This is a genomic window from Marinibium conchae (assembly GCF_015595035.1).
Taxonomy (GTDB): domain Bacteria; phylum Pseudomonadota; class Gammaproteobacteria; order Enterobacterales; family Alteromonadaceae; genus Glaciecola.
On the sequence record NZ_JADNRN010000001.1, the window covers coordinates 1,672,474 to 1,730,144 of the forward strand.

Consider the following 57,671-nt stretch of genomic DNA (forward strand, 5'->3'; position numbering starts at 1 on the left):
ATTTTTACGACGAATTTAGCCGCGAAGTGTGCCAAAAATGGGAAGATATTGCGCTTCGAGCAGAAACGAAAACACGTGTATGTATATTACGCACCGGCGTTGTTTTGTCTGATCAAGGTGGGGCATTGGCAAAAATGTTAATGCCCTTTCGCTTAGGATTGGGCGGCCCTATAGGCAGTGGAAAGCAATTCATGGCGTGGATCCACATCAACGATATGATTGGCGGTATTCAGTTTTTGGTTGATAACGAAAAGCTTAATGGCATTTTTAACTTTACCGCCCCCAACCCAAATACAAATCACTTTTTTTCTCTGGCCCTCGCTCGAAGGTTAGAGAGACCATGCATATTTAAAGTACCAGCCTTTGTATTGCGCACTCTCATGGGAGAGTCATCAGATTTAGTGCTGTATGGTCAGAAGGTTATTCCACAGCGTTTACTGGATGAAGGCTACGCATTTCAATACCCAGTATTGAAAGACGCCCTCGCCGGTCTAGATCTATAATTAGCCTTAGTTACTCAACTTCAATAAGTATCTCATTGTGACGAAACATGGGCAGAGTAAGCGGACCATTGTAGCCAGCTGTTACTGCAGGTCCTTTCACCGAGTAGTTATTCTTGGCTATCCACTCTTCTAAAAGACGCGTATGTTTTTTAGTATTGCTGTCGCTCAATGTCCATGAAAACTTAATCACCGCGACCTTGTAGTTGTTTAATTCAGTGAGCGATAAGCTACTGTCTGTCGGCTTTGGCGTTGTATCAATAGTAAAAGAACTCGGCATAACAAAAGACATCTGCGGTGTTGTACTATTTTCACTCATAAACACGGGCGCCGTCATTGCTATTTCGATGCCTTGATCAGTTGCGGCATTGTCATCCATAAATACGGGGGCTGTCATAGCAATTTCTTGCTGTCCTTCATTCTCACCGCTGATGTATTTAAATAGCTTACGGAAGGCAGAGTTTCTACCATCATCACTTAAATCAGCAGACACAAGCACCATGCTATCGTAAACCCTGAGCTCAATATCTTGGGCTTCATCACTTTTTAGTACAGTATAAGGAGCAGACTCTACGCCGTTATCACCAAAAATAGAACAGCCAGAAATGAGCATGCTAGATACAAATATAAGGGCGTAGTAACTATAGCTAGGACGAATTTTAGTTTGTTTTGCTAGCGCGTTTGACTTGATAAATTGTGTGTTCACTGTAGTTGTTACCAGTTTTGTTGATGAATATAGCCAATATATACGCGAAGCGAGCTTAACAAGCTCAAAACCGAACAGATAAATGACTAGATTGTAATGTGTGCAAATGGTATTTTTATTTAGCTAAATCAATGGCACGAGCTTGAGTGAAGCTTCACAAATAAAGGCGCCAGACAAGAAGTCTTAAAGCGACTGAGAAGCGCACATTCAAAAAATAAAAATCAAAGGATAAACACATGCCAAAGGCCAGTGAAATAAAAAAGAACGCAGCGATTGAACACAATGGCAAAACCTATCTAGTAAAAGATATCAATAAACTCACTCCCAGTGGCAGAGCAGGTGCAAGTTTGTATCGGATGCGTTTATATGAAGTAGCGACGCGCGCAAAGGCAGATGAAAGCTTTAAAGCTGATGAAATGATCAACACTGCCGAATTTTCAAAAAGAAAAGTGACCTTTTCTTATGCCGACGGCACCGAATATGTGTTCATGGATAACGAAGACTACACCCCCTACTCGCTTGATAAAGATACTATTGAGGAAGAATTGTTGTTCATTGATGAAGCAACTGAAGGCTTACAGGTGCTCATGGTTGACGGCAACCCAGTGGGGATTGAACTTCCCGCTTCAGTCGATTTACTTATTACTGAAACCGACCCGTCAATAAAAGGAGCGTCGGCAAGTGCGCGCACCAAGCCTGCAACGTTAAGCACAGGTTTAGTTGTACAAGTACCAGAGTATATTGCAAGCGGCGAAAAAATTAAGATAAACACCGCCGAGGTGAAATTCACCAGTCGTGCTTAAAATAGCAGATTAGCCCCTCTAAAGGGAAAAACGTTCTCGCAGGAAATGAGCGACACCGTCTTGGTGATGGTGTCCGATTACGCCGGTCGCTTTATCTTTTATTTCAGCAAGCGCGTTCTCTGGTGCATAGCGCTCATCTGCAATATCAAACATGGTGAGATCGTTGTCTCCGTCGCCGAAGCAAATCACGTTGTTAGCATTCAATTGCTGCTTCAATAAACTCACGGCCGACCCCTTATTTGCAAGACGGTGGTGTACATCAATCCAATTGTATTCTTCACCCTCGTGTGCCGTTCCAGAGTATGCAACAAGACTGTCAACCGCATTAAGTGCCTTCCAAATACTCACTATGGGTGCTTTTAGGCCAATCATGCTTATGTTCGTAACTTCATATTGAGCATCGAAGGCTTCGATAGGTAAGATACTGGCTTTGGTTTTAGCAAAGTACTTATTAACCAAGTTAGATTCAACTTCGTGAATCGTTGGCGCATGGAAAATGAAGTGCTCGTGGTTTTTAATTGTGTTCACAAAGGGGGTGATTCGATGCTGACGTGCTACGTCAACAATAATCGCTATATCGTTAGCATCGAGAGCATTGTGAAGAATTAGCTCATTTTCGTCTGGCTGCCAAATAGTGGCTCCATTGTTATATATCTGTGGAAGTGCAAAATCATGATCACCAATAATATGATGGGCTGATACCATCGTCCTACCCGTTGCTACTGTATAAGCTATGTTTTTATCTTTGAGTAAACCGAGTGTATCTCTGGTGTAGCCGCTTAGTTCCGACTGTCCGTTTAACAAGGTACCGTCGAGATCAAAAAAGATCAGATCCATTATTGCTCTGCCTTTAGCATCATGTTTATGTGCATTATGCCATCTTCATCATAGGCCTCACTGGTCGATTGAAAACCGAGTAAGCTATAAAAGCGCTGCAAGTACACTTGAGCGCCAATTTCTATATTTGCATCGGGCCAATGACGCTGGCATTCAGCGATAGCCAGCAACATAATCTCCCGTGCTAGTCCTTTACCTCTGTGATTTTTATGCACAACAACGCGGCCAATGCTGGCACCTTGAAAAGAAACACCTGGCGGCAAACAACGCGCATAAGCTACCAGAGTGTCAGTCTCGTCAGCGTACACTGAGATATGTCGAGCTTCTTCATGAATATCTTTATCATCTAAATCAGGATAGACACAATTTTGTTCTACTACGAAAACATCGCTCCTGAGTTTCAATGCCTGATATATAGCCATCGAGTTCAACTGAGCGAAGGCTGCGCTCTCAACGCGAGCGCCCTTTCTGACTTGAATATCCATTTACACCATTTTCCGAAGTAACTCGCCCGTATTCAAACTTAACAAACGCCAGCAACCTATGGCCCCGAGCACGCCAACTGTTAACGCACCAACGCTTGGTGCTATTAACCAGTATTCCAGATGCAGGCTTGCCTCCATCTGAAAGACTTGCGTTTGAAGCATGTACAGGCTGAACTCATTCGATATTGCAGCCATGAGGCCCGCCACTAAACCAATAATGATGAACTCATTTATTACGCTGAATCGTATCGTCCAACCTTTGGCACCGAGGGTGCGTAAAATAGCGAGTTCTTGCAAACGCTCGTCCATACTGGCCTGAACTTGGGCTATTAATACTAAGGCGCCAGCAATTAATACCAAAATCAATATGAACTCGACCGCCATTGATACCTGATCAATGATTTCGCGAAGCTGATTAATTCTGGCATCAACATCAAACAAGGTGACACTTGCAAATGGCGCCATCAAACGGGTAATTTCTGGCTTACGAGCCTCTTCCAAATGAAAACTAGTGATATAGGTTGGTGAAAAGTTTTCCATCGCTTTCGGATGCAGAACAAAGAAAAAGTTGGGCTGCATGGTCTGCCAGTTAACTTCCCGCAGGCTTGTCACCGTGGCACTGACGACTTCACTACCAATATTGAAACTGAGCTTATCACCCAATGAAATATCAAGTCGTTGTGCAATTTCAACCTCGATGGAGAGTGGCACAGGCTCGCCCTCTTCCCAAGAGTCAAGCCACTCGCCTTCAACAATCTTATTACCCATTTGAAGTTCGGTACTCCAAGTTAGGTTCGCTTCGCGACCCAAACCTCTTCGCCCTTCATCTGGTACTTCCTCGTCTTCTTTCGTGACTTCAGTACGAATGAGCTCATCATTTATTGAGACAAATCGGCCTCTTGCTACTGGATAGAATCCATCGCCTTCCACATTATTGCTGGCAAAATGTGATTCTAACGCGGCTCGCTGAGTCTCAGTTACGTTGGAAAGAAAGTAGTTAGGCGTGCCCTCGGGTAATTGGTCACGCCACTGCTTGACCATGTCATTTCGCATTACCAATACAACGAGTAGCAACATGATGGTGATGGCAAAGCTGATAAGCTGAACGCTGTTGCCCATGGCTCGGCGGCGAATTCGCGCCCATGCCAGCGTCCAAGCGCCCATGCTACCACTGCCAAGCTTTCTACCCACCACAATAAGTAGGTTAGTAACCGCAAGCAATAGCGACACTAATATGATTCCCGACACAAACAAAATAGCGGATATTTTCAAATTTTGGCTGTAAATCCACATCAGCATGAACACTGCAATTCCAGAAGTAGCAAATTGCAACGCCTTTGAAGATAACGTGGTATTAATGTCTCGACGCAATACTCGTAATGGCGGCACGGAAAAAAGCTGCATCAAAGGATACAAGGAGAATAAAACAGCACAGATAACACCGGTAAATACCGCAATAGCTAAAGGTCGCCAATGCCATACGTTTAATGACACCTCAACCGTACCCGACAGTAATTGTACAACGCCTTGTTGTAACAAGAAGCCGGTAATCACCCCTAGCACAATACCCAAGACGGTAATAAAGCATATTTGCAGCAGATATATACGCTGCACCATCTTCTTACCTGCGCCTAGGGTCTTCATTATCGCAACAGGATCGAAATGACGTTGGCTGTAACGTTGTGCTGCAACTGCAATCGACACTGCAGCCAGCACAATCGCTAACAAACTCGCTAACAGAAAATACTGTTCTGCGCGCGCGATTGAGCGACCAATAGCAGATTCGTCGTCTTCTATTGATGTCCATCGATGGATTTCGCGGTCAAGTTGAGGACGTAACCAGTCGTAGTAATCGTCCAAATCACTCGATTCACCTGTAAAATAATATTTATAACTGACCCTTGAACCAGGACCTGTAATATTCGTTTTTGCCAAGTCTTGAGCCGACATAAAAACGATAGGGTCGGTATTAAACACGGAGAAGCCTGCATCTGGAATTTCGCTGAGCACTCTGGTTACTTTAAATGAAGCATCACCCACATCGACTGAGTCACCTAGCTTGATACTGAGCAACTGAAACATGCGAGAATCGACCCATACCTCTCCTGGTTGTACTTTGTCATCGGTTGGCTGGGGATTACCAAATACTTGCTCGCTGATTTTGACACTTCCCTTCAGAGGGTAGCTACTGTCAACCGCTCGAAGATCGGACAACGCGAGTTCATCCTTACCGAAAACCATTGAGCGAGTGCTGAGTTGAAATGCGGTTTCAAGCTCATATTCGCTTGCCTTTGTAATCCACGCTTCATCGACAGGGGTTCTGGAACGAAGTTGGCGATCTGCAGCGATAAACTCAGCTGAACGGTCGGTTAATGCCCCTTGCAGACGCTCACTAAAAAGCGATAAGGAAAGCACTGATGCAACTGAAAGCACAATGGCAAGCAGTATGATAGTAAGCTCACCACGTTTCGCTTCATGCTTGAATAAACGCCAAGCAAGCTGAAAGACTGTTGGCATGGCTATTCCCCTGAAACGATTTTAAGTGTTGGCGTTTCTTCAGTTAACTGCCCCGCATTCATGCGTAGTTGGCGACTGCACCTCTTGGCTAATTCATCATCGTGAGTTACCAGAACTAAGGTAGTATTGCTCTCACGGTTCAAATCGAAAAGTAAGTCTTCAACTTTTGTTGAGTTCTTTGAATCAAGATTTCCTGTTGGCTCATCCGCAAATAGAATTTTGGGGTTTGTTATAAAAGCCCGAGCAATCGCAACGCGCTGTTGCTCACCGCCTGAGAGTTGATTTGGGAAATGATTCGCCCTGTGCTCAAGGCCTACTTGTTCAAGAATTTTTTGTGCAAGCTTCTTCGGCTCAGCTAGACCTGCTATTTCAGCAGGTAACATAATGTTTTCAATCGCGGTTAAGCTTTGTACAAGCATAAAACTTTGAAAAATAAACCCGACTTTCTCCCCTCGCAATCTGGCCCTCTGCTCTTCGTCCATGGAATGAAGTGACTCACCATCGAGAACGATATGTCCTCCTGATACTTCGTCTAAACCAGCCAGCAAACCTAAAAGCGTTGACTTACCTGAGCCCGATGCGCCTATAATGGCAACTGACTCACCAGGTTTAACACTAAAGCTGATGGGTTGAAGGATCTGTAACTCACCTTCGCTCGTAGTTACCTTTTTTATTACGCTTTTCGTTTCAATCATTAATGGAGCTGTTGTCATAGTGTTTTCTTTTTCTAAGTCTGAAAATTTTGGCCAAGTATATTTGGCAAATTGTGTATCTAGCATTGTACTAGTAATAGTTCTTTTATTCCCTTTTGCAAGCTATTCAGATCAGCTTGAAACATCAGAAAATACTAAGCAATACAAGTTATTGGTGCTAGGTGACAGCTTAAGCGCAGCCTATGGCCTGACACAAGAAGAAGGTTGGGTGCATTTGTTACAAAATGCATGGACCAACGCTAACACACCAATAGACGTAGTAAATGGTGCTATTAGTGGCGATACGACCGATGGCGGGCTTGCTCGCTTACCACGTTTGTTAGACCTACATAAACCTACCCACCTGCTAATAGAACTCGGTGGCAACGATGCATTGCAAGGGCATAATCCAAAGAAAATAAGAAGTAATATAGTAGACATGGTGAATATTGCAAAAGAGTCGAATGTGGCGGTTATGATCCAAGAGATGCAAATCCCGACCAATTACGGGAGGCGTTACACGACAATGTTCACCGACGTATTTAGAAGCGTCGCAGAAGACCAAGAAGTACCTTTAATTCCGTTTTTCCTAGAGGAAATCGCTCTTGACAAGAACTTGATGCAAAACGACGGTATCCATCCTACCGCCGAAGCGCAACCAATGATAGTTGAGTTTATGATGCCGCGATTGCAAGCACTTATTATAGACACCCATTTATAACTAGCGCATCAAGGCGCCTAATCACTATCCTGATACGAGAACACCTCTTGAATGGGTTTACCAAAATACAGTGCTATTTTGAATGCCACCTCAAGAGAAGGGCTGTATTTTCCCTTCTCTATCGCCATGATAGTCTGACGAGTAACACCTACAGCGGTCGCCAATTCCTGTTGAGTCATTTCATCGGCAAAAAACCGGCACTCGCGTACCCTATTAACAATATGCACAAGTCCCCCTTACACCGCATCTTTTCTGTAAAGTACAACTTGATGAGCAAATCGAACCACCTCAGAAAGTATAAATGCAAACAGCAGAATGTGAAGTTCAAATAGAGGTAGCGGATAATATGACTTCAACGAAGACTCCATACCGATTGCATGGGGCAAAAGTAGTTGTCCTAAGGTTAAAAAGGCACCAACAGACAACACCCAATAGCCCGAATTATTTGCTTTGAGGGAAATGAGTTTATCGCGCTCGTCGCCCTCTACTTCATTCTTACTAGCAGCCATCGCAATAATGCTCTGAAAAATGATTTCGACGATGATTATCAACAACACCGCTGAGCTCAAATTTCCCATTACAATATCTATCGCCTCCAGCTCACTCACGGCAGCTAAGTCAATAGCAAAAACCTCAAAGGTATAGCGACCAAATATGTAGAGCGTTGCAAGTAAGGAAAGCCAAGTGCTCTTTTCTTTAATAGTCATGTTAAGCATAAAATTCTTATCTCTATGTTTTATTCAATCAACATAAAGTACACCAAAACAAACTATATGTATAATATTTTTTACCTTAAGTGTATTTTTTAAAACATCATCCAATAAAAAACCGCATTAACATCAGCTAATGCGGTTCGTACTATCGCCTAATAAAAACTGGCCTAATCAGCACCTAAGGGCGTGTGTATCCTACTGGTAAAGCTTTATTTCTCTTCAAGTACCTATCACGTAACTTAGTCTGACGTGAACTCATATCGATTTCTTTACCTTGAATGAATACCTGCTCTGCGGTCTGCGCCACTTCCAGAGGATCACCTGACCAAATCACTACATCAGCGTCTTTACCGGGCTCCAAACTACCTATCTGCTCCTCTAAGCCAAATATTTCTGCAGCATTAATGGTAAGAGAAGCAATGCCGGCTGAATGTGGTAAACCGTTCGCAACAGCATTACCAGCATGCTGAGTGGCCAATCGAATATTGTGAGTATCCATACCCACTACAACTTTTACACCCGCTTTATGCAAGCGTGCTGCGTTTTCAAGCGTTGCGCCAAGCTGGTCAAAACTACCGGGTAAATTGTATTCTGGATTCAGGATCACTGGCACATTTGCAGCAGCAAGTTCTGATGCCATTCGCCAAGCTTCAACGCCATGCACAAGAACAAGGCGAAGATCGGCAAAACGTAGTTTAAGTTTCAGCATCTGAGAGATGTCAGCTGCACGATCCGCTTTAACAAATAAAGGGACTTGCCCGTTTAATACCGGAATTAGTGCTTTTGCATCTGCCATCGTTGTTAGACCATGCCAATCGGCACTGGGGTTCATGGTGTAGGATTGGGCAAATTTGGCTTCTTCAAAAGCAGTATGAATTGCCACCCACATTGCGGCTCTGCTTCCGCCATTGTCGTCAGCTCCGCCATTGCTTACATCAAGTTGCATGTAAGCCTTAGCTTTTAATATCGAGTCAAACTTGCCTGCGAGGGAAATGACCGCACCTTGCCCCTGAAACAACTGCCCTGTGGAACTTAAAGCCGTTCCTGCGGAGGTAAAACCTTCAATGCGAGTGATAGGGATTAAGCTTGAATCATTGTTTATCGCAAACTGAACATCAAATGCTGCGCCAAGGGTTGATATAGGATGCTCCTCTGTTCTCGCATCTACTGTACCAGCAGAACCAGAAACCTCTTCAAGCCCGAGCGAGGTATAAGCACCAATAAAGCCTGGCGTGACTACTTTTCCTCTAGCATCAATCTCACGGTAACCGCTTGGCACGCTGTCACCTTCAACGACTTGTTGAATACGACCATTGTTAATTAAAACGGTAGCCTCTTCCAACACACCGGCGGAAGAAACTGTGTGCACTTGACCACCAACAATAGCAATTTTCTCAGCATATGCTGCTGCACTCAAACCAAGGCTTAGTGCAATGGAAGCAGCAAGACTCATTTTTTTCAATAAACTCATTTGGCGTCTCCTTCTGCAACTTGGCCTAATTCAAAATCACTCACTGACCATGTGTTTGGTTGAGTTCTATCGTAAACAATTGCGCCGTCGATGAAGACCTTTTCAGCTTGCGCATAAGTCGAAAAGGGATCAGTACTCCAAAGCACAACATCAGCATTCTTACCTTCCTCTATCGAGCCAGTTTTATCGAAAATACCGAGGGATTTTGCTGGATTTGCCGACAACCATTGCCAAGCTTCAGCTTGTGAAATGTCGATACCTGCGCGCTTACCGTCAGCCCACGCTTTGGCTGCTTCTTGATTTAAACGCTGAATACCTAAGTCACTATCAGAGTGAACAATAGCGCACGCTTTCGCCTGATGCACCATCGCTACGTTTTCTTTGATGCCATCGTAAGCTTCCATTTTAAAGCCCCACCAATCAGCCCACATTGCCGAACAAACATTGTTTTCAGCAAGTTTATCGCCAATTTTATATGCTTCAACGGCATGGTGAAAAGTGCCAATTTGATAGTTAAATTCTTTCATGACGTCCATCATTACGGCCATTTCATCAGCGCGATAACAATGCATATGTACGTTAATGTCGCCACTTAATACACCAGCAAGCGTTTCAAGGTTGAGATCTCGGCTCGGTTGATCAGGAGAGCCACCTGCTTCCAAATCGGCTGCGTACTTGTCCCATTTCTCTTTATAGTCTTGAGCTTCTATCCATGCAGCGCGGTAGCCGGCGACATTGGCCATACGTGTCATTGGCCCGCCACGTTGTCCATAAACACGCTTAGGGTTTTCACCACATGCCATTTTGATACCGTAAGGAGCGCCAGGAAACTTCATATCTTGAATAGTTCGGTTTGGCATATTCTTCACTACTACACTTCTACCACCGAATAAATTGGCTGAACCAGGAAGAATTTGCATTGACGTCACGCCACCGGCTAGGGCACGCTGAAAGCCTGGATCCTGGGGCCAAATCGAGTGTTCCGCCCATACTTCAGCAGTAACCGGCCCAGTCATTTCATTTCCATCTGAATGTGAGCGTGTGGAAGGCGACGGATAAACGCCTAAATGACTATGATTATCGATAATACCCGGCGTTAGCCACTTTCCCTGGCCATCTATTTCTATGGCGCCAGAGGGAGAACTTACGCTGCTCCCGAAGTCTGCAATTTTGCCGTCTTCAAGTAAAATTTCGCCATCTTCTATTTTGCCACCGATACCATCAAGTATGGTTACATTGGTGATAACGACAGGTTTACTCTCAATTGCTTGATAAGTACTCGGAAATGGGTTTGTATCAATGCCCGCAACAATGGAACTTTTCGCTTCTTCCTTACTGTCGCTGCAGCCTGATAAAAGAGCAACTGACACGGCGAGTGCCACGCTAATTTTCATGGTAGGTTTAAACATATCTTTCCTTGTGTTCGAGAAAAGTGAATTATTATTATGTAAGCCAACGCAATACTGGGCTGGCTCGGCTTTCTTCGTTTTTAACGCTAATAAATTACGCTATAAAGTGCAATTGAGATTCCCTAAAAAGCAGTGCTTTTTAAAGAGCTAGGGTAAATTTAGGATAAAGATTTGGCTTACGCCATGATTTGTGAAAATAAACCGCTGCTATGAAGCTAACATTTGAACAATTTCATCAGCACTTTTCAGCTTTCTAAGTTCAACAAACATGTCTTCAGCTTCAGGGTATTGACGTTTTAAGTAATTGAACCATTGCTTTATGCGGTTCGGATAATAGCGACCTTTATCAGAATAGATCTCATAGCCCGAATAAGCAACAAGCAGTTCCTTTGTTTCAGCCCAAGTCATCGCTTGGTGACCGTGCTTAATTGTATTCGCTAAGTTGGGTAAGGATAATGCACCTCTGCCTAGCATAATATCTTCACAATGACTGCGTTGCTGGCAACGTTTAGCATCATCGGCCGACCAAATTTCACCGTTTGCAATGATAGGAATAGTCGTTACTTCTTTGATTTTAGCAATCCACTCCCAATATGCTGGCGGTTTATAGCCGTCTACTTTAGTTCTTGCGTGAATGGTGAGTAAATCAGCACCGGCTTGAGTAATAGCATCGGCATTTTCTAGCGCTAAAGAGCTATCGTCGAAGCCCAACCTTATTTTAGCACTCACAGGATGTTCCTTCGGGACCGCGTCCCTTACAGCCTTAATAATTCGATAGAGGGTGTCAGGCTCTTTGAGTAATACCGCCCCCCCTTTGCTTTTATTAACTGTTTTTGCAGGGCAGCCAAAATTTAAATCGACACCAGGTGAACCCAATTCTACCGCTCGCACGGCATTTTCGGCTAACCATTGTGGGTGTTGACCCAGGAGCTGCACTCTAACAGGCACCCCAGATGGTGTTTTCGCCCCATGGTGTAATTCAGGACAAAGACGATAAAAAGTTCGGGCTGGAAGTAGCTGCTCTACAACGCGAACAAACTCTGTAATACAAAGGTCAAAACCACCTACTCTAGTGAGCATATCGCGCATTAGGTGATCGACAACACCTTCCATGGGAGCAAGTACAATTTTCATAGAACTACAATAACCGCCTTACAACTTTTGTAAAGTGAACAATATTGAGCACTACAATTGGCAATTTAAAAGCCTTCATATAGCGACTTCTCCGCTCTTGAAACATGAATTTTAGATATAAAAAAACCACCCTGTTGGGTGGTTTCTCTATTTGGCGTCCCCTAGGGGATTCGAACCCCTGTTACCGCCGTGAAAGGGCGGTGTCCTAGGCCTCTAGACGAAGGGGACAGAAATTTTTTCAACAAAGCAAGGCTTTGATAAATTTCTGTTAGGCTTATTTTCGCTAGCGAAAATGAGCGACCTACAGTGAAAATCTGGTTGATACCCTACTTTCCCTTGCGTGCCGCGAGCAATGTCACCATTACTCGACCTAACCTAGACCAAACCACTACAGCTTGGGTTAGTGTTATGTTCTTCAACATCTCTCTTTTACCAGTGAGAAAATGGCGTCCCCTAGGGGATTCGAACCCCTGTTACCGCCGTGAAAGGGCGGTGTCCTAGGCCTCTAGACGAAGGGGACAGAAATTTTGTCAACAAAGCAAAGCTTTGGTAAATTTCTGTTAGGCTTATTTTCGTAAGAAAATTTGCGGCATTCAGGAAAAATTTGGTTGATCTCCAAACTAACCCTCTTTACCTCAGCTGATAATAATCAGCCACCTAACCTAGACCAAACCACTACAGATTGGATTTTTGCATTCACGAACTTGGTGGAGCTAGGCGGGATCGAACCGCCGACCTCTTGCATGCCATGCAAGCGCTCTCCCAGCTGAGCTATAGCCCCGTGTCATAATAGACCTGCGAGCTATATTCTTCGCTACAGTTCCGTGACAGCGGGGCGCATTCTAGGCATCTCGATTAATTATGTCAACGCTTTTTTTAAGAATTTTCTCTATTTGCTATGTAAATAAGCGCCTTGTCGATTCTTTGAGCAACTTGCTCTTTATTCATCAAGTTAAGTGTTATATCCAGAGATGGTGAATTGCCCCCTCCGGTCACCGCAACGCGCAATGGCATGCCTATTTTGCCCATACCTACTTCTAATTCCTCTGCTGTATCATTAATACACGCCTGAATAGATTCTGGATTCCACTGCGCTATGTTCATGAGATTTTTCTTAATGGTCTCAAGAGCTGTTTTTGCTACCGGACGAAGATGTTTCTTCGCTGCCTTTTCATCGAAGCTATCGTAATCACTATAAAAATAGCTACTGATTGCCGCTAACTCCTTTAGCGTTGTTACGCGCTCAGCTTGAACGGCAATAACACTTTCCAAAGCAGGGCCGACAGAAGTATCAATACCTTGCTCATCGAAATGCCATTGTGCATATTCAGCCACTTCAGATGCTGGCAATGTTTTTATGTAGTGTTCGTTTAACCAGTTTAATTTTTCGGTATTGAACGCACTCGCCGACTTGCTGATAGAGTCAAGACTGAAGTGTTCTATCATTTCTTCAACGCTGAAAACTTCTTGGTCACCATGTGACCAACCTAATCTAACAAGATAATTAAGTACGGCTTGCGGTAGATAACCGTCATCGCGATATTGCATTACGCTCACTGCACCGTGTCTCTTAGACAGCTTTTTACCATCATCGCCTAGTATCATAGAAACATGGGCATATTCTGGAATAGGCGCGCCAAGGGCTTTCAAAATGTTAATTTGGCGTGGCGTATTGTTAATATGATCTTCACCGCGTACCACGTGAGTGATACCCATATCCCAATCATCTACCACAACACAAAAATTATAAGTGGGCGCGCCATCGCTTCTTTTTATAATCAGATCATCTAGCTCTGCGTTGGCAATTTTGATTTCACCTCGAACATGATCTCTTATGACAACCTCACCATCTAAGGGGTTTTTAAATCGGATAACAAAGGCTTGATCATTCGGATGATCAGTTCTGTCACGCCACGTTCCTGGATATCTTGGTTTCTCACCAGCTTTTTCTTGAGCTTCGCGGATACTGTCTAATTCTTCACTGCTCATAAAACACTTATAAGCCAAGCCTTTCTCAAGAAGCTCGTCGATGAGTTGATTGTAACGATCGAAACGTTCCGTTTGATAAAATGGGCCTTTGTCATGAACTAAACCCAGCCACGACATTCCATCGAGGATGGCTTGCTTAGCATCGTCAGTAGACCGCTCTAAATCAGTATCTTCAATTCTCAGTACGAATTCGCCACCTTGGCTTTTAGCGTAAAGCCAAGAATAAAGGGCGGTTCGTGCACCACCAACGTGAAGGTATCCAGTTGGACTGGGAGCAAAACGAGTAACTACTGTCATGACTAAAATGTTCCTATAAAATAATTGCGGGTAGTTTACCGTTTTATATAGACGGTAAAAAGTAGCTAACACTAGATTAATGCGAATCAGGGTAATATCAGCCCCTTTCGAGTGAAATTTAAACGTTTGATACTATTTTTTTAAAATGATGTTGACAGATTCTTTCGCAACTCTATAATACGCCCCCACTTGCTTAGCAACACAAGCAAGGAAGAAAAACGGACGCTTAGCTCAGTTGGGAGAGCATCGCCCTTACAAGGCGAGGGTCACTGGTTCAAGCCCAGTAGCGTCCACCATTTTTCTTCAAACATGTCAGATATATCGGACGCTTAGCTCAGTTGGGAGAGCATCGCCCTTACAAGGCGAGGGTCACTGGTTCAAGCCCAGTAGCGTCCACCACTTACTTTATGTAATACCGATACGGCAACCCATGGTTCAATTGCTTCACAACGAGCCAGGGCAGCAGCGTCCACCACTTCCTTTATGTAATACCAATACGGCAACCCATGGTTCAATTGCTTCACAACGAGCCAGGGCAGCAGCGTCCACCACTTACTTTATGTAATACCGATACGACAACCCATGGTTCAATTGCTTCACAACGAGCCAGAGCAGCAGCGTCCACCACTTTCTTTATGAAATACCGATACGACAACCCATGGTTCAATTGCTTCACAACGAGCCAAGGCAGCAGCGTCCACCACTTCCTTTATGTAATACCAATACGGCAACCCATGGTTCAATTGCTTCACAACGAGCCAGGGCAGCAGCGTCCACCACTTCCTTTACATAATACCGATACGACAACCCATGGTTCAATTGCTTCACAACGAGCCATCGACTGAAGGCTTAATTGACTCAAAAATATAAGAAAAGCAAAATTATTCTGAACGTATAAGGCCCTTTTAAAGTACACTACAAGCATCTAAACTATCTAACTTGGTGCTTGTGAAAGCAGTATTTACCTATGCGTCCATCCCGCTTTTCTACCCCCTCTGATGAACCTGTAAATTGGTCTGTTTTGACCAAGCTCTGGCCATACCTAACCGAGTTCAAAACGCGAGTTTGGCTAGCAATATCGTGCTTAATAGCAGCTAAAGTGGCTAGCGTTAGTCTTCCTTTTGTACTTAAACATACCGTCGACAATCTCAATCTAGATACCACAAAAGAGATTATAATGGGGGCAACCTTAGGCTTAATTATCGCCTATGGTGTGTTACGCCTAGCCAACGTATTATTCGGCGAGATTCGCGATACCTTATTTGGGAGAGTCACAGAAAGAGCCATGCGCAGACTCGGCCTAACGGTATTCAATCATCTGCACAAACTCGATCTTAACTTTCACCTTTCACGCCAAACCGGAGGTCTCTCCCGAGATATCGAACGTGGCACAAGCGGCGTGAGTTTTTTAATGCGTTTCTTGATTTTCAATATTGGCCCTACCCTATTGGAAATTGGCTTGGTAATAGGCTTGCTGTTTTATAACTACGGGCTGAGCTTCGCCTTGGTAATCTTGATATCGGTAGTGCTTTATGTCTTTTTTTCGATGAAAGCTACTGACTGGCGCACTCGCTTTGTAAAGGAAGTGAATCAGGCCGACAACAGCACGACTTCACGTGCCATTGATAGTCTACTTAATTACGAAACGGTGAAATACTTCAACAATGAAAAGTTTGAAGCTAATCGCTACGATACCGATCTTGCATCTTGGGAAACGGCGCGTCGTAAAAATCGCTTGTCGCTATTCGCGTTAAATGGCGGTCAGGCCTTTATTATCGCTGGCGCAATGACTTCAATGATGGGACTTGCCGCGATTAATGTAGCCAATGGTAATATGACTATTGGTGACTTCGTGCTAGTCAACGCATTCACTATGCAGATATTTATGCCGTTGAACTTTCTGGGTTTCGTCTACAGAGAAATTCGCGGCTCATTAGCTAATATCGAGAATTTATTTAACCTACTCGAAAAAAAGCCTAGCGTTGTTGATCAAGCAAAGGCTTCAACACTCGTTGTTAACCAAGCCAAAATAGAATTTAAAAACGTCAATTTTGCTTACAATGAAAAAAGGCAAATACTCAAGAACGTGAGCTTCGCAATTGAACCTGGCACCAAGGTTGCCGTGGTTGGTGAAAGTGGTGCGGGTAAGTCTACTTTAGTGAAAATGCTATTTCGCTTCTATGATCCAACATCTGGCGAGATCTTGATCGACGGTCAAAATATATCAAGATGCACTCAGGATTCACTTCGGCAGCATATTGGGATTGTTCCCCAAGACACAGTGCTTTTCAACGATACGCTCTATGAAAATATTCGCTATGGTCGCCCTGATGCAAGTGAAGACGATATTAGTCAGGCAATAAAGCTCGCGCATTTAGACGACTTCGTCAATCGCTTACCCGACAAAGGGAAAACGCAAGTTGGTGAACGTGGTTTAAAACTCAGTGGCGGCGAAAAACAGCGCGTCGCAATCGCTAGAACGATCCTTAAACGTCCACCAATTATGGTGTTTGATGAAGCGACATCCTCTCTTGATTCTCAGTCTGAACAGGCCATACTTAATGCATTACGAGCTATTGCTAAAAATTACACGAGCTTGATGATCGCGCATAGACTTTCTACTATTATCGATGCTGATAACATCATCGTGATGGATAAAGGCAGTGTGGCCGAGCAAGGCACTCATCAAGAGTTGCTATTAAAAGAGGGTATTTATGCTCGTTTATGGCAGGCGCAGCAAAAGTCACAAATAACGATGTCGAATCAGGAATAAACTACGAATAGGCTAATAACAGTAGCAATGGATATCACACAAGAACATCAGCAAGAATTGATTACGCTTATCAATACGCAAATGCCATTTGGTAAATATGCAGGCACAAAGTTATTAAACTTGCCCGAGCCATATCTAGTGTGGTTTCACAAAGAGGGCTTTCCTCAAGGTAAATTGGGTGAGCAACTGGCAGCAATGTACGAAATTAAACTCAATGGCTTGGAGCCTATCTTACGTCCCTTATTATACGAAAATAAGCATAAGCAAGCATTTCAAAAACCTAACACTGTGCCATCAGAAGTTAAGCAAGAAACGATTACTAGCGACAAGCTAGCCCAGATGCGTGAACGCGATAAACATCGCTTTTAGCCTAATACTTGGCTGCACATAACTATGACTTTTACACCATCAAGACAAAAAATTCGTGCAAATCGGAAAGCGCCAGCAAGTCGATTGTCGAGAAGTCAATATGCGAAAGTAGCGGTTAAAGACAAAGGAATTGATCATCAAATACTAAGCTTGCACCAAGCAATGGCGAAAAAATGCTTGGAACAACCCTGTCTATTTAATCACGTTATTGAACGCATAGAGCGACGTTATCAAGCGAAGCAAATGCGCTATGGCGCCTACCTCACTTGGCTCGCTATTCTTGATTTGCGCGACTCACCCGAGTTATTTCTCGACGCCTTGTTAGAGAAGTCGGTTAAAATGCGTAATTTGCGCCGCGCCACTGTTTTTACGCAAATACTAAGTGAAGAAGAGCGCGTTGATATCATGAGCAAACTCAATAGCCAAGCCGAACAAGACTAGACAAAAGTCTAACGAGAAAATTAGGCTAAGGTGTCGGATATCATTATCTAATTTATTATTCTACTTTCGAAAATTCTCAAAAATGCTGTTTCTCTGCAATTACTATTGACGAAAAATCCTATCCACCTTATTTATTGCTAAACATTTTATTAACAATTTTCACAAATTTAACACAAAGACTGTTCTTACAAGGACGCTTGTAATAAATCGTAGTCCGCCGTTTTGAGTTAATAAACGCATTAACATGCATTAACTAAAAAATAAGGAAACACATATGAAAACTAATATTTTTGCCCTCGCGTTTGTGATTGGCGCAGCTTTCGCAGCAACACCAAATAACGCGCAAGCAGCCAGCATTACAAAAACCATTTGTGACCCAGCTGCAGATTCACAAAGCGGTTTTGGATCAGGTACCTATCGCGGTCATTTCTATTCGTGGTTTGAGTTAAGTCAAAACGACATTCGCAATTGTGATACTAAAATCGGTTTTTACAACGATCCTGGCCGTCATTTTAGAGCAGAATGGGATATGGCGCGCTCATGGGGCGAGGATGCTGTTGGCGGTTTAGGTTGGAGCAGTGGTTCTCGTGACCGCAAAATAGGTTACAACGTAGGTGAATTAACGACTAACTCTAATATCCAAAAAGCACTTGTTGCGCTTTATGGTTGGTCTTGCCGCGGTAACACATCGCAAGAGTATTATGTGGTGGACACTTGGAAAGGCCCAGGTCAGTTTGTACCTTGGGATGAGAATCGCGGTGCGCCAGCGCAAGGCAAAGGAACAGTGCGAGCAAATGGCGCTACCTATGATGTTTACGTAGTGGATAGAAATGGCGCACAATACTGCGGTAATGGCGAAAGCAAAGCCTTCAAACAATTTTGGAGCGTACGCAGAGGCCCTACTTCAATTGGTAACAACCAGTCTATGGACTTTCGTCCACATGTTAATCGCTGGGACAATTCAGACCTAGGTTTCGACCGCCGTGGTTTAGGTGGTGGCTATCAAATCTTTGCTGTGGAAATCTTTGGGGATGCTAACGTAAATCATAAAGGTGCAGTTGATGCGTCGGTTTGGTTGCGATAAGTAGCCATCAGTGAATCAATCGGGCGCTCTGTTAGTTTTATAAAGCTTGTAACAAGCACAAATTAGCAGAGCGTTTTACAAAGAAGTGTACTCCTCGCTATTAAGTCATTAAACAGGAAAGCAAAAATGAAAAGCCTTGCAAGTTATCTACTTTTTGCAGCCGTATTTTTTATTATTGGCTATCAATATGCGATTTATAAAACAAGTTCACAGCAACTAGAGAGCTTAAAGGAAAGGCATATCACCAGCTCAGAGAATATACTAAACCCTTCAGAAAGAGTTGATACAGCCAACAATGACCAGCACCAGAAAGTAGATCTTGCTGGTTCATATTCTCAGACAAAGAACAAAGCTCGACAAAACAATACTAAAGAAATGCTGAACATGAATCAGCGTAATGACATCGACACCATGTTTGAGGACTATATTCGCTTTAAAAGTGCTCTAACTACCAATCAACTCGATTCGAAACAATCAAAAACTGAATTGAGAGCTCGCTACGATAAAATACGAGAGGCCATCGCTCAACAACCGTCGATGACCTATGCTTTGGCTGAGTCATTACTAGCTTTTGATGCAAATTCTGCTGAATTCTTTACCCTACTTTCTTTAATTAAAAGTGCTGGAGATGAAAATGCCGACGCAGCCATAGAACAAGCAATTGAGCAATTTAGTGGCCTATCAGATGAAAACTCAAAAAATGCAACGGTGTCTTTACTACACAGCAAAACATCCGGAAAGCTTGCTCAGCATCACATCAATTCTCTAGTTGATATATCTTTATCACCTCAGACAAAGCTGAACACGCAACTAAACGCACTTGACCTTCTGCAGACCAATCATTTAACACATCACGAAAGAAAACAGATAACAGAGGGTTTGAACACGAGGCTTCTCAATGCTAAACATGTTGACGAGGAAGCTCTTATACTAGCGCAACTTATTCGACTTTCTAAAAATGCTGAGAAAAGTAGCTTACTCGCAAACTTGCTTAGCCCGAATACAAGTGACTCCCTGCGCATCTCGGCACTCAACAGCGTGGGAGAACTAGAGCCTTATTACCGAAACACCCTTCGAAGTGAGTTAGCGAGCATAGCAGAAAACCCTGATGACGAGTTGAAACTGCAGGCGCGAGAACTGTTACAGCACGAATTCGAAACTACTGACTAGCGCTATTGCTAGCCAGCATTAACGAACACTATTAATTATTTAGCTGCCTTGAGGTGATCTGCAACTAAAAATGCCATTTCCAATACCTGATCAGCGTTTAATCGAGGATCGCACTGGGTCTGGTAAGCTTGAGACAAGTCGTCATCACCAATTTTGTAGGCACCACCGGTGCATTCAGTGACGTGCTGCCCCGTCATTTCAAGATGAATACCGCCAGCATGTGTGCCTTCTGCTTTGTGAGCATCAAAGAACTGCCTAATTTCACTTAAAATAGCATCGAAGTTTCTTGTTTTATAGCCACTGGAGGACGTAATAGTATTGCCATGCATCGGGTCAGAACTCCATACAACATTTCGACCCTCTGCTTTTACTCGGCGAAGCAAACGTGGCAAGTTATCACCAAGTTTCGTTGCCCCCATTCGAGTGATTAGGGTTAAACGGCCAGGTATGTTGTTTGGGTTTAGGGCATCAATTAAACGAATCAACTCGTCTTCTTGCATGCTCGGCCCTACTTTCACACCAATTGGGTTATTGATGCCACTGAAAAATTCCACGTGAGCATGGTCGAGTTGCCTAGTGCGCTCTCCTATCCATAACATATGCGCAGAGCAGTTATACGGCTTCCCGGTTAAGGTATCAATACGAGTAAGTGCTTGTTCATAGTTCAGCAGCAATGCTTCGTGAGAAGTAAATAGCGACGTTTCATGCAGCGCACTATTATTTTGTGCGTTTATACCGATTACATCCATGAAAGATAGGGTGTCTTGGATACGTTCAGCCATATCTTGATAGCGTTCTTTCAGAGGATTATTCTCTAAAAAGGCCATATTCCAACGATTCACCTGATGCAGGTCGGCTAACCCGCCTTGAGCGAAGGCACGCAATAGATTAAGCGTAGCCGCGCTGCGATGATAAGCATCAACCAAGCGATTAGGATCGGGTTGTCTGCTGGCTTCTGTAAACTCGAACCCATTTATAATATCACCACGATAACTCGGCAGCGTCACACCATTGATGGTTTCATTGTCTGATGAGCGTGGCTTGGCATACTGCCCTGCCATTCTAGCCACCTTGGTCACTGGGCATCTACCGCCGAAGGTAAGCACAATTGCCATTTGTAGAATAACTTTAAAAGTATCTCTGATTTTCGGCGCGTTGAATTCGTCAAAGGATTCAGCACAGTCTCCGCCTTGTAACAGAAAACCTTTACCTTCACACACATCGCCGAGTTGCTTAAACAGTTGACGAGTTTCTTCAGCAAACACCAGTGGAGGATAACTACCTAGTTTCGCCTCAACGTCCTTCAATAAAGCTTGATCTTGGTAGGTAGGTTGTTGAAGAATAGGTTTCGATCTCCAACTATCGGGTTGCCATTGACTCACTGCATTTCCTTTTCTAATGATGTTTTAAATGTACTGTTTGGATGCAAGCACAACTTGCATAGTCGACGATAATTTGCGACGCGCTATAGAGTATCATAAGCGCTCAGTGTTGGGGCTTCTGACAAATAACTTTTCGCTATTATTTACATCATTAAATTCGGTGAAAGGGTAATCGTACAAACGACTCAAATTCTCTGACGTCATTTGTTGGCGACATGGCCCGCTAGCGAATACTTCTCCCTGTTTAAGCATAAGAACATGGCTTGCATACTGCAATGGCACATTAACATCATGTACGCTTAAAATTATAGTATTGCCGCGCTTTGCTAGTCGCTGCAAAAACTCAAGGCAAGCAGCCTGAAAAGCAACGTCCAAGGCTTGCAATGGCTCATCGAGTAAAACAATACCAGAGCCCTGAATAAGCGCAGGCCAAATTTGCAAGAGTGCACGCGTTACTTGCAAGCGCTGTAACTCCCCACCGCTCAAACAGCTGACGCGCTTGTTAAGTAAACGCTCAACATCAAATGCATGTTCTATGTCTTTGGGCAAGGTTGAACATGAAGTAGAGGAATCGAGATTTTGCCAATAGTCTTTGGGCCAATCAACGTAGAACTGAAGCAGTTCAATAGCGCTCAGATCAAAAGCTAAGCTACAGTCTTGTTGAAGGTAAGTTCTAAATGTTGCAAGGCGAAGATTATCATCGGCCTGCATCTCACCGACATTTAACTGCCCTTGCGCGGGCGCAATCAAGCCTGCAATTAAGTCGAATAATGTACTTTTTCCCGCACCATTTTGCCCTAGAATATGCCAACACTCACCGGCAGCAAAAAAAGCCGAGACTTGGTGCAAGCGGTCGTCGAGTGATACATTTCGAAACACGACGTTGTTGAGTTCTTTTTGCATTGTTGGCTCTATTTGACTTTGATTGCCTCTAATTGGTCGTTATTGGTCTCTATTATTTGACCGAGGCGACAGGCGTTCCAGGATGATCTGCAAGGACTTTGTTTACATACTCTTGACGCTTTTCTTCAGCCTTGTCTCCGAATAGTATTTCACAAGCCTCTATCATGCCAGGTGTATTGACTATTTCAGTCTTACGTAACACCATCTCAATCTTCGAACGCCGACGCACAAAGTCTTCGAGGTGGGTGATCATCTCTCTGCGCGCTGCATAGTGAACTTCTGCACGAAGGTACTCTGCATTTTTCATTAACTGTTCGGCTTGCGTCGGATCTCGTTGAATTTCGTCGAGTATCTGCAAAGCATGAATATCATAACGACGCCACAATCGAGTAGTGAGTTTTTCAGAACTATAACTTGGGGTCATATCGTCGAGTCCGATCAACGCTGCCCGGTATTCAAATTCTTTTTTAATGCTAGACGCAGACTCACCGTACCATATCGCGTCTTTGTGTGGCAGTTCAATACCGAGTTCGGCGACAATATCAGCAATTTCCTCACCCACGTTTATGCAGTCGGTAAGTTTGCCGCCAAACACACTTAAATAATTCTCGGCATGATTGACATCAATAGCATGCTTGCGCGATAGCTGTACCCAGTCTGCGTCGCCTTTTCCGTCTTTAACAGCCAACGGGCGAACGCCACAGCGCTCAGAAATAATGTCAGCACGAGTGAGCTTATTGTCCAGATCAAGCAATGCATTCACATTGTCCAAAATGAAATCGCGATCTTCCTCTGTTACCGATGTATTTGGGTCAGTTACTTGGTTGTCGGTGGTTCCCAAACATGTTTTTTGCCCCATTGGTATAACAAAAAACAGTCTGCCATCAGAAGCAAAAAATGCCAGCACCTTATCAACTTTCGTCAACTTATTTACAATGAGGTGCACGCCTTTGGAAAACAAATGCTTGTGTTCGGTTTTTTGCTCCACTAATTCATTATATGGGTCAACCATCGGACCACAAGCGTTGATAATGGAGGTAGATCGTATGGTAAAAGTCTTCCCCGTTTCTTGGTCTGTTGCCTCCGTATGCCAAAGCCCATCGACTCTTTTACTAGCGTTTGCGCCTACATAATTAGTCACTATTGCGCCATTATCCATTGCACTTCGCACAAAGTTAAATACAAAGCGAGCATCGTTATCGTGTAGAAACGCATCAGAGTACTCGAAGCCACCCTGAGCGTTCGATATATCGATAGCAGGCTCCAATGCCTTGATCTTCTGAGAAGACAAAAATCGTGGGCTTTGGGTAAAAAATCGTCCCATCAGCCAGTATAAACAAGTGCCCATGAATACGAACCAAGCAGGGAAGCGAAAGCCTTTCTGTAGCGTGGTGAGAAAACGAATTTCTTGCACTGTTGATGGGTAGCTGCGCATCAGGTGATTGCGACTTTTACATAACTTATTTACTAAGAGGTACTCGTGATTTTCAAGATACTTAATACCGCCCCAGGCAAGATTCGACGAATTAGACGAGGTTTGCCCAGCAAAATCACCTTTATCAATCATCGCAACACTCGCTCCTTTGCGAGAGAGTGAAGCAGCCGATACAGCGCCATTTATTCCTGCACCCAACACTAAGACATCAAAAACTTCTTCTGATAGCTTATTAATGTTAGTTTCTCTTAAAAGCATGTTTAATCCATTTTCTAGGTAAATGTATTGCTAGCGCCCGATGTTTCGCTAGTACGAGACATAGTTTGACTCTCAACTCAGTCTAAATATGATATATATGATTTATTATTCTTTCAAGTACTGATAGTATTTTATCAAGCTTAAAAGTGGCAACATATCTTGAACACTTTTTAAACGACAAAATAAACAAAACAGGACTTCGCTTATGTCATCAAAAAAAGGAATACTTTCGATCGACCAAGGTACGACTTCTACTCGTGCAATCGTGTTTGATGTAGATGGTAAAAAAGTGTCTAGCTCACAAAAAGAATTTTGCCAATACTATCCAAACAATGGATGGGTTGAGCATGACCCCGAGGAGATTTGGAAAACAACCTTAGAAACCTGCAAAGATGCAATTCAGATTGCACAAGAAAAAGGCATAAGCGTTGAAGGCATAGGTATTACCAACCAACGTGAAACGACTCTGGTTTGGGATCGCACAACTGGCAAGGCAATATATAACGCCATTGTCTGGCAAGATCGACGCACAGCAGCCTACTGCAATAGCATAAAAGACAGAGAAGCCATGCTTAGCGAGAAAACAGGTTTGCTTCTTGACCCTTATTTTTCAGCCTCTAAAGTAAAATGGCTCCTCGATGAAGTAGAAGGAGCTAGAAAGCTTGCCGAAGCAGGAAAACTTGCCTTCGGTACTATCGACACCTTTTTGATATGGCGTTTAACTGGCGGCGAAAAACACCTTACAGATACCACCAATGCAAGTCGCACAAATCTATTCAATATTCATACTCTACAGTGGGATGACGAGCTACTTTCAATGTTTGATGTTCCGCCGTCGGTATTACCCAAAGTGATGCAGTGTGCAGATGATTTTGGTTGCACACAAACACAGTTGTTTGGGAAGTCACTGCCAATTGCTGGTGTAGCAGGAGATCAACAAGCAGCATTAATTGGTCAATGTTGCTTTAATCAAGGCGACTTGAAATCAACCTATGGTACCGGTTGTTTTGCCCTATTGAATACTGGGGAAAAAGCGCTTAGTTCACAGCATAAACTTCTCACTACCGTAGCCTATAGTATTAATGGTGCAACAACCTACGCCTTAGAGGGCAGCATTTTCACCGCAGGTGCCAACATTCAGTGGCTACGCGATGGCATTGGCGTAATTAGTGATGCAGCCGAAAGCCAAACGCTTGCGGAATCTTTGGATTACGATCATGGTGTGGTGCTCGTCCCTGGATTTGCAGGTTTAGGCGCACCGCATTGGAATCCTGAAGCCCGAGCTAGCTTGTACGGCATGACGCGCGGAACATCTCAAGCTCATTTCGCAAGAGCCGCATTAGAGGCTGTTTGTTATCAAACTTACGATTTACAGCAAGCCATGGCAAGTGACGGAGTGCCCTCGTCGAAAGTACTGGTAGATGGCGGCATGGTGGCAAATGATTGGCTGTGTCAGTTTTTATCAGATATCTTACAGGTTGAAATACAACGTCCTAGCAACATGGAAACGACCGCAATAGGTGCAGCCTATCTTGCTGGCTTGCAGTTAGGCCTATATAAAGACCTAGACAGTATCGCGGCTCAGAAGCATATCGAAAGCACCTTCAGCCCAGCGATTGATAAGAGCCTGCGTGAAAAGTTGTTAAAAAGATGGCAAAAAGCCGTTGATGCAACCCTGTCTTTTGCTGACGCTTAAGATTCCGTGCGTTGCTTTAGTAAGCTATAAATGAAAAGTGGGCCGCCGATACTTGCTGTTAACATTGAAATGGGTACGACGAAGTCGAAAAGTAACTCATTAAGCACACCGGTAGCAAGTAAGATTGTGGCGCCTATGATTGCTGATAGCGGCAATACTAAACGATTGTCGTGCCCCCATATTTGCCTCACGAAGTGAGGCGTAAGCAAGCCCAAAAAGGCAATGCTGCCCGCAATCGATACACTCGTTCCTACTAACAAAGCGGCCAAAATTAATATCTGTTTTTCAAATAGCTTTGGGTTTAACCCTTTTAACTGAGCGGCCCCCTGCCCTAGATAAAGCCAATTCAGCGCCTTGGCTCGAGCTAGTAACAGAATTGCACTTACTATTAACACTGGCGCAGCAAAGGCTAAGCTAACGAAATTTGTATTATGTAAGCTTCCCATCAGCCAAAAACTGAGATTTTTTATCGACTGAGGTGGCGCATAAATAAAGAGCCAACCGATCAATGCCCCCGAAACAGTAGATATTCCAATACCTGCGAGAATCACTGAAGCCATCGAAGCTCTTAACTTTTTTGCTAAGGCAAAAATAAGAAAGCTACTGATCAATGCACCAATGAAACAAGCAATTGGCAACAGATAATAGCTCAGCGCAGGAAAGTGAGATACAGAAGCCGACAGTGCCCCTGTGAGTAAAACAATGGCAGCCATCAAACTTGCGCCAGCGCTTATGCCAATGATACCAGGGTCGGCCAAGGGGTTTCTAAGTAACACTTGTAAGGCAGCTGAGCTGAGAGAGATTGATGCACCGACTAAAATAGCTGTTAGCATAATGGGCAACTTGATATGCACAAAAATATGTTGCTCGAGCGGATCCACTAACCAAGCAAAACCGTCTAGGCTGGTGAAAACTAGCAGAACACTTGCAAGCAACAATAAGGCGATAAATATTGGTTTAGTGGTGCTTACATAGCTATTTTGCTTCATTCAATTTATCGAGCAAGCAATCGCTCGCCTCTTCGATCAGATCGAGTACCAACTCAAAACCACGTTTACCGCCATAATAAGGGTCGGGTACTTCTTCGAAGTCGCTGTTTGCATAGTCGAGGAAAAGCTTAATTTTATGCTGCAACTCTCTGGGACATTTGCGCTTTAGATCTTTCACATTGGCATTATCCATGGCGATAATGTAATCAAACTGACTAAAATCATCCTCTTTCACTTTTCGGCATTTAAGACGTGACAGATCGTATCCACGGCTTAATGCAACCTCTTGTGAACGCTTGTCTGGAGCAGCCCCATGATGATAACCAGCGGTTCCAGCAGAATCGATAGAGAGTGCTAAGCCTCTTTGTTTGGCTTTTTGGGCGAAGACACCTTCAGCCGTGGGTGAACGACAAATATTGCCCAAGCAAACAAACAAAACTGAGGGTGAAGACATTGTTTCTATTCCTTTGAAAACGACAAGTATGAGCTTTATTTAGCGTGCGCAAATAATACCTAAGATCAGCTTTAATTGCAGTAAACAATTGCCAGAAGCGAGTAGATTTGGCTAATTATGGGCGCATCACTAGCCCGAGGGATAAACTCTTGATACCATCCTCGGCACAAACTCATTGCAAAAATGCTCATGTATCAACAAGGAAAGTATCAAAATGCTACAGCTCGCCAAGGTTCTTATGCTAAGCAGTTCACGAAAAGGTGATGAGGCCTATCTAGGCCATGCCAAGAGTATGATTGCTACACATCTCAAAGGGGTGAAAAAAGTCGTCTTCATTCCCTACGCTGGGGTAAGCATTTCATGGGATGAATATACAAGTAAAGTGCAAGAGGCATTGCCACAGTTCGACATTACAGGAATCCACACTGCCGATAAACCAAACCTAGCCTTAGAAAACACCGAGGCAGTGATGGTTGGTGGTGGAAACACTTTTCGCCTTTTGCATGAGTTATATCGTCGGGATGTGTTCAAAACCCTTCAAGATAGAGTATCGCACGGCTTGCCTTATGTCGGCTGGAGTGCAGGCTCTAATATTTGTGGTAACAGCATCAAAACGACAAATGATATGCCTATAATTGAACCTGCTTCGTTTTCAGCACTCGGCTTCATCAACGCGCAATTGAATCCTCATTACAGCAATTATGTGGCGCCAGGTCATAATGGCGAAACAAGAGACCAACGTATTGCGGAGTTCTGTGCCCTTTACCCCGACGTTCCAGTGATAGGTATTCAAGAAGGTTCCGCGCTACTAAGAGACAAGGGAAAATTAAGCTTGCTGGGTGATTTAGATGCCACCATCTTCATCGGTACTAACAAGCTGAGCATTGATTCAGCAAGTGATTTGACAGCGTATTTATAAGACTGTCGAACACTATCAAACTCAAATTTATTGCAGCGCTGTTACGCTTAAGTCAATTTGGGCACTGGCAGTACTCACCGATATTGTGCCCTCGCTGATGGTAATTGACCACGACGGCGTTCGCTCTAGTTCGTTCGCTAGGGCTTTGATTTGTAACCAATCAAATGAAAGTATGTGCAGTGCCAGCTCTGAAAACAACGCTGAAGTTTGTCTGAACCACACATCTGATTTAGTATTAAAACTGTACACAAAGGTCTCGTTGGCTTGCCGGCATGCTTTTTTCAATCTGTCATAGCTTGGCTCACCAACATCAATCCACTCTTGAATTTGCTCGTCGTAGCCCTTACGCCAAATAGCTGGCTCGTCTGCATCACTGAGGCCTTTGCTGAAACACATTAGCTCATCGCTATCCTTGTGTGAATGTATGCAAAAGGCTAAGAGTCTCGCTACCATCCTTTCTTGGCTTTCCGATGGATGCTGCGCTAGCGTTAATTGAAGATTGGGATAGTGATGATTATCCAAATCTGCCAGCGCTATATTAAACTTAAAGATGGTGGGCTTCAGTGCCATTATATTTTTACCATTGTTTATTCACTATTTTTGCCTGCTTCGTTTGCATCAAGCGCAGCACTAATAAGAACGAGTCTAGTTTGCAGCTATTGATAAGGATTCATTTGCTTTTATCTAACGGCAAGATCGAGTAAGCGTTGATGTGGACGCGTAAATTCCTGAGCATTATAAGCCAGCTCAGCCAACAGTGGTGCTCTTATAGCTGCTCTTAGACTGAGTAAGTTATCATCATAATATATCATGTCTTCATCAATCCGATTGGCTATCCAACCAACAATATTGGCACCATCGCGCTTCATTTGCTCATAGGTGAGTAAGGCATGATTTAAACAACCCAATTTCATACCGACCACTAAAATCGTTGGTAATGAATGACTTACAACGAAATCAGATAAGTAAGCAGCGTTACCCTTTTCATCTGCGAAATTCAGCGGCAAGCGCCAGCCACCAGCCCCTTCAATCAAACTAAACTGGTAGCTTCCCTCGCGAACGCTAGCATAATGCGCGTCAAGTTTGGCTACACTGAGATCATAGCCAACTTCCTTTGCCGCAATATGCGGGGCGATAGGCGGCTCAAACGCAATTGGATTAATCGTTTCATATTCCAATTTAACACTTGCTGCTGCTTGCAGTGCCAACGCATCGTCATTGCGTAACTCGCCAGAGTTCTTGTGGCATCCTGCAGAAATAGGCTTGAAGCCAGCTGTACTGATGCCTTGTGCATTGAGCATTTGCAATATCAATACGCTTACATAGGTTTTGCCAGCATCAGTATCGGTACCGGTAATAAATACTGTTTTCATCATTTTTCTCTTTGTGACAGCTTAAGTTGCTGATGCACCTATGCTCAAAAACAATAGATCATAACTGAGCGGATAGCCTTGCGCATGCTGACTCATTTCTTGCTCAAGGCCCTTCAACTCTCGTCGAGTAATACTGGCTTGGCACATGCTTTCGTTATTAGGACTTTGCTTGGTTGCAGCACCAACTGATTTAAGCGACTTAAGCATTGCTAAGGCATCGGGATGGTAATCGACAAAGGTCTTAGTATGATGCGTACAAGCTGCTGCTGCGTTAAGCCAATCTTGTTCAAGATGGAAGCTATTTACCCGAGATGGAATACCAAGTGCATGATATGCCTTGTGTAGCTCCATCATCGACGAGCCAAGCATAATAGCTAAAAACGCTTTTCCCTTTGGCGCTAATACCCGCCTTATTTCTGCAATTGCAGCGCTTGGCGACTCACACCACTGCATTGCCATTGAAGAATACACAAGGTCGATACTTTGCGATGCTAAAGGCAAGTGCTCAGCATCAGCCGCTAACCAATGTAATGACCTTGAAACCAATCTATTATGATTAAAGCGCTCAACTTGAGCGCTTGCGATATCGAGCATTCCGAGCGATATATCTAGCCCTATTGTTGTTTCTGCATAGCTTGCTAGCGTTGCTGTGTTTATACCTGTGGCGCAGCCTAAATCCATCGCTTTGGGAAACTGTGGTTGATTCACATTGCCTTGCGAGCCACGCCCAAGAATTAGCTGCTGATCGAGTTCATCAAACAGTGCCTGGGCAACTCTCTTTTGAACGCGTGCATGCGCATTGTATTGATTTGCGGCTTTGGCAAAATTGTTCGCGATAAGCTGCTTATTGTCATCAACCATTCTTTGCCGCGCTTTTTTACGAATAGTAGAGTCGTGGGTTGCAGCGGCTATTTGTTGCACGGCGTTCATGCTTGGCTGCCCTGCTGCATGCATATAGATAACGCATCAACCAACGCGGTAATGTCTTTTTCTTGGTGTAAAGCACTGATAGTAATTCTTAATCTATCACTGTGTTTAGGGACGGTTGGTGTTCTTATTGCGTTTACCCAAATTCCAAGCTCTTTTAGTGCATCTGATAACGCCATGGCACGAGCGGGTTCGCCAATAATGATAACTTGTATCGGGCTTTCTGAGTCAGGCAATACTATGCCTGCGTTAGCTGCCAAGCGCCTAAAGAGTGCAATGTTAGATGCTAAGACTTCTCGCTCTCGGCCCATCCTCATAATGGCAAAACTGCAACGAGTCGCTCTTGCTACAGCTGCAGGAATGGCAGTAGAGTAAATATAATGCTTGGAAAAATTCAACATATAATCGATCAAGGTCTGTGTGCCAGCTACAAAGGCTCCTTGTGTACCGATTGCTTTACCGAAAGTAGCCATAAGGATGTTTACATCGGTAGCATGCCCATTAGATGCACTAACATCACAGCTTCCCATGCCCTGCTCTCCTACGACACCAAGTGCGTGTGCATCGTCGACTAACAGCCACGGCGTTTGTTGCGATTGATCACTGGCTTGATGCAAAAGGTCACAAATTGACGAAAGACTACCCTGATCGCCATCCATACTGAAAACACCTTCGGTAGCAATTAAGCGGTGCATTATTGTCTTGTCTGCTGTTTCTGTTGCTGCCGCCTCCTGCTTATGCAGTATTGCCCTTAGATGTTCAATATCATTATGCTTGAAGCGACTAAAACTGAGTGTTTTTTTGGCCATGCTGGTGTATGTAGCACTTTCAACAAACGAAGCATGCATGAACTTATCAGCAATAATGTGTTGCTGTTCAGCTCCCACATCGTGTGAAAACAGGGCAGTACAGATTGCTTGATTGGCAGCAAAGCCACTACTAAACAGAAGCGCCGCTTCTTTGTTGGTATGCTCGCAAATATCATCCTCAAGCAGGCGATGTTCTTTTGAATATCCGGTGACCACGGAAGATGCAGAACTGCTTGCCCCGTAAAGACTTAATCCCTCTGCATAACTTTGCAGAATATCGGGATGTTGGCTCAAACCGAGGTAATCATTGCTTGAGAAATTGATGTAATGAGCACCATTAACTTCAATCACGGCTTGATGATTGCTATCTATGCTTACTCGCTTGCGATGTAACTGCGCTTGATGACGAGCATCCAGCGCAGACTGCATGAACTCAAAAGCCATTAGTTAACACTGGTAGCAGTAGATTTTCCTTTAGATGAAGTTGATGCCGCCGCATCCACATAAAGTGACTCGTTTTGTTTTTGTGCAATCTCTTCTGTTAACGCTGCTTCAAAGGCTTCATCCGAATAATCTTTTGTTTGTTTAGAGTTGATACCCAATTTCTTAAACAGCATAACGTCTTCATGAGTTTCAGGGTTTGACGTCGTCAATAGTTTACAACCGTAAAAGATAGAGTTCGCGCCCGCCATGAAACACAGCGCTTGCATTTGCTCATTCATTGATTCACGTCCGGCTGACAGGCGCACAAAGGACTTTGGCATCATAATCCTTGCGATTGCAATAGTGCGAATAAACTCAAAGGGCTCTAGATCTTTTACTGAATCAAGGGGCGTACCTTCAACTTTTACCAACATGTTAATCGGTACACTTTCCGGATGATGGTCTAAGTTTGCCAATTGAACAAGTAATCCAGAACGATCGTCGCCGGTTTCGCCCATACCTACAATGCCACCAGAGCAAACGTGCATACCTGCCGCTCGAACGTTATCTAAGGTATCAAGGCGGTCTTGATAAGTACGCGTCGTTATGATGTCGCCATAGTATTCAGGAGAAGTATCAAGATTATGATTATAATAGTCCAAGCCAGCCTGCTTTAATGCTAAAGCTTGGTCTCTCGACAACATCCCAAGCGTCATACAGGTTTCAAGCCCTAGCTTTTTCACTTCCTTAACCATTTCAGTCACATAAGGCATATCCCGATCTTTTGGATTACGCCATGCAGCGCCCATGCAAAAACGTGTAGAGCCAGCAGCTTTTGCCTCTTTTGCTCGCTCAATCACTTTGTTGATTTCCATCAAGCGTTCTTTTTCGAGACCAGTATCATAACGAGCGCTTTGTGGGCAGTATTTGCAATCTTCTGGGCAAGCGCCGGTTTTTATTGATAACAAGGTGCTTACTTGCACATAGTTCGGGTCAAAATGCTCACGATGCACTGTCTGCGCCTTAAATAACAGGTCATTGAAGGGCAATTCATAAAGAGCATTAACTTCTTCAATCGTCCAGTCATGACGAAGGATAGAAGAAGGTGATGAAGTTGTTTTAGCGGCTGAGGAGTCAACAAACATAACGTTTCCAATTGGCTTGTAAGTTCATTGCGAAGGTCAATTCGGTCTAGGGCAAAATATTGCTATTAGATGCCAACCTAAGAACTGATTACGACGCGATTTGCTTTACTATTATTTTAATGTCCTCTAGTCTATGCGCAACGCCCAACTTGTCAATGTTATCAAACACACAAAGTACACTAAAGGTTATTTTTTGAACAATATTGAATTCGACAAACGTCATATTTGGCACCCTTACACTTCAGCTACCCATCCGCTTCCCTGCTATGAGGTGAATGGCGCAGATGGCGTACATCTGTCGTTGGAGACTGGAGAACGCTTGGTTGACGGCATGTCGTCGTGGTGGGCAGCAATCCATGGTTATAATCATCCATCACTCAACAAGGCAGCACATGAACAAATCAATGCCTTTTCTCATGTCATGTTTGGTGGCATTACTCATCAGCCTGCTGTCGACTTGTGCCGAAAGTTAATCGGCATAAGTCCAGACGGTTTAAATCGAGTATTTCTTGCTGACTCAGGTTCTGTTGGCGTTGAAGTAGCAATCAAAATGGCGTTGCAATATTGGGCTTGCCAAGGGCGTGCGCAAAAGTCGAAACTGCTTGCGCCTCGAAACGGTTATCACGGCGATACTTTTGCTGCAATGTCGGTTTGTGACCCGGTAAATGGCATGCACAGCTTATTTCAAAAGAGTTTAGTACAGCACCATTTTGCACCTGCACCACAAACGCGTTTCGATCAAAGCTGGAATCCTGACGATATACTGCCAGTGAGAGACATTCTTGAGCAGCACCATCATGAAATTGCAGCGCTTATCCTCGAACCTGTTGTGCAAGGCGCCGGAGGCATGCGCCTATATCACCCGCAGTATGTGCGCGAATGCAGAAAGCTATGTGATGAATTCAATGTATTACTCATTTGCGATGAGATTGCCACAGGTTTCGGTCGCACCGGAAAACTTTTTGCTTGCGAACATGCCGAGATTAGCCCCGATATTTTATGCTTAGGTAAAGCGCTCACTGGGGGGTATTTAACAATGGCTGCAACCCTTTGCACAGATGATGTCGCCGAGGGTATTTGCGCTTCCGAACCTGGCGTTTTCATGCATGGGCCTACATACATGGGAAATCCATTGGCATGTGCAGTAGCAAATGCAAGCCTAGCACTCATAATGCAAGGAGACTGGAAGAAGCAAGTTATCGCGATTGAAAAACAACTTAAAAGTGACTTGCTTCCTCTGGCTGAGCTTAACAGTGTGGCTGATACCAGAGTATTAGGTGCAATTGGTGTGGTAGAAATGAAACAAGCTGTTGACGTTGCCAAAATTCAAGCCTGTTTTGTGAAAAAAGGAGCGTGGATACGCCCCTTTGGTAAGCTCATTTATATCATGCCGCCTTTCATCATCAAAAGTAATGAACTCAAGCAGCTCGTTGATGCAATTGCTTATGGTATTAAAACGCTGTATCCAAACTAAGCGTCAGCTTGAAAGCAATGTTATTTTTGACCTCTGAAATCTGCAGCAGTTAAGCCATGTTTTTTCAAAAGCTTATGCATGTCGGTTCGATTTCTTCCAGCGAGATCTGACGCTCGGGTAACGTTGCCATCGGCAAGCTGCAACAAACGACATAAATATTGATATTCAAAAGAATCTCGAGCCTCTGTTAATGTTGGCCAATTTTGTGACAGTTCTGATAAGGCTTGCTCTACCAAACTCAAGGAAATCACGGGAGCTTGTGTTAACGCAACGCATTGCTCAACAACGTTGACAAGTTGGCGCACATTTCCCGGCCAATCGCTAGTGACTAATTTCTTGAGTGCGTCGGGCGCAAACTGAGTCACGCGCACACCATGGCGCTGCGCACTCTGTTTTAACAAATAATCAGTGAGTAGAGGAATATCCTCGAAACGCTCTTTTAAAGAGGGAATACGTAAATTAACCACATTGAGGCGGTAATACAGATCCTCACGAAAACGATCCTCTTCCATCTCTTTTTGCAGATCTTTATGGGTCGCCGATATGATGCGAACATCTATGTCGATATTGGTTGCGCTTCCAACTGGTCTCACCGTTCGCTCTTGTATCGCTCGCAGTAGCTTTACTTGCAAAGAGGTTGGCATATCGCCAATCTCATCTAAAAACAAAGTGCCACCGTCGGCCTCACGAAATAAGCCAGTTGACGATTGCACTGCACCTGTAAAGGCACCTTTAGTGTGACCAAATAACTCCGATTCTAGAAGGTTTTCGGGCAGTGCTCCGCAGTTTATGGCAACAAAGGGTTTATTCGCCCTATCACTGGCTTTATGGATCGCCTTAGCCAATAACTCTTTACCCGTTCCGCTCGCCCCGTTGATTAATACGCTGACATTTTTGTCGGCAATACGGTGAGCTTGATGCAGTACCTTGGTCATTTCAGGTGCCCGCGTTACGATGTCTTTGCACCAATCACCCAATTGAGAGCTCGGATTCTTCTGCGTGGCTCTTTTAAGCACTTTACGAAGTTCATCATGATCAATAGGTTTGGTTAAAAAGCCAAAGACGCCTTTTTGAGTGGCAGTAACGGCATCCTTGATGGTGCCATGCGCCGTCATTAGAACAACAGGAAGGTCGTTATAACGATGCAGAATTTCGTCGAAAAAGCTCAAGCCATCTAAGCCAGGCATGCGGATATCACTCAATACCACGTCAAATTTGTTGTTAAACATAAGGCGAAGTGCTTGAGTCGCATTTTCTGATGACGTAACGTCATAGCCCTCGCCTTGGAGTCGAATGGTTAATAGACGTAATAAGTTTTCATCATCTTCGACCAACAGTAATTTTGGTTGGTTTTGATTCGACACCTTGTTTTGCTCTGTGCTTTCCATTATTTGCGCTTGTGTCATTTGTTATCACTCCTATTTTCATTAACCATCGAGGCTTCAATATCTAACAATTGCTCGACCTGTTTACGCTGAGTTTCTATTTGTTTATTTTTTTCTTCAATTTGAACTTCTTGTGCGCCAATCGTTTTCGCCTGTCGGCTATTTACTTGGCTAAGGATCGTTATCGCCGACTCCAACTCTAAGAGTTGTTGGCTATGCTGAAAGACAATGACCTCAAGAATTTGAGTCATACCTTTATCGGTAAAAGTCTGTAACTCCTCTATCCAGCCTTGTGCACGTAAACGATTACGATAAGGCGTATCGTCGCTTTGAATAAGCAATATTTTCTCAAGCAGCGACTTTGGGTCATCCCCCAAGGCCTCTATCATTTCGATTCGAGCTGGCCAAGCAATCGATGAGGCTTGAATTATTTTTTCGGCCCAAGTATCCAATTTACAATATTCTTGAAACACTTCCATGGTCTCGGGAGACGAACAGTATGCCGTTGTCTTCAATTCGACAACTTCTGGTTCAGCTTCGGCATTTATCAATGAGTCGTGCAAGAGCTTGCAAGACGACAAAGACATTAGCGCAAACAAAACGAATAAGACTCTCATTGTTCATCCCTTTGAGGTAATTTAATTCTAAAACACACCTTTGCGTAATCAACTTCAACAATCGCTACGGTGCCCCCCAATAAACGAGCACAATCGGAGACGATTGAAAGGCCTAATCCTGCCCCAATAACTCTATCGTTACGCATAAACTCGCCACGTTTGAAGGGCTCAAAAATAGTTTTACGATCATCTTCTGAGATCCCGTTTCCATGATTGGCAACATCGAGAACGTAATCATTATGTTGCGCGTAAAGGTGTAAGTAAATGCTTGTACCTTGCGTGCCATGAGCAACGGCGTTTGAAATTAAGTTATCAAGAATACGCCTGAAAAGCTCTGCATCAGATACGATGTGTTGAACATCATTACTAATAGTGCTCTTAATATCGCATTTTGACTGTTGTAGTGCCAAGCCATTTTGAGTGAGACACTCATTTACAATTTGCTTTACGTCGAGTTTTTCAAAGGAGGGTTCAGCTTGTTGCAAAAGTGCGTTGTAGTCGAGTAACTTTTCTATCAGCAGGTTCAGTCTAACCGTTGAAATTTGAAGCAAGTTAACCACTTCTTTCTGCTGGGTATTCAGATCACCCACCATTTCTTCGGCAAGAAGAGCACAACCCTCTTTAAAACTCGCTAAAGGCGTTTTTAGTTCGTGGGATGCGTGACGGAGCAAAGCAGTGCGAACCTTTTCGAGCTGCTGTATTCTTTTATGCAATAAAAATAGGTCTTTTTCTACCGCAATGAGCTCTCTTGGGCCGTTAGATGACTTAGCTGGAAGTTCATTTTGGTTCTCGGCAATTGCAGCAATAATATTTTTCAATTTGTTGACAGGCTTCGTGATCAGCTTAGCCGCAAACAAAATAAGCAATAAAGACAATAAAGCTAAGGCAGCCGTTGACCAAGCCTGCTTTTGACGCAGTGCCGTCATATAATTTTGTTGCTCTGCAACACGATTGTCTACCGATATGTTGACGTCTTCTGTAAGAGCACTAATAGCCTGTTTAAATGAAGCCAAATGAGCATCAAGCAAAAGCTTATCGGTCATCGATGCATAGTTGCCTAAGTGCACCAGTTGCTTATGAAGTTGCCCACAAGCTGCCGAATCAACCAATTGTTGGCAAAATGGCGCGAGTTGATCTTTGAAAAGAGCAAGGCTATCGTCGTTTAGTTGCTTCAGAGTGGCGTTTGGCAACACAAAGTGTTGGCGCATGAGCCTCTCTATGTCCAATGCTTGGCCTTCAAGTTTACGCATTGTACCCGCTGTTTTTACAAAAAATTGCGTTTCTTTAACGATGGCATCGTTGAGTTTGGCAAGGTCATTTTGGGTTTGCCACAACAGCGCCAATAAAGGAATAAGCGCCACTAAAAAGCTACTTAAGATAAGTTGTTTAAGAGAACGGATTTGCACGACTGACGCTACTTTGAAAACGGTTTGGTCAAGCATTACACAGGCAACCGAGTTCAGCAACAAATGAAGTTATATTTAGTGGAATAGGAAGGGCCCACACATCCGTGTATTGAGCCATAAAGAGAAACAAATAATTTAGTCCTTGGCTTGCGCCGCGATGTGGGCATCCAGCTCGTCTAGACTCAAGAAACCATCGTCGTTCGTATCAATTTTGTTAAAATTTTCCAGCAGGTCTTTGTCACTTACCGCCTCACGAAGTGAAATAAGCCCGTCTTGATCATGATCCAAGGCGGTCATCAGACTCTCTTGTGCGTTTGCAGCATTTGCGACTAGCAATGCCAACACGCCCTGAACTAGCATAATGGACAACGCTAGTGTCATCATTTTTTTGAAATCGGAAAATTTAAACTCAGCCATCTTGCACCCCTACTTTTTTATTTTTTTAATATTTTGAGTGCATTAAGCAATTGTTTGTGACGCTTTGGGCACTCGACGATGATACTGTTTCATCTACGGTGACAATGCAGTTTCCGCGCCAACAAAAAATAGCCATATATTTCATTAACTTATGACATATAGGAAGAAAACAGACGGCAAATGTGTCGCAAATAACAGACTAGATATGTGAGCACTTGCAAAAACATAAGGGAAATAAAAAATTAAACTATATTTTCAATCACTTAGCATAAAAGAAAGGGTGTAGCGAATAAACGACAACAAGGTAACTCCGACGCAATATGTAGTGGCAGAATAAGCGCTAGACCATTGTAGTATAGAGGGTAATCAAACTAATCGTAGCAATAGTGAGTAGGATAAATAGATTAACGCCAAAGCTATCTGTTTTTCTGCGGTTACGGCGAAAGCGCATGATAACCGCAATAAAGCTTAGTCCTAGGCAAACTTGTAAGGTCGTAAGTAAGCCTTGAACGTGGGCTTCGGACCAATATATTCGTCCTTCAACACCCCAAAACTTCTGCACACCACTCACAAACTCAGGGCGCGCATAGTGAAATAACACGAGGGCAACTAGCAGTGATATCCAAGCACAAATATTAAGGATAACCATAGCACGATACAAAGGTTCTTTTTGCGATGGCACTTGTCTTCTATCGACAAAGCCAAGCGGCTCAGCTCCACCACTTCGTCCTGCAACTATTTTTTTATTTTTATCGCGCATATCGTCCTTTGCCTACTGTTATCCAGCGCAGAGTTAAGTATACTTACTAGCTTACTTAATTTTAACCACTGGCGCCTGAAGTATTATGTGTACAAACATATAATAAACATAGCTCACAATAAAGATGTTGTTTACAACATCGTTTTATTGTTCAATCGCTTCGCCTAAGTTGAACATTTAAAAACAATTATTTTATATGCCACGGAGAAACATATGACATATGCACCAGTCGCCGACGTATTGGCTGGCAAATATGGTGTCGAAGACACTGTGACTATCAAAGGTTGGGTGCGCACCCGCCGTGATTCTAAAGCAGGTTTATCATTTATAAACGTACACGATGGTAGCTGCTTCGACCCGATTCAGGTTGTTGCCGTTAACACCTTAGAGAATTACGAAGAAGTTACTCGCCTCACGACCAGTTGCTCTGTGGCCATCGTTGGCACTGTAAAAGCTTCTCAAGGTAAGGGCCAAGCCCTTGAAATAGAGGCAAGTTCGGTAGAAGTGCTTGGTTGGGTCGAGAATCCTGATACCTACCCTATGGCAGCAAAACGTCACAGTATCGAATATTTACGAGAGCATGCTCATTTGCGTCCGCGCACCAACATCATTGGCGCTGTCACCCGCGTTCGTAACTGTTTGTCTCAAGCAGTGCATCGCTTTTTTCACGAGCAAGGCTACTTCTGGATAAGTACACCAATACTTACCGCGTCGGATACTGAGGGCGCTGGTGAAATGTTCCGCGTGTCTACCCTCGACATGATGAACCTGCCCAAAGATGAGCAAGGTAATGTAGATTACAAAGAAGACTTTTTTGGCAAAGAAACATTTCTGACTGTCTCCGGCCAACTCAACGTTGAAACTTACTGCTCTGCAATGTCTAAGGTTTATACTTTTGGTCCTACATTCCGGGCAGAAAACTCTAATACTAGTCGTCACCTAGCCGAATTCTGGATGATAGAGCCGGAAGTTGCTTTTGCGGATCTTTCAACGGTAGCTCAGCTTGCTGAAGACTTGCTAAAATATGTATTCAAAGCAGTGCTAGAAGAGCGCCCCGACGATATGGCTTTCTTTGCGCAACGTGTGAATAAAGAGGCAATTACACGCCTTGAAAATGTCGTGGATTCTGAATTTGTTAGAATGGACTACACCGACGCCATAGAAATACTCAAAAATTGCGGTAAAAAGTTTGAATTCCCAGTTGAATGGGGAGTCGATTTGTCGTCAGAACACGAGCGCTATCTTGCTGAGGAGCATGTTGGGGCACCAATCATCATGCAAAATTATCCAAAAGACATTAAAGCCTTTTACATGCGCATCAACGATGACAACAAGACAGTTGCCGCAATGGATGTGCTTGCGCCTGGCATAGGTGAAATTATTGGTGGCTCACAACGTGAAGAGCGACTAGAGGTATTCGATCGCCGTTTGGCAGAAATGGGCTTAGAACAAGAAGATTATGCTTGGTATCGCGATTTACGCCGTTACGGCACCGTGCCACATGCAGGTTTTGGTTTAGGCTTTGAACGTCTTGTGGCCTACGTTACGGGCATGCAAAACGTTAGAGACGTAATTCCTTTCCCAAGAACGCCTGGAAACGCTCAATACTAAAAAAAGAGGCACGCCATTTTGGTGTGCCTCTGCGTGATGCTCATCGCGGTTGTCTCAACAAACACAATTAATTAAGCGACAAATACGACAAAGCGGACAATTAATAAACTGAGAAAAAGAAGCGTGGACTATTTTCTCTATGTTGCTATAAAACAAGGATAAACTTACAAAATAAGTAAGCTTTTCCTTGTTACCACTGAGCTCCAAGCCAAATACGGCTTATCGAAACAACAGTAGCGAGCAGTTATAGCGAGCCTTTCTTGCAGCTTAAACGCAAACTAGTCAAAATATTTAGACTGATAAAAGCGTTAAATAATCTCGAAAATTCATTAAAATAAAACAATAAAAATCATCAAGTTAACATTAGAAATAAAAAAGACACTCCCTTCATCATTCGATAAAAATTGACATTTCTTTCTGTAAGCATGTTTTTACCGAAATACAACAATCCAAATCTTCATTTTTTTGTAGTCAGGCCGATACCTTTCCCTACTGGCGGTAAATGCAAAACTATTGGACAACACATACTCAACTATCCTATATTTATTGGGTATTTTTGAGGAAGCGGCGTAGCGCCCTACCTCTCTTGCTGTAACAAGGAATGTGTATTTGAGTTTTTCAAAGTATGTTTCTTGTGGCCGCAAGCCATCTAAACACACCTACAAAAACCTATCACAGCGTTACCACATATTGTGTCGACGTTACTCAGTTCCGTCGGCGTTATTCGTTTAATCTAGCAAATTATTTTGCTAGGCAGTGGAGACATCCCCGATGGGCCTTAAAAAAAGTATACAAACTTCAGAAGCAGCTTCAACACAAGCAAACAAGAACGACGCCCGAGCTAAACGCGAAGCAGAAGAACAACGCCGAAAGGCGAGAACGCTCGCCAAACAACAGCAAGCGGCAGAAAAAATAGCTAGCGCAGCAGTACAGCTTGCAAGCGGTGTCACTGAAGCAGCCACAGCAAGAGATCAACTTTCCACTGCCACCAACGAAATTGCAGCTGGCGCTGAGCAATCAAGCGGTGCTAGTCAAGAAAGTCTAGCAGCCATGACACAAATTGCAGGCCGCGTAAAACGTCAAATGGAAATAGCTAAAGGGGCAACCTCGAAAACACTCACACTTCAAGGCAGCGTGGATGGAATGAGCAATGACATTAACGGCTTAGTGGGCAGCATCGTTGAATCATCTCAAAGACAAAGCAAATCGGTCGCCATGGTGAATGAACTGGGTGAGCAAGCGCTTCGAATTGATGAAGCGGTAAAACAAGTAATGCGGATCGCTGACCAAACTAACCTTCTAGCCTTAAATGCAGCAATTGAGGCGGGACGTGCTGGTAAACATGGCAAAGGTTTCGCAGTTGTTGCAGATACGGTCAGAACCCTAGCCGAAACATCCGAAAGAAATGCGTCTGATATTGCAACGCAGATCGAAAGCATTAGAGAAAAATCAACCGCACTTAGCCAAACAGTAAATGAAAGTGCTAACTCAGCATTAGAAGAGGCCGAAAAAGGTAAGCTCATTACCGCTGAGTTGGAAAAAATCAAGGCCGATATGCAGAAGATTTACCAAGGCGCTATTGCGATTGGCGATGGTGCAGAAGAGATGAGCACTGCGTCACTTGATGCCCAGAAGGGCTCCGAATCCATAGCGGCCGCTGCAGAAGAACAGTCGGCTGCGGTTGAACAAGTCTTAAAGAGCTTAGAGCAACAGGAAATAGCATTATCTGGCGCAGAACAAGCCTCTCAGGGCTTAGAAATCATCACAGATGAACTCAAAAACTCTACTGATGTAGCCAAATCGAGTGAAGAAGCCGCTGCGGCGGCTGAAGAACTTTCTGCATCGATTGAAGAAATAAACCGCTCTTCTACTGAGATCATGACTGCTATCGGTCAAATTTCATTAGGTGCTGAACAGGCCTCATCTGCAGTTGAGCAAGCTGTTGCTGGTATTAGTCAAATTGAGCGCGGCGCTGAATTGGCAGATAACAGAGCTTCGGAAGCTGTTGAACTAGGTGATCAGATGATAGAGCTGCTAGGCAACAACAAACAAAAAGTGGATGAAATGATAGCAGCTATAAATGCAACCCTGCATGCCAGCGAGAGTAATCTAGTTGCAATCGATGAGGTTGACCAATTGGCACGCGAAATTGATAAAGTGAGCGAAGCCATAGGTGTTGTATCAGTGAAAACAGCAATGCTAGCGGTAAATGGCGCTGTTGAAGCAGCCAGAGCTGGAGAGTTCGGTAAAGGCTTCGCGGTTGTATCGGACGATATACAAAATCTAGCAGACGACGCCGCAGAAAATGTTGAACAAATAAAAGACTTAGTCAAAGCCATTCAAAACCAAGCCGTTAAAGTGCGTACAGATTTATCTGACGTTGCCAAAGCATCGGAGAAAGAGGCGGCCCGAGCACTTAAAACAACGAAAGATCTCGAAGCTGTTGAATCTGAAATGAACAGCCTTGTAGAGGGAAATAAAGAGATCAACGAAGGTATTTCGGAAATAGTTACGGCAGTTTCACAAGCTAAGAAAGGCATGGAACAAATTGCAGCAGCCAACGAGCAAGCAAGTCACAATTCGACTGAAGCCGCGACTGCTTCGCGACAACAAGCGCAAGGTGCTGAGGAATTAGCCGCAGCAGTTGAGGAAATAGCGTCAATCGCTGACGAATTACAAAGCGTTTAGATCTTCAAATTAACTAAAGGCAGTATGTGATGACAAAATCTATACAAACCGACGAATTTGAAGCATCAAACAACCAATATGTCACCTTTCAGGTTGCTGATGAAATTTTCAGCTTTCCTATGTTGCGTGTATTGGAAATAATTCGAATTCCTACAACAGTAGCAGTACCCCTAACGCCACCGACGCTCATCGGTTTAGCAAATTTACGTGGTGGAGTACTTCCGATAATTGATTTGCGCAAACTACTAGAATTTCCTACCGAAGACTTCAATGAGAGTTCTCGTGTTGTTGTGGTAGATACTGGCTCCGCAAGTGGCAAGGTTGGCTTAGTCGTTGATCGTGTTTTACAGGTAAAAAGTGTTGATAAAAGCCAGATCGATACATCGTCAAATATACAATCAAATTTAGACGAAAAGGTCTTGGACGGCGTCATAAAAATGGGCGACGGCGAGCCCGTAATACAACTACTTAATGTGGCAGAAGTGGTCAAAAATGACTTCCAGACTATGGTGCAAGAGCATATTTCTGACGCCCAGTCTTCTGCATCATTATCGGTAGAGCAATATAACGAGGATGATGAAGACGACACTTCAAATCAACTCGTCAGTTTTATGCTAGATGAACAAGAGTACGCTTTCGACCTTATGGACGTAGAAGAAATTGTTCGCATACCCGACAATATCGCGAGCATGCCAAAAACAGATGCCCACGTTGTCGGTTTAATTGAATTAAGAAATCGCTTATTACCCCTAATTTCCTTACGAACTCTATTTGGCTTAGCCGAAGCGCAACTTTGTGAAAACAATCGCATCGTAATTGTGAGTATTACTTTAGCCAATGGTCAACGTGAATTTGCAGGTTTCATCGTAGACCAAGTCAGAGAAGTTTTGCGTGTAAACGAAGATCTACTTCAAGCAGTACCTAGCATTCTGCAAAATACTGAAGAAGACATTGATAAGATTTGCCGTTTAGACAAAGGCAAACGTTTGGTGTCGGTGCTAAATTCTGAAAATGTTTTTGGGCATCAAGAGCTTCGCGATGCGATGACCGATAGTCGAGTACAGGAGAATCAAATGCAAGATCACGATGAGAGTCAAGATTTCGTTGATGAGGATGATGACGGTACGGCACAACTCGTTGTATTTATGCTTTGTGAACAAGAATATGCAGTGAGTATCGACAACGTGCAAGAAATTACGCGCATTCCAGACAAGATGGATCGAGTACCCAAAACACCGAAGTTTATCGAAGGCGTTGTAAATCTTAGAGGAACAGTGCTTCCAGTAATTGATATGAGAACCCGCTTTGAATTAGACAAAATGGATGCGAGCGAGCGTCAACGCATTATCGTTTTGACAATTGCGGGGATAACAACCGGCTTCATCGTTGACAGTGTTGCGCAGGTACTTCGTTTGCCGCGAGAGCAAATTGAGGCATCGCCTAACTTGTCAGAAGAACAAACTCGGGTGATGGGCAAAGTGGTAAACCTTAAAGATGAAAAGCGCATCATTCAGGTACTTGAACCCGACCAATTGCTAAGCACAAAAGAAATCAACGCAATAGAAAATAAGGTTGCATAAATATGGCAAAAGTACTGATCGTTGATGACAGTGCCCTTATGAGAAAACATTTGCGCCGTATTCTTGAAGATGGCGGATTTGACTGCGATATCGCTCGAAACGGACAGGAAGCGCTCGATAAGATCCCGATATATGATCCTGATGTTGTCACTCTCGACATCAACATGCCAGTAATGGATGGTATTACGTGTTTGAGCTTAATCATGAATCAATGCCCAAAACCAGTGATCATGGTGTCTTCGCTTACTGAGAAAGGTGCATTGGTAACTTTTGAGGCATTAGAGCTTGGTGCGGTTGATTACGTCCCCAAACCCGGCGGAACCGTTTCACTCAACATGGCTGATTCAGCTGACATATTGTTAAGTAAAGTGCGTTCTGCTGCCAAAACTAAAGTACGAGGGCCCAGTAGCCTCAAATCAAAGTTACGCTTGCAACGAGAACAAGCAGAGGCGAACCAGATATCGCCAAACTTAAAACCGTTCAACAAAACTCGCAAGTCTAAGATTGAACTGGCTTTAGTTGGGGTGTCGACAGGTGGGCCGGGAACGTTGCAGGAAATACTCACAGAGCTTCCTGAAGACTTCCCGATACCAATTGTCATTGCACAACACATGCCGGCAAGATTCACTGAGGTATTCTCAGAGCGGCTGAACCTAGCGTGCAACATAAAAGTGGTTGAAGTGTCGCGACCAATGGTACTTGAACCTGGCACTGCTTACGTGGCAAAAGGCGATGCCGACGTTAAAATTATTAATCGTGGCAACAAGCGCTTAGTCACCTCTGTACCGAGTGATAACAATCACCTCTGGCACCCTAGCGTACAACGTTTGGTTGAGTCGGCCCTAGAAATAGTGGAGCCAAAGCATTTATTGTGCATTCAGCTAACCGGTATGGGTAATGATGGCTCTGAAGCGATGAAAAAAGCTAATGTACTGGGCGCAAAGACCATTGCTGAGTCGGAAGATACAGCGGTGGTTTTTGGTATGCCCAGAGAGCTTATTGAGCTTGAGGGTGCAGACAAGGTTCTACCCAACCATAAAATTGCAGCGGCTCTGATAAGCGCCGTTCGGTAACTGCAAAAACGATTAGGGCGAGACCATGGCTTTAAAAAAACAAAATGATGACAATGTTACCGAATTGAGTCCGCGCCGCAGTGAGCGCGATTTCAATGGCTTAAAAAATAGCCTACATGAGGGTGATGAAGATCAACGGCGCTGGGCTGCTCGAGACCTAGCCTCTTTTGATGAGGCAGTTGGCCCACTGGTGAAACAGTTGACTGAAGAAAAAAGTCATGTGGTGCGCGATGCCATTTATCTGAGCCTGCAAAAAATCGGCAATCAAGATGTTGTATGTCAACTCATTCCCTTTTTGTCAGAAGAGGATGCCGAGCTTCGAAATAGCACGATTGAAGTGCTTCAAATGATACCGGAACAAATTGAAACCCATATTATCAGTTTACTCAATCATCAAGACTCCGACGTCAGGATTTTTGCCATCGATATTCTACAGGTATTGGCACATGCGAAAACACCTGAATGGCTATTATCAGTGCTAAAGGACGAGACTCACGTGAACGTAGTAGCAGCAGCAGTTGACCGCTTAGCTGAAGTAGGCACTGCTAGCATGGTGCGGGACATCGAAGAAGTAAAAACCAAATTTAGCGACGAAGAATACCTCATGTTTGCTTGCAACACTGCCATTCGCAGAATAAAGGCCAATTCATGATGGCAGATAAAGAGATAGGAACAACACGTCGATTAACCGAGATTACCGACCCTGAATTTGAGCGATTTCGAGATTTTTTCTATCGTAAAACCGGCATCAAATTTGAAAATAGCAAGCGCTACTTTGTCGACAAACGACTAATTGAAAGAATATATGCGACGGGTAACAACAGTTTCCGAAGCTATTTTACGCAGATGCGTTTTCAGGCCAGTGGCGAAGAAGTTCAACAACTCATTAACTGTATGACGGTGAATGAAACCTATTTCTATCGCGAGGAATACCAATTCGAGGTGATGGTTGAAAATGTGATGAATGAGATTGCGGCTAATAAGAAAGACAAGAGCGATATTAGGATATGGTCGATCCCCAGCAGCACTGGTGAAGAACCCTACTCTATCGCTTTGTATCTATTGGAATATTGGCCTCAAATTCAGCATCTAGATGTTGAAATTGTGTCTTCAGATATTGACAGTAAAGTGCTACAGGCTTGTCATGCGGGTGTCTATAACGAGCGTTCAGTTAAACACTTGCCAGCAAGAACCTTAAAAAAGTACTTTAGTGAGACCGCACAGGGAAATTATCAATTAAACAAAGACATACGTGATGCTGTGAAGTTTAGCAAAGTGAATTTGAGTGACATAAACGAAACCAAGCACTATCGAAATTTTGATTTGATATTTTGTCGAAATTTACTCATTTATTTTGATGACGAATCGCGAAAAGAAGCAGCTAACGTATTTTACGACGCCTTAAATCCGGGTGGGTTTATCTTTTTGGGTCATTCTGAATCGATGAGCCGAATCTCCTCTCTGTTTAAGGTGAAAAAATATCCCAAAGCGATTGTTTATCAGCGCCCTCTTACTGGAGAAAACAAATGACTAAAGTGCTAGTAGTTGACGATGCAGTAACAGTGCGAATGTACCATCGAGAAATCATGGAACAACTCGGTTATGAAGTTAGCGAAGCAGAAAATGGGATTGAAGGCTTGGAAAAATCAGCATTTTCTCAGTTTGACCTAATGATCGTTGATGTGAACATGCCGAAAATGGACGGATACCGCTTCGTCACATCTATCCGCGAGGATGGACACAATCACTCATGCCCCGTGATCATGGTGAGTACAGAAGAACAACTCAAAGACAAACTAGCCGCATACAAAGTTGGCGCTAATTATTATATCGTCAAACCAGCAAAGGTAGATTTGATGCAGAAAATCGCCAATTTAATGGTGGAGGAGTAAGCCGTGGATCCAATGTTAGAAGCGTTCTTGAGTGAATCTCGAGACAACTTAGAAACGGCTGGAAAATGTTTTTTAGCTCTCGAGGATGCCCCTAATAATAAGGATATAATGGACGAGCTTTTCCGAGCGGTACACACCATAAAAGGAAGTTCAGGCTTATTTGACATTCACGCCTTTACTCAGGTTGTGCATGTTGCCGAGGACATATTAGACAATGCCCGTGAGGGAGCCTTAGTCTTAGACTCTGGCCATATAGATACCTTTCTCGATGCTTTTGATCAGGTAAATGCTTGGCTAGACGAACTAGAAAATCAAGGCTCACTAGCGAGCTCGGCATCAGAGACTGCGGCAGAGCTTATCGCCAAGCTAAACCAAATTATGCCTGTTGAATTGCCTAGCTCAACGACCGATGCCAATAACATTGATGATGTAGCCATTGATAACTCGCAAAGCTATTACGGTGAGCTTCCGTCTTGGTTTTCGAAACTACCCCAGGACCAGAGACTCAAGGCGTATTTAGCTCTTGATACAAATTCGCAGCTGTTTTCTATCGACTATACGCCCGACGCTGCTTGCTTTTTTTCGGGCGATGACCCACTTCATTTCGTCAGCAACCTGCCAGGCTTACAATGGTTTTCAGCTTCTTCGCTGAACCCGTGGCCTGATCTGTTAGCGCTAGATCCATTTTCTGCGAACCTCAACTTCCAGATTTTAGTCACTAGTGACAATGACACACTGCAACACCATTTACGTTACATTCCAGAGCAAGTTGAAATATCGATGCTTTGCCCGTCTAGTCTTATAAACATACAGGGCGAAATGGGTGATTTGGGTCTTTATGAAGAATTCTGCAAGCAAGCCGAGCTAAGTGTTGTTAACGGCAAGCCCGATGAACTTCTTCGCAATATCTCTACCCTACTGTCAATGAGTGGCGACGAGCTATATCAAACCCAAGCATTACACTGGTTAGAAGCCCTAATAAAGCATAAACAAACACATGCTCAAGACCTAGGTACTGTGGAACTTGCCTTGATTAGATGCATGCTCTCAGGAGAGTTAGCGCTAGACGAACCTCCTATTAAGCCCGAAAAGCCGAATACAAAAGAGGAACACGGCTCTGAGGATGAGTCTGAAGCACTCAATCAACAAATCGATAACCTTGATGCGGATAAGGTTGATAACGAGCTTTTAACTGCCTTATTAGAGACGCAAGTAGAGATGCTTTCGCTTAGCGATTTAGATGCGCAAGACACTCGTCTTAGCTCTGTTCAGCGCATTCTGAATGCAGCATTACCGCAAGCACTTAAGACATCACTAGTGGCTAAGGCCAGTTTTTCTGAAAAGCTAGTCGCTTGCTCCAAGGCGGAAACTATCACTATTATTCAAAGCGCCTTGGAAAAATTACACAATGGTGGCATTGACATAGATGCGCCTGAGGTAGCCCCGCCCCCTCTTTTACCCTCATCGTCTGCTAGCTCCGAAGAAGCTTCCTCAACAGAACAACAAGTCAGTGCCAGCGATATTTCATCGGCGAAAGATGAGAAGACTGCAGCAAGCAAAGTGTTACGCGTTGACCAACACCGAATTGACACGCTTATGGATCTCGTGGGTGAGTTAATTGTTGCTAAAAACGCATTGCCCTTTCTTGCAAAAAAAGCCGAAGAAGAATTTGATGTCCGTCCCCTAGCGAAGGAAATAAAATCTCAATATGCTGCAATAAATCGCCTATCCGATGAATTGCAAGCTGCTGTAATGCAAATCCGCATGGTGCCAATGTCTACCGTTTTCCAACGTTTTCCAAGGCTTGTAAGAGATTTGGCTAGAAAATTAGACAAAAAAATCAAATTAGTGCTTGAGGGCGAAGAGACTGAGGCCGATAAAAATGTAGTGGAGGAATTGGCAGACCCGCTAATACATCTTATTCGAAATAGTTTAGACCATGGCTTAGAAATGCCATCTGAGCGAGTTGCCTTGGGTAAGAGTGAGCAAGGCACGATTACGCTGAGAGCTATACCAAAAGATGACCAAGTAATCATTGAAGTTTGTGACGATGGTAAAGGCATAGACCCGAATATTATTAAGCGTAAAGCCTATGAAAAAGGTGTTATTGATGAAGAAAGACTGGAAAGTATAAGCGACCATGAGGCATTGCAATTGATATTTGCAGCCGGTTTTTCTACAGCCGAACAAGTAAGTGATTTATCTGGCCGTGGGGTTGGAATGGACGTTGTAAGAACGGTTATTCAACAATCTGGAGGCTCAGTAGTCGCGCTTAGCGAAGTTGGACAAGGCAGCACTATGCGCTTGACCTTACCACTTTCGATGGCTGTAACTCGCGTGATGATGTTGGAGGTTAGCAAGCAACTGTATGGTATATCGATGGATAACATTGTTGAAACAGTGCGAGTTCCTATTAGCGAAGTACAAGGTATAAAACGACAAAAAGCGATCGTGTTACGCGATAGATTGATTCCATTATTTGATCTTCGCACTCTGTTAGAAGTTGATGACGCAGAACAAAGCGACGAACTGGCGGTGCTAGTAATGCACCATGGTGATGAAGAAATAGGATTGGTGATTGATGAATTTCATGAAGGTATCGATATTATTCAAAAGCCATTGGAAGGTGTTATGGCGGGATACTCTTTTTATTCTGGAACGGCACTATTAGGTGATGGAAGAGTATTGTTGGTTCTTAACATTCCGGAGCTCATCGCATGCCAATAACTTATAAAAAGACCGTAGCCGTGCTGGACGACAACTGTGACATTGAAGAAGCAGAAGAACTGCTCAGTTGGCTCATTGAAAAGCCTAAAGCTAAGGTTAATTTAAAAAACCTAAGCCACATGCACACTGCGATATTGCAAGTTATTATGGCGAGCAACACTGAGGTCTCAGCTTGGCCACAAGAACAGGCTGTCAGAGAAAAAATGCAGTGGCTCTTGAATGTTGATACTCACTCAACATCGTGACTGATAGCTTAAAACCGAGGGAAGCCTTTATTCTCGCGGTAGCAAATCGCAAAGGTGGCTCTGGCAAATCAACCACAGTGGTAAATTTGGCGTGGCAGTGGGCTAAGAACAAGCAAAAAGTGCTGGTCGTAGACTTAGATACTCAAGGGCATGCCAGTGTTGGTTTTAAGCATCATGCTACGTCAGGCTTTGTGCATGATTTATTTAGAAAGAAAGTAGTGAGCTTTGATGAAATCGTTCAAGAAACAAGCTTTGCAAACATCAGCATTGCAGCGGCAGATACGCACTTTTATCAGAACGATCATGAAATAGACACTAGTGCGCTTGAGCAAGCTTTGCACGTTTATTGTAGGAAAAACAGAATAGAACGCGTGATCATCGATACACCACCCACTTTTGATAGCCTATTAGTGAGTGCATTCAGAGCTGCAGACGGCATAGTAGTTCCTTTTTGTCCCCACTTTCTAGCGGAAGTGGGTGTAAAACAACTTACTAGCTTATTTTTAAAAATTGCGAGTAGTAATCAAAAACCTATCTCGGTTTTGGGTTTATTACCAACAATGATGGATTTACGTAAAAATTTACATAAACGGGTTATAGCTTCGCTCACAACTCAGTTTGGCAAGAAAATGCTTCTCAGAGGTATCCGAGAAAATGTAGCGCTTGCCGAGGCTTTCGAGGCGGGAAAGCCAATAGGCGAGTTTGCACCGAAAAGCAAAGGCGCGATGGACTATCAATTGATGTCTGAAGATCTAGAAATACTTTTAAAGTTGGAGAAAACATGAAAAAAATTCTTTTAGTAGACGACTCAAAAACGATGTTAATGAGTATGGAAGGCGTTCTTAAACGTGCGGGCTTTGATGTGAAAACAGCCATTGATGGAAAAACGGCTCTTGCAACAGTGCCCACTTTCAAACCCGACCTAATGATCACCGATCTCAATATGCCTGGCATGGACGGCATCGCATTGATAAAGGAAGTAAAACAGACGCCTGCCATGCGATTTAAACCGATATTGATGCTCACTACCGAATCCCAACAGAGCAAGCGTGATGAAGCAAAAGCCGCAGGAGCAACTGGGTGGTTAGTCAAACCCGTGCAGCCAGCAGACTTAACCGCCGTTGTTAAACAAGTGCTTCCCGGCGCATGATAGAAGCAAGATAAGCCTAAGTTTTTTGGCGTTAAATTTTATAAAACAACATTGAGGTAATTGGTTTGGCGAATTACAGTGATACTATCAATATCGATAAAGCGAAGCTGTCGACGCTGATTCGTAACTTTGCGCTTTTAGCATTTGTCATAGCCTTTACGCTTGCTTTGCTGCTTGGAAGCTCAGTTCATTATGTCTTTGTTGCGATCTTTGGTACATGGGGAGACAACCTGGCCGAAGCCATGCTTGTTGCTAGTTTCACCCTACTTTCAATCATAATTTTTAGTACCTTACTGCGGCGAGCCGTTACGGCTGATGTAGAAGTTGATCAGCGCTCATCGAGCGTAAACCCAATGACTCAGAGCCTAGAGCAGCAGCCCCCGAAACATATCGTTGCAGCTCTCGATGCACTATTTGATGCTAGCAGCAAAATACGTGAAATCAACAGTATATTAGACGCACAGTTAGAAGGTGTGATGTCGGTCACTGAAGAAGCATCGGTGTCGCTGATTGAAAAGCTAACGGAAATTGAAAATGCTGTTGATTCCTCACTAGAAGATGTCAACAAATATGTTATCGAAGCTGAGATACTCAAAGAATCGAACTCCTCCAGAGCCTTCGATGCGAAAGAACAAATCGCCGACCTGCAAGCCTATATTTCGGAAAGAGCTGGCTCGGAAGGTAAACACTCGACACGAGTAAATCAGGTATTAGACGAAATTCAACAACTTACAGAGCTTACTGGCTTAGTCAAAAACATTGCTGCGCAAACCAATCTACTCGCTCTCAATGCGGCAATAGAGGCCGCGCGAGCTGGCGAACACGGAAGGGGTTTCGCCGTTGTAGCGGATGAAGTCAGAACGCTTTCCGGACAGTCAGAAAACGCTGCTAATTTGATCGACCAAGGCATCGACAAAGCCATTAATATGGTGCAGGAACAAATGGAACACATTCTTGATCAAGCTAATTCGGAAATGGAGAACGAAAAGCTTGCCAATTTTGCAAAGGAATTGGAATCGCTCTCTGAAACCTATCACAACCTAGAAGACCTCAACGAGCGTATGCTTGAACGTATGACACTGGCCAATGTTGCCACTAAGACGACCGTTGTTGAGAGTTTTGCTAGCGTACAATTTCAAGATATTACCCGCCAGAGAATGGAGCAAATCAAAGATGCACACGCTTTAATAGCGACACAGCTGCAGTCAATTGATGAAGTTGCTACATCTCCTAGCGACAATAACTATCCACTAGAACTAGACACCAAATCACTGCATGAGAATTACGTCATGCAAGATCAAAGGGATGCACATAACCGAGCCGACAACAACGCAGCTTCCAGCAAAGCAAGCCAAAATGAGGATGATGCTCCGCCTGCAATTCAACTGTTTTAAATGAGCTTATCGGCTTGTAAATCTTGTTGATTGTTAAAAACCATCGCAGTACACTGCAGTAGCACTGTTAATGGGACTACAATATCAAGCACTACAACCTTCGCCTAAATGGCCACATACTTGAAGCTACTTTTTACGACTACTGGGATATAGACGTGTTCGAATCCTTTATATCTGACGTTAAAGTAAGCTTAATTCGATTAGCAGGCCAAGAGTGGGGAAGCATGACCGACCTGCGCCAATGGAAAGGCGGTGATCACCAATTTTTATTTGCAGCAAAAGCCGAGTTAAATCGTTTAGTCGCAGCAGGCTCTTCACATGCAGCATACATAATAAGAGGCGATAGCCCTCACCTCGACATACTCAACGAAATAGCGCCTACACTGTCGGGCTACAAACGTCGTTTATTCACTACGAAAGCGGAAGCAATCACTTGGCTTAAGGAAGATGGTTTTAAACTTCCACTCGAATCCAAAGAACACTGTTACCAAGAAAAATAAAACATAGACTAGGCTTTACAGTGTTGCTGAATAAATTCCTCATGAGTCGGCAGGTTTGCAACCGCTCTATCCACCTGACTTTTTATGTCTGCCATAAACCGGCTAAGCTCTTGATCCGACATTTCTGCCGCGATAGCGTGATATTGCTTAGGCATTAAGCCTTGACCAAGTAAAACCTGCGTCCAAGAATCCACTCTAAATATGTCTCCGTCATCTAGGAAAACCCGACCTGTTTCTTCGAATAACCTGAGTTTGTGTGCTAATGCTTCAGGTACTTCCATGTTTCGAAGATAGTCCCAAAAGTCTCCTTGTTCACGGCTATTTACTTTGTAGTGCATGATAATAAAATCGCGAATACTGTTTAATTCACTATCGAGCTTATTATTGTATTCGTTCACGAGTGAGTCAGTGACTCCTTGGAATGGGAATAAGCGCATTAGACGCACTATACCAGTCATGATCAGGTGGATACTGGTTGACTCGAGCGGTTCTATGAAGCCTGATGATAGTCCAAGCGCAACACAGTTTTTATTCCAACCTTTTCTTCTTCGCCCGGTTAGAAAGTTAATAATGCGTGGCTCATTGATGATTTGCCCATCTACATTATTTAATAAAGTTTGGGTGGCCTCATCCTCACTCATATATTTACTACAAAACACTAATCCGTTTCCTACTCTGCTTTGCAAGGGGATGCGCCACTGCCACCCTGCCTTGTGAGCAATGCTTTTAGTGTAAGGTATGGGTGCAAAAAGCGCTTCGGTTTGAACAGTTACTGCTTTATTACAGGGTAACCAATGTGACCAGTCATCGTAACCTGTATGCAGTGCTTCTTCGATTAATAGCCCTTTGAAACCTGTACAATCAATAAATAAATCACCTTCAATTACTATTTCATTATCTAATTCTAGGCTACTAATGAATCCGTTTTTAGGTAGTTTGTTTACCTTAACAATTTTTCCTTCAATGCGCTTCGCGCCTAAATTTTCACTGAAATTTCGTAAAAACTCGGCGTATTTCGTTGCATCGAGATGATAAGCAAAGTTAATAGGCTGTTGCTGAGACATCCCAAACTTACCAGCCTTGGCAGCTTTTAATTCAAAGCAATAGTCGCCGAAGTCTGCATTGATGCCCTTTTCTAAACCTCGTAACCAAAAGTGGTGAAACTCACCTGCCCAGCACTCTTTACCGGTAATACCAAAGGAATGAATATAGCTATGCCCTTCTTCTCTCCAATTAGCAAACTCAATGCCCAACTTGAAGGTTGCATTTGTTGCCTTTATAAAGGCCTGTTCGTTAATACCCAGTAATTTGTGTAAGGTGCGTATGGGTGGGATCGTGGCCTCACCAACCCCAACGCTACTGATATTGTCTGACTCAACAAGGCTGACGGTGACCGATTTCCCTAACAGCCTAGTTAACGAGGCGGCCGTCATCCATCCTGCAGTGCCGCCGCCGGCGATAACGACCTTAGACACCGCTTTTGGCTTATCGCAAATTTGTTCTGATGTGTTCATGCTGCTTCCTTATGCCACTGAACGCTGAAGGGAAAGTATATAGCTAATGTAATCACGATTTGACGGCAAGGCAGCCAGGTATTGCTGTTTTTGGGCTGTTACTTGCTGTGCTACTTTTTCAGCCATCACTAGCTTGGCGTGAGAGTTATACTCTGTGGCACTCACAGAGCTTGCGTGTGTACTTGTTGTGCTCGCATTAGCTTGATGGGTAAATTGACCGTAACCCATTCCATATAACACATACTGATAACTAGCCGACGGAAATACCTCCTCATTTTGAATAAGATCGTGACGATTCGGTGATTGGTATTTCCACAGCTCTAACAGCTCTTGTAAAGAATCAGGAATAGAGCTCGCCTCTCTATTGGCTAACCAGTAATCTTCGTTGCGGCGACTCAGCACATAGTGAAGCTTTAAAAAGTCGACTATTCTTTCCCAACGATACGTAAAACGTTTGTTGAAGCGCGTAGAAATAATATCCATGTGCTCTCTGTTTTTGGGCAAATTTTCGCTGATCATAGTCAGAGATAATTCGATCATAGCGATTGCAGAAGCTTCCAAAGGTTCAAAAAAGCCAGCGGACATGCCCACCGCAACACAATTATTAACCCAAAACTTTTCACGATAGCCAGGTTCGAAACGAATAGCTCTACTTTCAATCTGAGAAGCCTGTTGCCTCCCGGCAAGTTCTTCAATGTATTGCATTAAAGTATCTTGTGCTTGTAGCTCTGAGTTAAACTTATCGGAATAAGTATAGCCAACGCCCATCCTATTTTGTAAACCAATATTCCATATCCATCCGCTGCTTTGCGCCGTTGAAATAGTGGCAGAAGCAATATTTTGATTGTCACTGCTGTAAGGCACATGAACCGCTAGTGCTCGATTATTAAACAAGACATGATCTTGCTGTTTAAAAGCAACTTTGTAATGTTGATGAAGCAAAAGGCTGTTCATACCAGTACAGTCAATGAAAAGCGAGCCATCTATATCACCTGATTGTGCAGTTAATAAACTAGCAATATCACCGTTGTTATGAGTCGTTACGCCTAGCACATGATCACTGATGTGCCTTACTCCTAAGGTTCCAATGCAATGCCGTTTTAATAGTTCCGCAAACTTAGCTGCATCAAGATGATAACCATAGTTAGCAACGCCTGCATACGCCGGTGTTTGAATTTGCTTAGGTGCTAAACCAGCATCGCAAATACTCGCTTGCACACTGGCAAAGTCGGCAAAGGCTTGTTTGCATCCACTAAGTGTGTGCCAAGCATCAGCTAAATGATATTCACCGTAAGCTGGAGGGGTTATGAAAGGGTGATAGTAGGCATCATCGTCGCGACCATGAACCCACTTTTTGAATAGAGAACCTTGCTTTAACGACACATTACACTCTTGAATAAAAGTGTGCTCATCAATGCCAATCACTTGCAGTGTATGACGCATTGAGGGCCAAGTACCCTCGCCCACTCCTAAGCTGGCAACATCAGGTGATTCAACCAATGTGACCGATACATCATGCCTAGCAGCGAGATAGCCAGCAGACAACCAACCAGCTGTGCCACCGCCCACAACTACAATATTATTCATCTATACACTTTCTTCCTTTGAGCCTTGCACTAAACAAGGACTTGTTTCCAACAGTCTTAATCTACTATGTAAACAAACAACCCACAAGAATGTGGGCTGTTAATCACCTTTTGCTAAAACTCATTTACTATGAGCTCAATTTTTAGAAGCTATACCGTGCGCCTAAAGCATAGCGGGCACCCAGCTGATCTAAGTTCCACAACAAGCGTTCGGAGCGACCATGCCTGCGTAAATCTTCCTCAGTAATATTAATACCTTCGAAGAATACCGTTAAGTCTTCATTAACATCGTAAGACACATTGAAATCAATTTGCGATGTTGCTTCAGTAAAGCCCGGTTCATTAATATACACTGCCGCACCATCTAAGAACTTATCACGCCAGTTATATGCTAAGCGAGCCTGAATACCATGATTTTCGTACATCAACACAAGGTTAGCAGTGTCACTTAAGCCCACTAGCGCAAATTGTGTGACCGATGGATCGGCAGATAAATCAAATTCAGCACCACTGTTTACAGCGGTGTAGTTAGCCTGTAGACCGAAACCCGTATCCGAGAAGAAATGTTGTGCGGCAAGCTCGATGCCTTCAATTTTCTCTTCTTGATTATTAACCGGTTTAGCATTAGTGAATTGAAGCAAAGGATCGTCGCTATTTGGTAATACGTCGTATTGTGCTTCGAATTGCTCGTCAGTTAACGAGTCAAACGCAATACCATTTTCCATCGCCACCACCATATTAAATAGATTCGTATCGTTAATTGACGCACCAATTCTATTTAATTCGGCCAATGCGGCTTGAGCGCGTGGTCCTGCTGTCGCATCACGC

General features: G+C 43.7%; 53 protein-coding genes, 5 tRNA genes and 1 pseudogene (2 of these 59 only partly in view). 27 read left to right on the forward strand and 32 right to left on the reverse strand.

Translation table 11 applies throughout. From position 1 onward, the window contains the following. On the forward strand, positions 1-503 hold the 3' portion of the coding sequence (locus tag ISG33_RS07000) for a TIGR01777 family oxidoreductase (protein WP_195732768.1). It extends 409 nt beyond the left edge of the window; 503 of the gene's 912 nt are visible here — the last part of the coding sequence; its start codon lies off the left edge, out of view; it ends in the stop codon at positions 501-503. A 10-nt stretch (positions 504-513) separates the two neighbouring features. Here the strand turns inward: ISG33_RS07000 and ISG33_RS07005 are convergent, their stop codons facing one another. Then, on the reverse strand, positions 514-1,206 hold the full coding sequence (locus ISG33_RS07005) for an SOUL family heme-binding protein (RefSeq protein ID WP_229333479.1): 693 nt from the start codon (positions 1,204-1,206) through the stop codon (positions 514-516). Between the two features lie 236 nt (positions 1,207-1,442). Between ISG33_RS07005 and efpL the strand changes: the two genes are divergently transcribed. Then, entirely contained in the window at positions 1,443-2,009 is a 567-nt protein-coding gene (gene efpL / locus ISG33_RS07010; RefSeq protein WP_195732769.1) for an elongation factor P-like protein EfpL, read from the forward strand. An 18-nt stretch (positions 2,010-2,027) separates the two neighbouring features. On the opposite strand, the gene ISG33_RS07015 is transcribed toward efpL, so the two are convergent. From ISG33_RS07015 to ISG33_RS07030, 4 genes are read right to left on the reverse strand one after another with little or no spacing between them, the layout of a single operon-like run. After that, a complete protein-coding gene (locus ISG33_RS07015; protein ID WP_195732770.1) occupies positions 2,028-2,846 on the reverse strand; it encodes an HAD family hydrolase in 819 nt (272 codons plus the stop codon). Then, on the reverse strand, positions 2,846-3,331 hold the full coding sequence (locus ISG33_RS07020) for a GNAT family N-acetyltransferase (RefSeq protein WP_195732771.1): 486 nt from the start codon (positions 3,329-3,331) through the stop codon (positions 2,846-2,848). The genes ISG33_RS07015 and ISG33_RS07020 overlap by 1 nt, the downstream gene beginning before the upstream one ends. Further along, complete coding sequence (locus ISG33_RS07025) at positions 3,332-5,848, reverse strand: ABC transporter permease (protein ID WP_195732772.1); 2,517 nt, start codon at positions 5,846-5,848, stop codon at positions 3,332-3,334. Between the two features lie 2 nt (positions 5,849-5,850). After that, the gene (locus ISG33_RS07030; RefSeq protein WP_195733077.1) at positions 5,851-6,543 is read right to left on the reverse strand and encodes an ABC transporter ATP-binding protein; all 693 of its coding nucleotides are present in this window, start codon (positions 6,541-6,543) and stop codon (positions 5,851-5,853) included. 61 nt (positions 6,544-6,604) lie between these two features. Here ISG33_RS07030 and ISG33_RS07035 point away from each other — a divergent pair, with 61 nt between their 5' ends. Continuing rightward, positions 6,605-7,261 carry an arylesterase gene (locus ISG33_RS07035; RefSeq protein ID WP_195733078.1) on the forward strand — a complete coding sequence of 219 codons (657 nt, stop codon included), beginning with the start codon at positions 6,605-6,607 and terminating at the stop codon, positions 7,259-7,261. Positions 7,262-7,278: 17 nt separating this feature from the next. Here the strand turns inward: ISG33_RS07035 and ISG33_RS07040 are convergent, their stop codons facing one another. The 9 genes from ISG33_RS07040 to gltX all read right to left on the reverse strand — a co-directional run bounded on the left by ISG33_RS07040 (position 7,279) and on the right by gltX (position 14,274). Further along, positions 7,279-7,440 (reverse strand): helix-turn-helix transcriptional regulator, encoded by a 162-nt coding sequence (locus ISG33_RS07040; protein ID WP_195733079.1) that lies wholly within the window; start codon positions 7,438-7,440, stop codon positions 7,279-7,281. A gap of 57 nt (positions 7,441-7,497) precedes the next feature. Next, on the reverse strand, positions 7,498-7,977 hold the full coding sequence (locus ISG33_RS07045; protein ID WP_195732773.1) for a hypothetical protein: 480 nt from the start codon (positions 7,975-7,977) through the stop codon (positions 7,498-7,500). 175 nt (positions 7,978-8,152) lie between these two features. Then, positions 8,153-9,445 (reverse strand): amidohydrolase family protein, encoded by a 1,293-nt coding sequence (locus ISG33_RS07050; RefSeq protein ID WP_195732774.1) that lies wholly within the window; start codon positions 9,443-9,445, stop codon positions 8,153-8,155. After that, positions 9,442-10,854: an amidohydrolase gene (locus ISG33_RS07055; RefSeq protein WP_195732775.1), complete on the reverse strand. Its 1,413-nt coding sequence runs from the start codon at positions 10,852-10,854 to the stop codon at positions 9,442-9,444. The genes ISG33_RS07050 and ISG33_RS07055 overlap by 4 nt, the downstream gene beginning before the upstream one ends. A 207-nt stretch (positions 10,855-11,061) precedes the next feature. Beyond that, positions 11,062-11,988 (reverse strand): tRNA dihydrouridine(16) synthase DusC, encoded by a 927-nt coding sequence (gene dusC, locus ISG33_RS07060; RefSeq protein WP_195732776.1) that lies wholly within the window; start codon positions 11,986-11,988, stop codon positions 11,062-11,064. Positions 11,989-12,140: 152 nt separating this feature from the next. Continuing rightward, positions 12,141-12,216 (reverse strand) — tRNA-Glu (locus tag ISG33_RS07065). A gap of 216 nt (positions 12,217-12,432) precedes the next feature. Then, positions 12,433-12,508, reverse strand: a tRNA-Glu gene (locus tag ISG33_RS07070). A 185-nt stretch (positions 12,509-12,693) separates the two neighbouring features. Next, a tRNA-Ala gene (locus ISG33_RS07075) sits at positions 12,694-12,769 on the reverse strand. Positions 12,770-12,864: 95 nt separating this feature from the next. Beyond that, complete coding sequence (gltX, locus tag ISG33_RS07080) at positions 12,865-14,274, reverse strand: glutamate--tRNA ligase (protein WP_195732777.1); 1,410 nt, start codon at positions 14,272-14,274, stop codon at positions 12,865-12,867. A gap of 220 nt (positions 14,275-14,494) precedes the next feature. Here gltX and ISG33_RS07085 point away from each other — a divergent pair. The 8 genes and pseudogenes from ISG33_RS07085 (at position 14,495) to ISG33_RS07120 (ending at position 20,111) form a co-directional block, all read left to right on the forward strand. Further along, positions 14,495-14,570: transfer RNA gene (locus tag ISG33_RS07085), tRNA-Val, on the forward strand. 27 nt (positions 14,571-14,597) lie between these two features. Further along, positions 14,598-14,673, forward strand: a tRNA-Val gene (locus ISG33_RS07090). 107 nt (positions 14,674-14,780) lie between these two features. Then, complete coding sequence (locus ISG33_RS07095; RefSeq protein WP_195732778.1) at positions 14,781-15,119, forward strand: hypothetical protein; 339 nt, start codon at positions 14,781-14,783, stop codon at positions 15,117-15,119. 122 nt (positions 15,120-15,241) lie between these two features. Next, the gene (locus tag ISG33_RS07100) at positions 15,242-17,047 is read left to right on the forward strand and encodes an ABCB family ABC transporter ATP-binding protein/permease (protein WP_195732779.1); all 1,806 of its coding nucleotides are present in this window, start codon (positions 15,242-15,244) and stop codon (positions 17,045-17,047) included. A gap of 27 nt (positions 17,048-17,074) precedes the next feature. Beyond that, positions 17,075-17,293, forward strand: a pseudogene (locus tag ISG33_RS17065) (DUF3820 family protein); the annotation flags it as partial. Between the two features lie 147 nt (positions 17,294-17,440). After that, positions 17,441-17,857, forward strand: coding sequence for a hypothetical protein (locus ISG33_RS07110; protein ID WP_195732781.1), 417 nt, complete (start codon positions 17,441-17,443; stop codon positions 17,855-17,857). Between the two features lie 274 nt (positions 17,858-18,131). Beyond that, positions 18,132-18,941 (forward strand): glycoside hydrolase family 11 protein, encoded by an 810-nt coding sequence (locus ISG33_RS07115; protein WP_195732782.1) that lies wholly within the window; start codon positions 18,132-18,134, stop codon positions 18,939-18,941. Positions 18,942-19,067: 126 nt separating this feature from the next. Further along, on the forward strand, positions 19,068-20,111 hold the full coding sequence (locus ISG33_RS07120; RefSeq protein WP_195732783.1) for a hypothetical protein: 1,044 nt from the start codon (positions 19,068-19,070) through the stop codon (positions 20,109-20,111). Positions 20,112-20,146: 35 nt separating this feature from the next. Here the strand turns inward: ISG33_RS07120 and ISG33_RS07125 are convergent, their stop codons facing one another. From ISG33_RS07125 to ISG33_RS07135, 3 genes are all read right to left on the reverse strand, one after another. Next, positions 20,147-21,493, reverse strand: a complete 1,347-nt coding sequence (locus ISG33_RS07125) for a class II 3-deoxy-7-phosphoheptulonate synthase (RefSeq protein ID WP_195732784.1) — start codon at positions 21,491-21,493, stop codon at positions 20,147-20,149. Between the two features lie 93 nt (positions 21,494-21,586). Continuing rightward, positions 21,587-22,396 (reverse strand): ABC transporter ATP-binding protein, encoded by an 810-nt coding sequence (locus tag ISG33_RS07130; protein WP_195732785.1) that lies wholly within the window; start codon positions 22,394-22,396, stop codon positions 21,587-21,589. A gap of 52 nt (positions 22,397-22,448) precedes the next feature. Then, entirely contained in the window at positions 22,449-24,089 is a 1,641-nt protein-coding gene (locus tag ISG33_RS07135) for a glycerol-3-phosphate dehydrogenase/oxidase (protein ID WP_195732786.1), read from the reverse strand. A 205-nt stretch (positions 24,090-24,294) separates the two neighbouring features. Here ISG33_RS07135 and glpK point away from each other — a divergent pair, with 205 nt between their 5' ends. Continuing rightward, on the forward strand, positions 24,295-25,785 hold the full coding sequence (gene glpK, locus ISG33_RS07140) for a glycerol kinase GlpK (RefSeq protein WP_195732787.1): 1,491 nt from the start codon (positions 24,295-24,297) through the stop codon (positions 25,783-25,785). Here glpK and ISG33_RS07145 read toward each other — a convergent pair. Both ISG33_RS07145 and ISG33_RS07150 read right to left on the reverse strand, forming a co-directional pair. Further along, positions 25,782-26,774: a FecCD family ABC transporter permease gene (locus ISG33_RS07145; RefSeq protein WP_195732788.1), complete on the reverse strand. Its 993-nt coding sequence runs from the start codon at positions 26,772-26,774 to the stop codon at positions 25,782-25,784. The genes glpK and ISG33_RS07145 overlap by 4 nt on opposite strands. Continuing rightward, entirely contained in the window at positions 26,761-27,228 is a 468-nt protein-coding gene (locus tag ISG33_RS07150) for a low molecular weight protein-tyrosine-phosphatase (RefSeq protein ID WP_195732789.1), read from the reverse strand. Before ISG33_RS07150 ends, ISG33_RS07145 begins: the two co-directional genes overlap by 14 nt. 214 nt (positions 27,229-27,442) lie before the next feature. Here ISG33_RS07150 and pepE point away from each other — a divergent pair, with 214 nt between their 5' ends. Continuing rightward, positions 27,443-28,147: a dipeptidase PepE gene (gene pepE, locus ISG33_RS07155; RefSeq protein WP_195732790.1), complete on the forward strand. Its 705-nt coding sequence runs from the start codon at positions 27,443-27,445 to the stop codon at positions 28,145-28,147. A 27-nt stretch (positions 28,148-28,174) separates the two neighbouring features. Here the strand turns inward: pepE and ISG33_RS07160 are convergent, their stop codons facing one another. The 5 genes from ISG33_RS07160 to bioB form a co-directional block, all read right to left on the reverse strand. Further along, on the reverse strand, positions 28,175-28,717 hold the full coding sequence (locus ISG33_RS07160) for a YaeQ family protein (protein ID WP_195732791.1): 543 nt from the start codon (positions 28,715-28,717) through the stop codon (positions 28,175-28,177). A gap of 110 nt (positions 28,718-28,827) precedes the next feature. Further along, positions 28,828-29,523, reverse strand: coding sequence for a dethiobiotin synthase (gene bioD / locus ISG33_RS07165; protein WP_229333480.1), 696 nt, complete (start codon positions 29,521-29,523; stop codon positions 28,828-28,830). A gap of 18 nt (positions 29,524-29,541) precedes the next feature. Then, a complete protein-coding gene (locus tag ISG33_RS07170) occupies positions 29,542-30,450 on the reverse strand; it encodes a methyltransferase domain-containing protein (RefSeq protein WP_195732792.1) in 909 nt (302 codons plus the stop codon). Then, complete coding sequence (locus ISG33_RS07175; protein WP_195732793.1) at positions 30,447-31,700, reverse strand: aminotransferase class I/II-fold pyridoxal phosphate-dependent enzyme; 1,254 nt, start codon at positions 31,698-31,700, stop codon at positions 30,447-30,449. The genes ISG33_RS07170 and ISG33_RS07175 overlap by 4 nt, the downstream gene beginning before the upstream one ends. After that, on the reverse strand, positions 31,700-32,824 hold the full coding sequence (gene bioB / locus ISG33_RS07180; protein ID WP_195732794.1) for a biotin synthase BioB: 1,125 nt from the start codon (positions 32,822-32,824) through the stop codon (positions 31,700-31,702). Before bioB ends, ISG33_RS07175 begins: the two co-directional genes overlap by 1 nt. A 193-nt stretch (positions 32,825-33,017) precedes the next feature. On the opposite strand from bioB, the gene bioA reads away from it, so the two are divergent. Beyond that, positions 33,018-34,298 carry an adenosylmethionine--8-amino-7-oxononanoate transaminase gene (bioA, locus tag ISG33_RS07185; RefSeq protein WP_498043311.1) on the forward strand — a complete coding sequence of 427 codons (1,281 nt, stop codon included), beginning with the start codon at positions 33,018-33,020 and terminating at the stop codon, positions 34,296-34,298. 20 nt (positions 34,299-34,318) lie between these two features. Here bioA and ISG33_RS07190 read toward each other — a convergent pair whose 3' ends face one another. The 5 genes from ISG33_RS07190 to ISG33_RS07210 form a co-directional block, all read right to left on the reverse strand. Continuing rightward, complete coding sequence (locus ISG33_RS07190; protein WP_305040886.1) at positions 34,319-35,704, reverse strand: sigma 54-interacting transcriptional regulator; 1,386 nt, start codon at positions 35,702-35,704, stop codon at positions 34,319-34,321. Then, positions 35,701-36,300, reverse strand: coding sequence for a hypothetical protein (locus ISG33_RS07195; protein ID WP_195732796.1), 600 nt, complete (start codon positions 36,298-36,300; stop codon positions 35,701-35,703). Before ISG33_RS07195 ends, ISG33_RS07190 begins: the two co-directional genes overlap by 4 nt. After that, positions 36,297-37,742: a sensor histidine kinase gene (locus ISG33_RS07200; RefSeq protein WP_195732797.1), complete on the reverse strand. Its 1,446-nt coding sequence runs from the start codon at positions 37,740-37,742 to the stop codon at positions 36,297-36,299. Before ISG33_RS07200 ends, ISG33_RS07195 begins: the two co-directional genes overlap by 4 nt. A gap of 99 nt (positions 37,743-37,841) precedes the next feature. Continuing rightward, complete coding sequence (locus tag ISG33_RS07205) at positions 37,842-38,123, reverse strand: EF-hand domain-containing protein (protein ID WP_195732798.1); 282 nt, start codon at positions 38,121-38,123, stop codon at positions 37,842-37,844. Between the two features lie 340 nt (positions 38,124-38,463). Then, positions 38,464-38,883, reverse strand: coding sequence for a hypothetical protein (locus ISG33_RS07210; protein ID WP_195732799.1), 420 nt, complete (start codon positions 38,881-38,883; stop codon positions 38,464-38,466). 213 nt (positions 38,884-39,096) lie between these two features. Between ISG33_RS07210 and asnS the strand changes: the two genes are divergently transcribed. The 13 genes from asnS (at position 39,097) to ISG33_RS07275 (ending at position 53,743) form a co-directional block, all read left to right on the forward strand. Continuing rightward, complete coding sequence (gene asnS, locus ISG33_RS07215; RefSeq protein ID WP_195732800.1) at positions 39,097-40,494, forward strand: asparagine--tRNA ligase; 1,398 nt, start codon at positions 39,097-39,099, stop codon at positions 40,492-40,494. Positions 40,495-41,265: 771 nt separating this feature from the next. Then, entirely contained in the window at positions 41,266-43,182 is a 1,917-nt protein-coding gene (locus tag ISG33_RS07220) for a methyl-accepting chemotaxis protein (protein ID WP_195732801.1), read from the forward strand. A 29-nt stretch (positions 43,183-43,211) separates the two neighbouring features. Then, positions 43,212-44,762, forward strand: coding sequence for a chemotaxis protein CheW (locus tag ISG33_RS07225; RefSeq protein WP_195732802.1), 1,551 nt, complete (start codon positions 43,212-43,214; stop codon positions 44,760-44,762). A 2-nt stretch (positions 44,763-44,764) separates the two neighbouring features. Continuing rightward, positions 44,765-45,835: a chemotaxis-specific protein-glutamate methyltransferase CheB gene (gene cheB / locus ISG33_RS07230; protein WP_195732803.1), complete on the forward strand. Its 1,071-nt coding sequence runs from the start codon at positions 44,765-44,767 to the stop codon at positions 45,833-45,835. A 25-nt stretch (positions 45,836-45,860) separates the two neighbouring features. Next, entirely contained in the window at positions 45,861-46,487 is a 627-nt protein-coding gene (locus ISG33_RS07235; RefSeq protein ID WP_195732804.1) for a HEAT repeat domain-containing protein, read from the forward strand. Next, the gene (locus ISG33_RS07240; protein ID WP_229333481.1) at positions 46,484-47,365 is read left to right on the forward strand and encodes a CheR family methyltransferase; all 882 of its coding nucleotides are present in this window, start codon (positions 46,484-46,486) and stop codon (positions 47,363-47,365) included. The genes ISG33_RS07235 and ISG33_RS07240 overlap by 4 nt, the downstream gene beginning before the upstream one ends. Further along, complete coding sequence (locus ISG33_RS07245) at positions 47,362-47,727, forward strand: response regulator (RefSeq protein ID WP_195732805.1); 366 nt, start codon at positions 47,362-47,364, stop codon at positions 47,725-47,727. The genes ISG33_RS07240 and ISG33_RS07245 overlap by 4 nt, the downstream gene beginning before the upstream one ends. A 12-nt stretch (positions 47,728-47,739) precedes the next feature. Next, positions 47,740-50,454 carry a chemotaxis protein CheA gene (locus ISG33_RS07250; protein ID WP_229333499.1) on the forward strand — a complete coding sequence of 905 codons (2,715 nt, stop codon included), beginning with the start codon at positions 47,740-47,742 and terminating at the stop codon, positions 50,452-50,454. Beyond that, a complete protein-coding gene (locus ISG33_RS07255) occupies positions 50,445-50,699 on the forward strand; it encodes a hypothetical protein (protein WP_195732807.1) in 255 nt (84 codons plus the stop codon). Before ISG33_RS07250 ends, ISG33_RS07255 begins: the two co-directional genes overlap by 10 nt. Further along, positions 50,696-51,484 carry a ParA family protein gene (locus ISG33_RS07260; RefSeq protein WP_195732808.1) on the forward strand — a complete coding sequence of 263 codons (789 nt, stop codon included), beginning with the start codon at positions 50,696-50,698 and terminating at the stop codon, positions 51,482-51,484. The genes ISG33_RS07255 and ISG33_RS07260 overlap by 4 nt, the downstream gene beginning before the upstream one ends. Continuing rightward, a complete protein-coding gene (locus ISG33_RS07265) occupies positions 51,481-51,849 on the forward strand; it encodes a response regulator (RefSeq protein ID WP_195732809.1) in 369 nt (122 codons plus the stop codon). Before ISG33_RS07260 ends, ISG33_RS07265 begins: the two co-directional genes overlap by 4 nt. Before the next feature lie 65 nt (positions 51,850-51,914). Beyond that, a complete protein-coding gene (locus tag ISG33_RS07270; RefSeq protein WP_195732810.1) occupies positions 51,915-53,243 on the forward strand; it encodes a methyl-accepting chemotaxis protein in 1,329 nt (442 codons plus the stop codon). Between the two features lie 155 nt (positions 53,244-53,398). Then, positions 53,399-53,743, forward strand: coding sequence for a hypothetical protein (locus ISG33_RS07275; RefSeq protein ID WP_195732811.1), 345 nt, complete (start codon positions 53,399-53,401; stop codon positions 53,741-53,743). An 8-nt stretch (positions 53,744-53,751) separates the two neighbouring features. Here the strand turns inward: ISG33_RS07275 and ISG33_RS07280 are convergent, their stop codons facing one another. From ISG33_RS07280 to ISG33_RS07290, 3 genes are all read right to left on the reverse strand, one after another. Beyond that, entirely contained in the window at positions 53,752-55,257 is a 1,506-nt protein-coding gene (locus ISG33_RS07280) for a tryptophan halogenase family protein (RefSeq protein ID WP_195732812.1), read from the reverse strand. Between the two features lie 9 nt (positions 55,258-55,266). After that, entirely contained in the window at positions 55,267-56,844 is a 1,578-nt protein-coding gene (locus tag ISG33_RS07285) for a tryptophan halogenase family protein (RefSeq protein WP_195732813.1), read from the reverse strand. A 142-nt stretch (positions 56,845-56,986) separates the two neighbouring features. After that, positions 56,987-57,671 carry the 3' end of a TonB-dependent receptor gene (locus ISG33_RS07290; RefSeq protein WP_195732814.1) on the reverse strand. It continues 2,345 nt past the right edge of the window, so only the last 685 of its 3,030 coding nucleotides appear in the window; its start codon lies off the right edge, out of view; the stop codon is at positions 56,987-56,989.

Coding starts and splice junctions, on each gene's coding strand:
- efpL (WP_195732769.1), top strand. CDS start 1,443: ATGCCAAAGGCCAGTGAAATAAAAAAGAACGCAGCGATTGAACACAAT.
- ISG33_RS07015 (WP_195732770.1), bottom strand. CDS start 2,846: ATGGATCTGATCTTTTTTGATCTCGACGGTACCTTGTTAAACGGACAG.
- ISG33_RS07020 (WP_195732771.1), bottom strand. CDS start 3,331: ATGGATATTCAAGTCAGAAAGGGCGCTCGCGTTGAGAGCGCAGCCTTC.
- ISG33_RS07025 (WP_195732772.1), bottom strand. CDS start 5,848: ATGCCAACAGTCTTTCAGCTTGCTTGGCGTTTATTCAAGCATGAAGCG.
- ISG33_RS07030 (WP_195733077.1), bottom strand. CDS start 6,543: ATGATTGAAACGAAAAGCGTAATAAAAAAGGTAACTACGAGCGAAGGT.
- ISG33_RS07040 (WP_195733079.1), bottom strand. CDS start 7,440: ATGACTCAACAGGAATTGGCGACCGCTGTAGGTGTTACTCGTCAGACT.
- ISG33_RS07045 (WP_195732773.1), bottom strand. CDS start 7,977: ATGCTTAACATGACTATTAAAGAAAAGAGCACTTGGCTTTCCTTACTT.
- ISG33_RS07050 (WP_195732774.1), bottom strand. CDS start 9,445: ATGAGTTTATTGAAAAAAATGAGTCTTGCTGCTTCCATTGCACTAAGC.
- ISG33_RS07055 (WP_195732775.1), bottom strand. CDS start 10,854: ATGTTTAAACCTACCATGAAAATTAGCGTGGCACTCGCCGTGTCAGTT.
- dusC (WP_195732776.1), bottom strand. CDS start 11,988: ATGAAAATTGTACTTGCTCCCATGGAAGGTGTTGTCGATCACCTAATG.
- gltX (WP_195732777.1), bottom strand. CDS start 14,274: ATGACAGTAGTTACTCGTTTTGCTCCCAGTCCAACTGGATACCTTCAC.
- ISG33_RS07095 (WP_195732778.1), top strand. CDS start 14,781: ATGGTTCAATTGCTTCACAACGAGCCAGGGCAGCAGCGTCCACCACTT.
- ISG33_RS07100 (WP_195732779.1), top strand. CDS start 15,242: ATGCGTCCATCCCGCTTTTCTACCCCCTCTGATGAACCTGTAAATTGG.
- ISG33_RS07110 (WP_195732781.1), top strand. CDS start 17,441: ATGACTTTTACACCATCAAGACAAAAAATTCGTGCAAATCGGAAAGCG.
- ISG33_RS07115 (WP_195732782.1), top strand. CDS start 18,132: ATGAAAACTAATATTTTTGCCCTCGCGTTTGTGATTGGCGCAGCTTTC.
- ISG33_RS07120 (WP_195732783.1), top strand. CDS start 19,068: ATGAAAAGCCTTGCAAGTTATCTACTTTTTGCAGCCGTATTTTTTATT.
- ISG33_RS07130 (WP_195732785.1), bottom strand. CDS start 22,396: ATGCAAAAAGAACTCAACAACGTCGTGTTTCGAAATGTATCACTCGAC.
- ISG33_RS07135 (WP_195732786.1), bottom strand. CDS start 24,089: ATGCTTTTAAGAGAAACTAACATTAATAAGCTATCAGAAGAAGTTTTT.
- glpK (WP_195732787.1), top strand. CDS start 24,295: ATGTCATCAAAAAAAGGAATACTTTCGATCGACCAAGGTACGACTTCT.
- ISG33_RS07145 (WP_195732788.1), bottom strand. CDS start 26,774: ATGAAGCAAAATAGCTATGTAAGCACCACTAAACCAATATTTATCGCC.
- ISG33_RS07150 (WP_195732789.1), bottom strand. CDS start 27,228: ATGTCTTCACCCTCAGTTTTGTTTGTTTGCTTGGGCAATATTTGTCGT.
- pepE (WP_195732790.1), top strand. CDS start 27,443: ATGCTACAGCTCGCCAAGGTTCTTATGCTAAGCAGTTCACGAAAAGGT.
- ISG33_RS07160 (WP_195732791.1), bottom strand. CDS start 28,717: ATGGCACTGAAGCCCACCATCTTTAAGTTTAATATAGCGCTGGCAGAT.
- bioD (WP_229333480.1), bottom strand. CDS start 29,523: ATGATGAAAACAGTATTTATTACCGGTACCGATACTGATGCTGGCAAA.
- ISG33_RS07170 (WP_195732792.1), bottom strand. CDS start 30,450: ATGAACGCCGTGCAACAAATAGCCGCTGCAACCCACGACTCTACTATT.
- ISG33_RS07175 (WP_195732793.1), bottom strand. CDS start 31,700: ATGGCTTTTGAGTTCATGCAGTCTGCGCTGGATGCTCGTCATCAAGCG.
- bioB (WP_195732794.1), bottom strand. CDS start 32,824: ATGTTTGTTGACTCCTCAGCCGCTAAAACAACTTCATCACCTTCTTCT.
- ISG33_RS07190 (WP_305040886.1), bottom strand. CDS start 35,704: ATGACACAAGCGCAAATAATGGAAAGCACAGAGCAAAACAAGGTGTCG.
- ISG33_RS07195 (WP_195732796.1), bottom strand. CDS start 36,300: ATGAGAGTCTTATTCGTTTTGTTTGCGCTAATGTCTTTGTCGTCTTGC.
- ISG33_RS07200 (WP_195732797.1), bottom strand. CDS start 37,742: ATGCTTGACCAAACCGTTTTCAAAGTAGCGTCAGTCGTGCAAATCCGT.
- ISG33_RS07205 (WP_195732798.1), bottom strand. CDS start 38,123: ATGGCTGAGTTTAAATTTTCCGATTTCAAAAAAATGATGACACTAGCG.
- ISG33_RS07210 (WP_195732799.1), bottom strand. CDS start 38,883: ATGCGCGATAAAAATAAAAAAATAGTTGCAGGACGAAGTGGTGGAGCT.
- asnS (WP_195732800.1), top strand. CDS start 39,097: ATGACATATGCACCAGTCGCCGACGTATTGGCTGGCAAATATGGTGTC.
- ISG33_RS07220 (WP_195732801.1), top strand. CDS start 41,266: ATGGGCCTTAAAAAAAGTATACAAACTTCAGAAGCAGCTTCAACACAA.
- ISG33_RS07225 (WP_195732802.1), top strand. CDS start 43,212: ATGACAAAATCTATACAAACCGACGAATTTGAAGCATCAAACAACCAA.
- cheB (WP_195732803.1), top strand. CDS start 44,765: ATGGCAAAAGTACTGATCGTTGATGACAGTGCCCTTATGAGAAAACAT.
- ISG33_RS07235 (WP_195732804.1), top strand. CDS start 45,861: ATGGCTTTAAAAAAACAAAATGATGACAATGTTACCGAATTGAGTCCG.
- ISG33_RS07240 (WP_229333481.1), top strand. CDS start 46,484: ATGATGGCAGATAAAGAGATAGGAACAACACGTCGATTAACCGAGATT.
- ISG33_RS07245 (WP_195732805.1), top strand. CDS start 47,362: ATGACTAAAGTGCTAGTAGTTGACGATGCAGTAACAGTGCGAATGTAC.
- ISG33_RS07250 (WP_229333499.1), top strand. CDS start 47,740: ATGTTAGAAGCGTTCTTGAGTGAATCTCGAGACAACTTAGAAACGGCT.
- ISG33_RS07255 (WP_195732807.1), top strand. CDS start 50,445: ATGCCAATAACTTATAAAAAGACCGTAGCCGTGCTGGACGACAACTGT.
- ISG33_RS07265 (WP_195732809.1), top strand. CDS start 51,481: ATGAAAAAAATTCTTTTAGTAGACGACTCAAAAACGATGTTAATGAGT.
- ISG33_RS07280 (WP_195732812.1), bottom strand. CDS start 55,257: ATGAACACATCAGAACAAATTTGCGATAAGCCAAAAGCGGTGTCTAAG.
- ISG33_RS07285 (WP_195732813.1), bottom strand. CDS start 56,844: ATGAATAATATTGTAGTTGTGGGCGGTGGCACAGCTGGTTGGTTGTCT.